Below are 57671 nucleotides of genomic sequence, written 5' to 3'. Positions count from 1 at the left end.
CTTTACCCACCTTCAATACTATTGTCTTTTTACTTTTTTAAGCTTACTGGATTTTAAAGCCATTTCGTTGTCGTCTAAATCTTGTCCAAAATCAGGCATGCCATCTTTAGTCCACTTTAAAACCCTGGCTCGGGTATGACGATTAGGGTCATACAACGGTTCGCCTTTGATCTCTTTATAATCACGGGCATGATAAATCATGATATCAGTTTTACCGTCTTCAGCTACTATAAAACTATTGTGTCCCGGACCAAAACGTTTAAGCCCTTCATTGGTATAAAAAACAGGCTCAGGCAACTTGTGCCATGATGCAGTGTCGAGAAGATCTGCATCCTCATGAGCCCACAGTAGTCCTATGGCATAATTTGCATCAGTGGCACTAGCTGAGAAGGTTACAAATACTTTTCCATTGCGAATTATTACAGCAGGGGCTTCATTCACTTTATGACCTCGCAATTCCCATGCATATTGCGGTTCAGAAATAATTGTTTGCTTAACGTCAAGCGTTGTTGGACTGGTCATCTTTGCAATGTACAAGCCTGTATTGACCACCTTAGTGGATGCCCTATCTACCCACAGCATGTAACGTTCTCCTTTATGCATGAAGGTGGTAGCATCAAGGGTAAATTCATCTCTCTTACTATAAATTTGACCTTCCTCTTTCCATTCACCTTTTGTCGGATCTGCAGATGGATTGGACAAGACGTATTTGCGTATTTTCCACTTTTCTTCAGCGGACCCTGCAGCAAAATAAATGTACCACGTCCCATCTATCTGATGGAGTTCGGGAGCCCAGATGTGATTGCCCATGATACCTTTTGAGTGCTTGCGCCAAACTACTACCGGTTGCGCTTCCTTTATGCCATTGATGGTTTTTGAACTACGTATCTCAATACGATCATATTCTGGTACCGTCGCAATAAAGTAATAAATCCCATCAGGCGTTTTCCATACATGTGGATCCGCTCTCTGAAAGGCAATTGGATTGTTGAATTGGTTCTTCTTTAGCTTCTGAGCGTACATGCCAGAATTGCTAAGGATTAACGACAATGAAAGTGTAAGCTTTAGGAGGTTAGTGAACTTCATAGTGCGACTGATGCTGTTGAAAAATATTTCGTCTTTTGCCTTCTCACTTGTTTGCCTTATTCTTCAATTGTAATGAACTATCGTTTATTTCAAAAATATAATTCTTCAGTAGTGTGATGATCTCACCTCCTGCTAACAGCACCGGGCCATAACCATGTGCTGCATAAACATTAATTGGACGATAGTAATAGAAAGCGGGATCGAAAGCCATTCCTGTTCCTACACAAGTACCTTCCACCTGTCCGCGATCATTTACTTTGGTTGCAACAGCATTCCAAGCTAATATAGCAGCAGGTGCATAAGCTTTGGCGTCTATCCAACCTTTGTTGATGGCTCTTGCAAAACAATAAGCATAAATAGCAGTGGCAGATGTTTCCAGATAGCTATCATTCTTATCGATCAATTGGTGCCAAAAACCTTCACCTGATTGGTAAGCTTTCAAACCTTTAGCATGCAGTTGCAATTGTTGCAAAACTGGTTTATATCCAGGATGTGTAGTTGGTAAAACATCCAGTAATTCAACCATTGCCATAATAGCCCAACCATTGGCACGTGCCCAATGATACTGCGGATGTTCTTTCATTTCCTGCACCCAACCATGCATGTACAGGTTGTTGTCTTTATTGAACATCCTTTTAGAAAAAAGCAGTATTTGCTTCACTGCATCATCATAATATTTTTTATCACCGGTAAGCTTGCCCATTTGTGCAATGGCAGGCACACTCATATACAGGTCATCCAGCCAGATGGTATTTGGCTGCGGACGATTTCTTGCCAATGTACCATCGGGTAAACGAAATTCCTTTGTATATACATAATCCACCAAATGATTGACCAGTGGCCTGATCCCTGCATTGCCACCAACCTGCAACGTTTTGATCATAGAAGCAGCAACGGCACCTGCATCGTCTAGTGCATGCGGGCTTACCGGCTGGCGCAATGGATTATTTGCTTTTGGAAATTTTGCATTTAGCTCCTTAAAGTGCGGGTACGCATTAGCAAGAAAATTTACACGCTCTCTTGTGTAGTTGGTGTAGCGTTCATCACCGGTTGCTTCGCCTACCAGCAACATAGCCGAATAGGTAACACCCCACTCGTAGCTGGTAAGCCTGAAATCCCCCTGCTTTAAAACAGTGTTCGTATCAATGCTGCTGAAGTTGTAAATATTTTGATTGGTACGGCGATCTATCAATTGTGCAGGTGTTACTTCATCCAGGTAAGTATAAACCCTGTCAAGTACCTTTTTAACTGTATCAATGGCAGGTGCGCCGTACGGTATTTTATAATCCGGCTTCAGTAAATGAAGTGGTGTAGTAACATCATTTGTTTTTACCTGCGCCCGGGAATAGAAAACGAAAAGTATAGAAGCTGCAGCTGCAAAAAATAAACGACAAGAAGGTAAAGTTGAACGAAGAAGTTTTTGAACTTTCATAAGCAAATAGGCAATCATTGAAAATGCGGTACGCCTAAAAGTAGAAATTGACAATTACCTTTTCGTCCTGTTCCATCCTGCTGCTAATCTTAACGATAAAGCAGTGAGCTATTTTACCGCCACATCCCAAACTTTAGCCATGCGCGATTTACCAGCGGGACCTTCCACCCATAGCGTTACAATGTACAAACCTGCTTTATCATATACATGTGTCGGATGTTGTTCAGTAGAAGTTTTTCCATCACCAAAATCCCATTTCCAGGAAGTGATAGCGCCGCCTGATTCATCAATGAAAGAAACAAGCCGGCGGTTCATATCAACAACTTTAAATGACCATTGCGCTTCTATTGGCTTCTTAAACTGTGGCTCCAAAGGCATCAGCTTAAAAGGCAACAGGTAAGAGGCATTGCCATACATTGTATGTTCTTTTGAAAGATTCCAAAAGCCATTGTTGCCTTTTGCATTCACATCATCATAGTCTATGATTGCCCAACTCATGCCGATGTTCTTGTTCTCATGAAGGACAGATTCTACAGCACGGCTGGGACCTTCAGCCCCTGCATAATCAAAAGGCGTGATCCAAAACTCGAGCACCAGCCGCCCAGAGTCGCCTGGCTTAAAGTTGTAATCGTAAGCAGCATTGGCATAAGGCAGATCTTTTATCCACGGCTGGCTGCCCCACGCCAGCGCCCAATCCTTGCCTACAGCTGGTGTAAAAATGTGGTAGTTCTGCGCATGCACACCATGAAATGAAAAGTAAGCATCCATCGGGCTGAGCGTTTTGTTTGGGTGAAAACGATCAATAAGTGGTCCGCCTGATTGATCTCCATCTACTACTATTTCAAAAATATCATTGTGCAGATCTGTCAAAGAAAAATCCCAATAATCATCAAACGCTTCATACAAAAAGTACAACCTGTTCATGCCTTTCACCCAACCTACTTTCACCTTCACATCCAGGTTCTTTGGGTTTGCATTCACATGCTTTTTACTATCATCCCACAGTTGATCCATGCCAACGGTATAGCTCTCCGGCACTATATCCCAGTCAGATTTTTTACCATCAATGGTGGGTATAGCATTAGCAGGAAATTTGAATATTTTATAACTGCGATCATCCTGCGCATGAATACTTATACCAGGTAAAATGAAAATGAACAGCAATAGGTAAGAAACGATTTTCATGATGTGCTATAAGAGATGATCAACTAGTGTAGGAAAAGTAACAGCTTATTTACTTAACTGAAACTTTTATTTCAGCAGCTAGCTGTTGTGCTAATTGCACCACGTAGTTCTTAAAATATGCTTCTTCTTTAAAACCTGCGTCGCTTAGCTCCCAGCCTGCAACTGAATAATAAGTAACTGGCGCTCCATTGGTCACTTTCAATTTCGCTAAAAATGTATTGGATAGTTTACCCGTCTTTGGAGCACGTATAAATCCATTATAAGCCTTGGCAGGTACAATAAGCGCAAGGCCGAGCCACCACTCTTTGTTGTAGCTATGCTTATCATGCGAAACCAGCGCCACCCAATCATTACCAACAGGCACTACCAATGGATCCTTCCCAGTGTTGATCTTCACTATACCTATTCCTAACTCTTCACCACCTTCTAAGTTGGATACAACAACCGTATTCTTATAGGCGTACATGCCAGGCGTTATGCTCACTGTTTCCTGCAGGTCATAATGCCTGCCTGCTGCAGGTGTCCAATGTTCGTACCTGAACTTCATCATAGATCGTACAGGGCCTTCGGTAAGGATATTGAAATGCGTTTGCGCCACATTATTTACTGAATCATCAACAGTTACACCCAAGCGAAACAACTGGTCGCCTTGAACCAAAGCAACACCACCTATACCAACAGAGTTGCCTACAGCCAGTATATCTCTCCCCCACTTTTCCATTACATGGTAATTGTCTTCTACTTCACCCTTTGCATTGATGCCTACATCCTCTGGCGAAATTTCAGGTACCAATTTTCCAAATACATCTTTCGCATTTCTTCCGTCCAGGTAGTGGCGAAAACCTACTTTATCATTCTCCCATGTAGGACCATCTGTTTGATAACGCTGGAAGCCGATGCTCTTTGGCAGATCGCGTCTATGCACTACTTCGCTTGAAGCAGGTTGAACAGGCTCTGTTGCTTTCATGCGTTTTCCAAAGCGTACACTTGTACGTGGCTTATAAACCGGCTGCACTCCCGTCCATTGCAATGTGAAAGTAGTGCTGCTGTTAGCCGGAAGATTCGCTACGAAAAACAATTCATCCCATTGATTGTCTCCATCCACGTCGTCCAGTTGTACGGGAATGGTATCTTTTGCAGCTGATAACAACAGCGGGAATTGTCCTGCAGAAACATTACGTAAGCTGGCCCTGTTAACGGCCACTGGTTTATCAACCAAAGCAATGGAAGAGGAATTACTGACAACGATCCTTTGTACCTGTTGGCTGCTGTTTATGCGGCTACCAGTGCAACCAATCAACAATGTGACCGTTGTAATCAAACCAATAGAAAATGCTTTCAGCATGTAAAATATTTAGAAGGTTAGCTTGTCGGTTTTTGTAATGATCCTGTTAGGGATTCCCTTCACCTTATCCAGTTGCAACTGCTGTACATTTTTTAGGTTGAACAACGGAGCATTGCCTGCCTTCTGTGCTTTTACATTGAATAACGAAGCGCCATTCACATCATCCATAATGAAGGCAGCACGTGTTTCTTTTCCTAAAAAAGAGATCTCTACATTATTCAGTTCTATATTTTTTACATGGCGAATGAAGAAACCATATGCAGGTAGCACACCAAATTTTTGCGGCTCAGGATAGCTCCTCTCGTACTCAGGTACTGTTGTTTGAATAGTATGTGCAGGAGAGTCAATAGGCCTGTAGTAAATCCGGATGTTATTGAATTTTACATCTTCTATTTCATTGTTTGGCAAACCAGAAATTAGTGTAGAAAAATGAGAGTCTGCATTGTGTACAACTACGTTGCTGATCATTACCCTGCGAAGCTTACCTATGGCTACACCTTTTGGTCCACGCATTCTACCACCTAATCGTAAAAAGAAAGGCGAATTTACGATATCGCGCATGGTGATGTTGGTAATGGTTACATCTTCCAGTAAACCTCCATCTACTGTTTCCAATGCAAGACCGCGGCAATAATCAAACACGCAGTTGGAGATCGTGATGTTCTTAAATCCTCCATTTGATTCAGTTCCAAATTTTATACGACCTGTTGGTCCTTCCTGGTCGGGCACCTGGTTGAATTGCTTGCGCTGGTATGTACCATTGTGCAGCGTTCCCAAATCATATCCACTTACCTGGCAATTGGTGATGGTAACATTTTGTGTAGGACGTGCATATCCAAGTGCAAAAGAACTTTTCAAACATATTGCATCATCATAAGGTGAATTTATGGTGCAGTTGGAAACACGAACGTTCTGGCAACAGTCTATATCTATACCATCGCGGTTGGTATCCATCTTCAAGTTATCAATGGTAAGATTATCTACACCGGTTGCCAGTATACCAAAATGTCCGCCATTCAGTATGGTAAAATCTTTCATGATCACGTTGCGGCAAAGCTTTAAAGCAATGGCTTTATTAGCGCCTCCCTCCCACATGAATACACCTGCGTTCACGCCTATTTTTTCCCAACCTTCATTCCTGTAAAAACCACGGCTAAGCCCTTTACCCCAGATTGTGCCAGGTCCCAGTATAGAAACATTCTCCAGGTTCTCGCCCCATATTAGGCTGTTGTGCCAATGGCTGTGTCCATAGTCCTGATACTTATTGCCCGGCCCGGGATCAGGTGCATCGTACCTTCCACCATCACTTGAGTCTGCTGCTATTATAGTACTGCCCTGGTCGAGGTATAAAGAGATGTTGCTTTTAAGCCGAATGGAATAACTGAGATATTTTCCTGCAGGAAAAAACACTGTACCTCCGCCTGCTTTCACAGCTGCTTCTATCGCATCATTGATGGCTTTTGTATCTAGTGTTTTACCATCACCTACTGCACCATAAGAACGAATGTTTTGAAATGAACTTTGTTGTTGTGCTGATAGAGTAGATAAAGAGAATACTGCTAGCAACAGCAACACTACTTGAATGAAAGGTTTCTTCATCTGGCAATTCTTGTTTAGGCGAAACTACTTAAAGCAAAATGGAAAGCAGGCCATCTCAGGATGCAGCAGGATGCTTTATAAATATGAACACCGTATCATGCAATTGATCTCATTTTAATCATTGCCATATGAAATTTTCACGCTTCTATTCCATAGCTACTGCTTGCTGCATTTTGCTGTTCACTATTTCATCATCAGCACAGATAGGTAAAAGATTTCCCTCTGAACGAAAAGTGATAAAAGATCCTGTAACAGGCGCTCGTCTTACCTTTCTCACATCCTCGCAAGGTGGTGATGCTAAAATATATCCAACGCACAACCAATGGACGGCTGATGGTGAATGGCTGATTTTTAGAAGCAGCAGGGTGCGCGGCGAAGCAATGGCAGTAAATGAGAAAACTGGCGTGATGGTGCAGGTAAGTGAAGGAGGCTATACAGGCATGCTGAACATTGCAAGAAATTCCATGAAGCTGTATTTCATGAGAACACCGCCAAGAGATACTACTATACGCCGTATGCGTGAAGCTGCTCCACTACAAGACTCAGCCAGGAATGAAAATGACACGATGCGCCGCCGCTCCTTCCCTGGTGTACCGGTACAGATCATTGAAGTAGATCTTGCAAAAGTATTTGCTGACAGCAAGTCTGGAAAGATGCAGGATGCAAGCGTGTATCAACGTGTTTGCGGCACTACTCCAGCCTCTATGGGCGCTGGTGGCGATATGGCTTTGGATGGAGATGAAGAATGGGCTTACTTTAGAATAGGCACACAGGAAGCAGCACGACATTTACCTGCTGATGTAAAACTGGAAAGCAACTTTGGGCCACGTAATATGGGCGCAGGTCCATCGGGTATAGCTGCTATGAATATAAAAACCGGTGCTATTAAACATGTGGTGTCGGTGCCATTCCAGGTGGGGCATATTCAAACCAATCCCTGGGAGCCGGGTGAGATCGTCTTTTGCTGGGAAACAGGCGGCAAATCGCCACAACGTACATGGACTGTAAAATCTGATGGAACAGGACTTCGTCCTTTATATCCAGAAGCAGAATACGAGTGGGTAACACACGAAGCTGTTATTACAAAAGATGAAGTAGCAATGGCTATCATGGGTCATCGTAAAATACCGGGAACAGAGAATACAGGTGTTAATGCAGCAGGCACTCCGGTATCAGGAGCTAATCCAGGGCAGGAAGCCGCATGGGGTCCATCGGGTACACGTGAAAAGCCTACAGGCTTAGCCATTGTAAACTTAAGAACAAGAGAAATGACAATAGCCGCGCAAACACCTTCTGGCAGTGGTCTATGGCATGTGCATGGTTCGCATGATGGCCGCTTTGCAGTGGGTGATGATTTCTCAAGAAGAATTTACCTGATAGATCGCAAGACAAGAGAAATGATTATGCTTACTGCTGGTCATAAAGTAACAGCATCCGATCACCCGCATCCTACTTTCAGTCCTGATGGAACAAAGATCCAGATACAATCAGCCATGCTTTCAGCTGATAATAAATCGATGAATATTTGTATTGTTCATGTGCCGAAGAAATGGCTGAAGCGGAAGTAGTGCTGAATTAAACCACTACGGTAGTCTCTAAGACTACCGTAGTGTAGTTCAAATTTTAAAGACTACCGTAGTTTCATATAGCTCGGTGAAAATCAACAAGCACCATTTGCTCCTACGGAGCAAGAAGGTTTATTATTTATTGTTTGCTACCTACCTGTTGCCCCTACGGGGCACTATTCGTAGCCAAATACTACGGTAGTTTTTTAAGAATACCTAGTGTCAAAGACTACCGTAGTGTAGTATAAATTAATCCTTCCAAACAACCACGCTTGCAGGCTGCATTGTTTTACTTCCAATGAGGACTTTGCCTTTGGCTGGCATGGCCACATTATAAGCAGCACCTGAATAATTAACGCCTACCCAAAAGCCATCACGCCAATCTACCATCACACCTTCAGGATAATCTTCTATAGCAATTCCGGCCTGCATATATACCCTTGCAAGAACAGCTTTTTCAAGGGCGCCATCATCGGTATCAGGACCCACATAAGTAACTGTTCCTCTACCCATCTTGCGATGCGTTACAGCCACTTTACCTGCATAATATTGATTGGTATAGGTAGCCCATGTTTCTGTACCTGCCATAGGCTCTAGCACATCTGCCCAGTTGTTCCATTTATAGTTTGCCGTACCAGCTTTGATAGTTCCCTGTACACTATCAGGCAACAGGTCATAAAAAGAAACTTTAGCTCCAATCAAATCATAGATAGGTTCAGCCCATTTCATTTCCCAAAGCTTTCCTGTCCTGTCTTTTTGCCCGGTGCGGCTTGATAAAACAAGGTGACCACCATTCTGCACATATTGCTTCCAACGAGCGACAAGGTTTGCATCCAGCAGTTGATAAGCCGGCGCTACCATAACAGGATAATTTGAAAAATCCTTCTCTTCTGTGATCACATCAACAGGTGCACCAAATTGTTTGAGTGCGACATAATACCGCTTCAGGTGAGCCATAAAATCCCATTGATTTGTCTGCGGCTGGTTGTCCATTTCCCACCTGTTGTCCGGGTTATATAAAACAGCTGTCCACCTTTTTTTATAAGCTGGTGGCATGGTAGCATTGGCATCGTAATGCTTCTTCAGCGTGTTGATTTCGTTGATAACTTTTATATACTCCAACCCACTTGTACTAGGCGTAACACCATCAGTTCCTATGATTCCATAGTGGTATTGTTCACCACCGGTAAGCGGTTGCTTGAAACGATAGTTACATACGAACTTATTGCCTCCGGCGAAGGCGTGCCAGATCCACATACGCACTGCACCGGGAAGTGGTTGTGCATTGAACTTACCCCAGTTAACCTGTCCCGGTTGCAGCTCCATTACCCCTGTTGTTCCATTCAACGAGCGGAACAGGTCGTTAGCAAAAGCAATACTGGTGGCAGAGCCCATTCTAAAACCTTGCGGGCCGGTGCCTTTGTCGTAGCCTGCAACCAAATATTTAGTGTAGGTAACAAAATCGAGGCTATTAATCCTGGTTGGATCAACCTCTACGTGCTCAGGCATCAGGTTGGTTGTGATCCATTGCGTAGGCAAAATATGCTTGCGCAAAATGTTGTACTGGAGCCCAAGAAATTCATTGGCTTCATCGGCTGAAAAACGTTTGAAGTCTAATACTGCATGGGGACTTGGTTGTGCTATCAGTTCTTTTTGATTTGGAATAAGCACCTGCTCAAAGTTGTTGTACCGTATGCTCCAGAAAGCAGTGCCCCATGCTTCATTCAGTTTGTCAACAGTTTTATACTTTGCCTGCAGCCATTTGCGAAAGCTTATTTGCGCAGCAGGGCTATAATCGTATTGCCCGTAATGCGAAGGCTCATTGTCAAGCTGCCAGCCCCATATGCGCGTGTCTTTACCATAATGTTTTCCTATTGCTTCTACCATGCGTTCTACGTATTTTTTATATACCGGGCTCGACCATGATATATGCTGCCGCGAGCCATGTTGCATGGTTCTGCCTTCTGCATTTACCATCAGTATCTCAGGGTGCTTTTGCACCATCCATGCTGGTGGTGTAGGTGTAGATGTACACATGATCACTTTGATCCCATTCTTATGAGAAAGTTCAACTGCTTCATCCAACCAGCTGAAATCAAACTTGCCATCTTCCGGCTCAATGAATGACCAGGCAAATTCTCCGAAGTGTGTAAAATCAAAACCTACTTCAGCCATCTTCTTTATATCCCGCTCCCAGTATTGCCGTGGCCACTGTTCAGGGTAATAATAAGAGCCAATGGTCATCAGGTCTGCTTTAGGAAAAAAGCGATCTGCAGATTGTGCATTTATTCTTTGAAGATTAACCAATGCTATGATGGCGAGTAAAAGGCTATTTAGATTCTTCATTTTCATCTATAGTTTCATTTGGTCATGTAAGTGATAAGACTATTGTTTGTTATGTAGAAATGCATTTGAATATCATCAACCACCAAAAGCAGGCGCTAATAAAAAATCCTGTTTACCACGGGCAAACAGGAGTAGTTTATCAAAACAAACGCTAACAATTATTGTAGTTTGAAAGGCAGGAACCAATCACGGGTCATCAGCTTTGCCCTTACAGCAGCAGGGTCACCTACACCATCTTTTCTCATTCTATCGTAAACTTTATCAGCAATAACAGATGGATCGTTTCTCCTGATAGCAATCCTCAAAAGATCACTCCAGCGATTACCTTCAAATGCAGTCTCTAATGCAGATTCGTTTAACAAGCCGATTTCATTTTGACTAATACTATCAGCCACACTTGTAGCACTTAAAGAATAGTTAATCAGGTTTGCCCTTGCACGAATACCAATGTTGCGGTACCATTCGCCACGGTAGTAAGGTATCTCCCCGTTCCTTGCATCAAAATTAAATGGTGCCGGCAGATCAAGCGTATTCTGCCAAATCGTTTTATCTGGTGTATTGGCTGGTGACTGGTACACATTTGGAATTCCATTGTTATATAAAGCGTACGCTAGTTTAGGATAACCAGCCCTGTTAGCAGCCTCTGCAAAACGAAGATGTAAATGGGCCTGCCTGTAAAGGAACCAACGACCATTTTTATTGAACGGGTTAATGGTGGTAAGGGATCCTGGATGTACATAGTTAGTAATGAACTTCATGATAGTAGGCTGACCAGAAACATTCCTTACTGATATGAGTTTTCGTGCATCGAAAGGAATACCGGCTGTACCCACTGTCAATGAAGACGAAACGGTCATTGCAGCTTGTTGTTGCCTGTTCCAGTTATCCATGATCTCCTCAGAGGCTGTAACCTGGTAACTTCCACCAACTGGTGAGAACAAGTTGATCAATGGATTAGCGGGCTTAAACCTGCTATCATAAGGCAATGCCCAGATTATCTCTCTATTGAACCTATCATCTGTTGCAAAAAACCATGATCCCCATCCATTCTCATAATTAAGTGTACTTACATCTCCGGCACGTCCATAACTGATATACATGTTGGCTGTACCCCAACCATTCTTATACTGAGTATAGTAATTATCGTTTACTGTACCTGTAGTGGCGGTTTCCATTACCTGCCTGTAATAAGTTGCAGCTTTCTGGTAATCACCTTTCCATAGGTGAAGGTCACCCAATAAAATTCTTTTGTTGATGAAGAATTTAGAAGTTGGATAACCATCTAATGTTACGTTCAATGATGCACCTATAGCTGCACCAACAGCAGGAGGATAATCTCCTTTGAAAGGAATGGCATCAGTGAATTCAACCAATGAGTCGATCAGCTGAGGCAGCTCAAGCTTAGGAAAACGGTTGATATCATTTAGGTCAGCCAGGTTTTCTAACGGCTGCGTAATGTACGGTACACGGCCATAGTGAATACCCAACTGCAGGTATAGGAACGAACGCAGGCAAGCTATATCAGAATAACGCTGGTTAAATTCATCTACACCCAAAGTATTCTTCTGGCGCATGATAACGAAGTTCTTCAGAACGTCATTACAGTTATTGATCAGCTCGTAGAACGGGCGTGGGTTTGCATAAGGATTATCTGCACTTACTGTATGCGTACTCAACTGGCGCAGGCTCTCATCAGCATTCATGGTAAACTTCATCAGGTCGGCACGCAGTTCATTCAGCACAATATACCTGTCAGAAAGGCTCATGAACTTGCCGTACAAACCAATAACAGCAGCATTGGCATCGTATACATCCCTGTACATCTGAGACGCGTCCAACTGTGTTTCAGGCAGCTGGTCAAACTGTTTCTTACAAGAAACAATACTTGCTGCTAAAAGTGTTACGAGGAGTATTTTCTTTATTTTGATTGTCTTCATTTTACAAATCGTTATGTAGTTTCAAACAGCTTCTATTCTTGTGGTGATGGTTTATAAACCTAGCCTTACACCAAGGGTAACATTTCTGAATTGAGGATCAAGGCCTGTATCAACCGACTGAGAAAATATGCTTGGCGATACGCTGAATTCAGGATCGTAACCTTTGTACCTGGTAAGGGTAAAGATGTTGCTGCCTGTAAGGTATACTGTTGCATTTCTCAGGAAACCTTCATCCTTCATTGGTATGTTGTACTGCAATGAAATATGACGCAGGCGGAAATAAGAACCATCTTCTATCCAACGATCGCTGAAGCGGTTGTTGCCTTGTGGATCGCCCCATGTAGCTTTTGGCATGTTGGTTACATGACCCTGGCCACGCCACCTGTTGTTTACACTCAGCAATTGGTTTTCTACACCACTTGCAGACTCGAGCCTGTAGCGTAAGTAATTGTATACATCGTTGCCCTGGCTAAAGGTGAACAACATATTCAGCTCAAAGTTTTTGTAAGAGATCCTGTTATTGAAACCACCAACCACTGTTGGATTAGGATTGCCTATTACTGTACGGTCATTCTGATCAATGATCTTGTTGCCGTCCCTGTCAATGAACCTTACATCACCACCTTTGAATGGAGCAAGGCTACCATCTGCATTCCTGGTAGATAAGCCGGAAGCAGCAGCTTCAGCATCGGTAGCAAAAACACCATTGGTAGTGTGACCAAAGAACTGGTTAGCTGGCTGGCCAACAGCAGTAAGAATGGTACCATTTGCAAACTGTGTCTCAAAACGATCATTAGGCACTGCAAGAACTTTGTTCTTGAATGTAGATGCATTTACTCCTGCATCCCATTTGAATTTCTTCGTGTTTATTACCCGCACATTCAATCCAGCTTCTGCACCGGTTGTTTGCATGCGGCCGCCGTTGTTCAGCACATGCTCAAAACCACTGATGGTTGGCAGGGGCTGGTATACCAGCATATTGTTTGTCTTATTCTGGTAAGCATCAAAACTTAAACTAACACGCTCATTCCAGAAAGCAAGGTCAAGGCCAAGATTTGCTTTGATAACAGTCTCCCATTGAATGGCAGGATTACCTATACCAGCACGTACCAGACCTTGTGAACCTAACAGGTTCTGAGAAGTGTATGTACGCCTGTTGTTGTAGTTACCAATATCATCGTTACCGGTGACACTATATGTAGCTCTTAGTTTTAAAAGATCGATTGGTGCAGTGGCCATAAACTGCTCTGAAGAAATCAACCAAGCTGCTCCTACTGAAGGCATAACAGCAAACCTGTTTTTGCCTATACCTATACCGCCAGTAGCTTCTTTACCAAACCTGGAAGAGCCATCCATAGCAGCATTGAATGTGAGGAAATACCTGTTCTTATAACCATAGTCAGTACTGAAGTAAACGTTCATCCAGTTCCAGTTGCCTGTACCACCACCTACCTGGCGCAGTGTAGCTAAACCATTTTGCACACTTACAAGATCGTCTGTAGCTGAGTTGAAAGACAAAGCATAATCCTGCTCTGCATTGTTCATCTGGTAGCGTACGCCAACTCTTGAGCCAAGGCTATGTTGACCGGTGAAGGTCCTGTTGTATTCTAAACGTGTATCGTTGTAAATAGAGAACAAACGCTTCACTTGTGTACCCATACGATTTTGTACCAGGCCATTTGGAAGTGTATCTTTTGCTACGCCTTTCTGCGGAACGAAGAAATTCTCACGCACCTTATCGAACACCACACCTACACGGGTGCTGGCTGTTAAGTAGTTGTTGATCTCATACTTAAATTGGAATGAACCAAAGAAACGGTAGTACTTATTGTACGCCTGCATCTTTTCTATAATGGTAGAAGGATTGGTTATTCCCAGTGTATCCCTGTCAGATAAGTTTGGCGACTCCACACCATTGTCATTCACATCTTTACTATGTAAGAATGGAGCTTTGGTAAGTGCAAGAAACAAAGGAGCTGTGTTATCAGCTATACCCTGGTCTTTCAGGTTTTGCTCGTTGTAAGCAAACGAAAGATTAGCTGCACCGGTGAACTTTCTTGTGAAGTTGAAGTCAGCATTGAACCTGGTGTTATACCTGGAAATATCTGTGGTTCTGATAATGCCGTTGTTCTTGGTAAAGCCCATACTCAAACCATAAGTAGCTATGTTATCACCTCCTGTTACTTTCAGGTAGTAGTTCTGGTTGGTGCTATTGCCCAATACATTTCTTTGCCAGTTGGTATTGAAACGATAACGTGCGTATTGAGGATTTTGAGGATCATCAGTCATGTAAGGCTGCGCCATTATCTGTGCAGGTGTCATTCCCCTGCTCTGCAATATCTCACTTAAATAAATACGGTAATCAGCAGCACCCATTACAGGTAAATTCTGTGGCGCTTCGTTGAAGCCGGTAAAGGCACCAAAGTCAATTCTTGTAGCCTGTGTACGTGCCCTGATAGTGGTGATGATGATAGCTCCATTTGCTCCCTTTGTACCATAGATGCTGCTCGCATCTTTCAGTACAGTGATGTTGTCAATATCTTTTACATCTATCAAAGCCAATGGATTTACAGCATGATTTGCAATGATGCTGTTACCATATTCATTGGCATCAAAAAGCATATCATCTACAATGATCAAAGGCTTGTTGGTTCCATATAAAGAATTGTAACCACGTAAAAACATATTAGCTCCTACACCAGGTGCTCCTGAACGACGAATAACATTTAAACCAGCTATACGTCCTTGTAACAGCGCATCCGGCAGTTCGCTTGGCTGAGCCCATGTAGTAGTAGCATTGTATTGCCCAACGGCAGCTGTTACATCTGTTTTATTTTTTGGACCGAAAGGCATGGTCACTTTTTCATCGAAAGATTCGTGTGCTTCATCCAGCAGCGCAACACGAATAGAGCTACGACCTTTTAAAGGAACACGGCGCGTATCATAGCCTTCGCCTTCTACCGTTACCATAGCAAACAGGGAAGGCACTTTCAATTTGAAACTACCATTGGCATCGGTAAGTGCTGCTGAAAATCCTTCAACTTTTACACGAATGCCTGTAATGCCTTTATAGGTTGCTGCATCAGTAACAGAGCCAGTGATAACAATACCTTTAGCACTGGTACTCTGGTTCACAACAATTGTATCATTACCAGTGCGGGTGTCTTGTGCTTTCACAGTTCCAAGCATCAGCACCAGCATGGAAGCACATAAAATCTTTTTACCGGGTTTTCTTATTATCAGCATTGTAATGGTATAAAATCTAAAATAGAGATGGGTTATAAAACAGGCTCGAACCTTACATAATCTAACACTATCAGGTTAAGGCTGGCATTGGTAGAATTATCTGCGGTAAGGAATACCTGTAACAATGGTTGAAAACTGGTTAATGTAAACTCACCTAAATACACTTCATCGTATACATTTGGATTAACGTTCACATAAGGAAGTATGGTAGAAGTAGCAGTACCTATACCTATCTTTTGCTTGAAAACTCCCGTAATACCGTTGATGTTATCATTTAAAGCTACCCAGTAAGCCTTGTATTTTAGTGAAGGAACATTACGCACATTGTAGCCGAGGTTGAACAGTGCCAATCCATGTTGGTAAACTAATACGTCCCTGAACTGGCGACCAGTTACCGGGTTCATCTTATCCCTGAAATAGGTATTACCTGCCCTGTTGGCTGAACTGAAACTATAGCTTTCACCTTGTACAATGATATCTTTAAACTTACCTTTTGGTGTAACAGGAAGACTGCTCATTACATGCACAATACCATTGCTCACTTTAATAGACTGAACAATCTTTGTCCTGTCTATACCCACTTTGGTATTAAACTTAGAGATCAAAGTATCCGGAAGAGCGTTAGGTAAATAGTACCCTTCGAAAGCAAGGTCTTTAACAACCTCGAAGCTGGCAAGATTGGTGGTGCTGTCAGCTGTTCCGGTAGCAAAGTATGGTTTGAACTTGTTTACCTCTGCATCCCATGCTGCATCTGCCATTACAAAAAATGTGTATTGTTTTCTTTCATCACGCAGGTCATATACATTGTTCCAGAAAACATTGGTACGAATAGAATCAGTACCAGGCTGGTAAACAGGCAGGCCTGTATTTGGATCAACTCCTATCTGAACCGCTGTAGCAGGATTGAAAACATTTCTGAAAATAGATAACAGGTAGTTCTTTTGAGCAGCCGGTACTGTAGCATTTGTTTCTAACAGCTGCCATACGTTAGGCAATGCAGGAAGCATCTTGTCAACAATATGCAGCATACCATTTTTTGCATAACGATCAGCAACAGTGATGTTGGCATCTTCCAGCAATCTGCCATTCATATTGTTGTACTTGCCATTAAGCATTTGTATGCGCTGTGCTCCCGTACCTGCAGTGGTTGTATACACCAGGTTGGTAATGTGGTTACCTACAAATGCTCTCAAACGTGCACTATCCGCTACTATAGCCGGGTCAAGAGAAGCCAGGGCAGCATTAACCGGTGCAAAAACAGTGAACGTTCTTGAGCTGGAAATAACCTGGTCGTAACCTGATTTTCTTAGCAGGTCTGTAAATGTGCTCAGGTCTCCGTTCTCGCTTATTTGCTGGAATAGATCCTTACCTGCCATAGCATCTGTAATGGCATTATGATCATCCCACTTTTTACAGCTGCCCAGGAATACAGCTGCAAAGAACAGTGAAAAAACTACCTTATAGAATTTGATATTCATCATCATTGTTTGTGTCATTCATGTTAGAGCCAAACTGCAGCTCTTTCGAGCGCTCGTTGTAAGCAGGTTTTAAAAAACGGGAGTACCATCTGGCCTGAAGCGCGGCAGGTACTGGTGATCATCTACAGGTATAAAGTGAACCATATCAAAGTGAAGATCCCTGTTGCTACCTGATATTGCTTCAAAACGCAGTGAATGCCTTTGCGTAGTCTGAAGATCAACTGTACCAACCAATCTTCCAGCAAATGAGCCACCGGTAGTATAACGCTTCCAGCCTAAACTTTCCAGTTCAGCATCTGTACCTGCAGGTACACCCTGGCCTAAGTTAACCGGGCGCTGCATCAGTTCGCCATTCACACGCACGTTTAGTGTTACTGCATTCCTGTTACGATAGCAGATCCAAACTTTGTAGCGGCCTTTGATGATTGGTGGTGTGGTAAACTCAATCCAAGTAGCACGATTGTTATTAGAAGGAGCGCCTAATGGAATAGTAAGAATATCATTGAACACAGCAAAGTTGTGTAGTGTAGATGTAGTACCATATTCGTAACGCAGGTAGTTCTCTCCCTTCCACTCCCAATCAATATCCTTGATAGGTCTGTCAGCTGCACTGTTCTTGTAGAAAGTATGTGTACCTCTACCATATATCGCGGTCATACGCATGATCTCAGGGAACTTCGCAAGATCCCAATACACTGCAGTTGGCTTCCTGAATTTAGCAGCAAAGTGTGCATTTGCTGTATGCCATACACCATTGGTAGCAGAGTTATCACTTTTGCTTCTTACCAGAAGCACACCCGGCTCTACTACACCATTGAATTCAGCTGTATTCAGAATCACTTCCTGGTTTATCAACTGTACAGTGATTACCTCCTGCGGCTGCAACGTAAGGTGAGAAGGCTGGTTGATGATATCACCAAGGAATTTAATACCATCAATGATATGGTAAGCTACATACAGGTTCAGGCTATCTAAAGGATTAGCTGGATTACCGGTATTAGAATATTTTGCCCTTAGTGCTGCGTAAGAATTAATACCACTGTCAGACAATGCCCTGTTGGTTTCAGCTATTACAGTTTTCCACCTTTTAGACGTATCAGGATTAACTGTATTCAGCAAAGTGAAATGACCTGTTGCCTTGAGCGCTTCTACAAAAATGGAATATTCAGGATTATCTTCCAGTTGCTTTGCAATGGTAGTTTTTGCAGGAACAAGAACATTGTTTGTAACATGTATCAGTCCATTACCTACCCTGACATTGGTACGTAAAACATTTGCCTGGCGGTTAACAATGTAGCTTGAAAAGCCACCATCGTTGGATACACCTGTAATAAGAAACTGGCCATGCATTGTAGGCACCGGCAGCTTACCATCTGTAAATGAAGCGGTGTTCACAGTGTCTTCCAGGATATGAAACTTCACGATCTCTTTCAAAACATTAATGTCTGCAGCTTCAACACTTGGCGCATTGATAGATGCAAGAAATGTTTTTACACCATGATTAGTAGGAGCAAAAACAGTGTAAGCACCGTAGGCGTCTAAGAATGCACTGGTCTCTGTTCTGTCCAATATTTCTTTGAACAGGGAGAAAGAGTCAAGGTTCTTCTTCAAATAGCCAACCACGTTCACATCATCTGTTGTGGTCATCTTTAAATCCTCTTTCTTACAGCTGCTCAGGAATGCAACACTGCAAGCCAATAAGCTAAAAGCGAAAGCCCAAAGGGATAATTTTGTTTTCATGACAAGTGTATATTATCGGTAGAAAGGATTTTGTTCCAGTAACCGGTTGGTTTGTATTTCGTAAAAATAGATTGGGAAATAGTGGCTGTTCTTGTCTCTCAACTTGTTGAAAGCTGCCTGGCGTCTATCCGGAGGAATACTAATAGAAGCTATATCAAGGAGCAATTGCAGTCTTTCGTAATTATTTCTTTTTGCATTGCGCAGCACATCGTACCAACGCTTCCCTTCAAAAGCAAGTTCTCTTTGTCTTTCTTCAAGAATGAAGTTGGTCATGGCGCCTTTGTTGGTGCTATCCATCACTTTGAAGTCAACAGCATTTGCCCTTTCGCGTATTGTCTTTACGATGCGTGAAGCTTCCAGTGGTTGATCCATCTGGTTGATGGCTTCAGCTTTTAGAAGAAGAATATCAGCATAACGATAAAATATCCAGTTAGCATACGACTGGTCAAAGTTTCTGAAAACAGTACCATCATCATTGGCACCTACATATTTCCAAATAGAGAAGTCTGCACCACGGTAAGCGCTATTCTCTCCTCTTTTATCTTCCTGCGGAACAGCATTGAGAAGGTCGATTCCATAAACATTCTCCGTAAGATGCGGAGACGCACCCCAACGACGCCTGTTAGGTGTATGAATATCGAAGAAAGGATTAAGACGCTGTTCATCAAACTGCAGTTCAAAAATGCTTTCGTTAGAATTTCCAGCCAGGAAAATAGCGTCGTAAAAGTTGTTCCTGCTCACCAGTCCAAATCTTCTTGAATTGATGATCTTATCACATTCCTCTACAGCGTTCATGTAGTTGTCTCTCCACATGTAAACATCTGCCAACATAGCATTCACTGCATAACGGGTAACGCGGCCTTTATCGGTAGCATTGCTGCCATAAGAAACAGGAAGAAATGTCTCAGCCTTTTTCAGGTCTGCTACTATCTGGTTCAATACTGTATCAGCCTTCGATTTAGGAATGTTTACAATATCCTGGTCACTGGTAGTAGCGGTAAGCTTCAGAGGCACTTCGCCAAAGCTGCGTACCAGGTAGAAGTACATAAGCGACCTGATAGCGAGAGCCTGCCCTACTGCAGTATTCAGGTGAGTATCAGAGAACGTATTATCTTTTTGTTTTACTCCAGGTGCCTTTTCAATAAGGGTATTGCAGTAGTTGATGGTTTGGTAAAAGGAGCGCCAGTTTACATACCTGTTTTGCGGCAGCATATTCATGTTTACAATATCCTGCTCATCCTGGTCAGCTCTGAAACCTGGAGTTACCATATCGGTTCTTCCTTCACCCCAGATAAACAAGTACTCCACCATCTGCCTGTCGCCGTTACTTGCCTGCATAGATGAATAGATACCTGTTACGGCAGCATCTACCTGCTCTTTTGTATTCCAGAACTCATCGCCAACAATACCATCGAGCGGCTTTAGCTCCAGCCATTTATTACAACCTACAGCACTTATGAGTAGGGTACAAACTAGCGTGTATTTGATAATATTCTTCATTGTGCTAAATGTGTTTTTTGTTTTACCGGTTATCTTTCTCCTGATTTAGAAACCAGCAACCAAACCCAGTGTAAATATTTTAGATGGAGGTGTCATTGAATAATCGATAGCCACACGGAAAGGATCAGCACCACGTGTACTTACCTCCGGATCTTGTCCTGTGTAGTTAGTCCAGGTAAACAAGTTCTCTGCAGTTATATAAGCACTCAGGTTTTTCATCCTGAACTTGTTCAGCACTTTTGAATCGAAAGTGTAACGTGCAGTAATGGTACGGAAACGCAGGTACGATGCATCTTCTACATACCTATCGCTACCCAACCAGTTATAACCACCACCAATCACACCACGAGGTATATCTGTTACATCACCTTCTTTTCTCCAGCGGCGTAATACAGATGTATTCTGGTTATCAAAGCCAGCCATGTTTGAAGTGGTCATCTTTGTACCATTTACAATGTCGTATCCATACCTGAAGCTAAAGAAAGAGGATATGCGTAATTTTTTGTAAGAGATAGAAGGACCAAAACCACCGGTGAACTTCGGGTTACTGTTTCCAAGATAAACCACGTCCATGTAGTTGATGTTACCATCGTTGTTGATGTCTTCGTAGATGGCATCACCAGGTTGGAAAGTATAATCCACAGTTGGATAATTGAACCTCATGTAAACGATCTGTCCGTTTGGCCCGATGATCGGTTTGCCATTGGCACCTGTTGCAACGGTTGCATTTTTATCGGTATATACTCCTTTGTACCTGAAACCATAGAATGAACCGAAAGGATTATTGATCTGCAGCAAACGCATGTACTCACCATTTCTTCCTACATCTCCTCTTGTACTAGGATAAAACTCAGAGATCTCACGGATGATGTTTGTATTGCGGGAGATATTGAAGTCGAAGCCTACAGTTACATTCTTTGTTTTGTATGGAATGGTCCACAAAGCAACTTCCCAACCCTGGTTGTCCATTGTACCTACGTTCATGTTCACGTTGTTGAAACCAGTGAATGAAGCAATCTGCAGGTTATCGAAAAACAGGTCTTTGGTACGGTTGCGGTACAAGTCTACGTCAGCTCTTATACGTCCTTTGTACATTGAAACGTTAGCACCTACGTTACCACCATGTACTGTTTCCCAGCGCAGGTTTTTTAGTTCCATGCTTGAAGGGTAGATACCATTCTGTCCCTGGTAGCTCCAGTTATAAGTAGTATAGGTGTTGTAGAAAGAATAATCGCGACGAGGAGCATTACCAGATAATGCATAGCTCGCTCTAAAGCTCAGGTCGTCCAGGTTCTTAAATCTCTTGAAGAAGTTTTCATCAGAAATTCTCCAGCGGAAAGATCCACCGGGGAAAATGCCGTACCTGTAAGCAGGACCAAATCTTGAGTTACCGTCACCACGCAATGTGGCAGAGAATAGGTACTTGTCTTTGTAGGAATAGTTGGTTGTGATAACCGCACCAACAGATCTTGACTGACCCATACCTGACATCACTCTACCAGTAATGGTACGTGAGTCTGCAGCCGGATCTACTAACAAAGAAGAGGCAGTGTTAGATGTTTCAATCTCCTGGTTAACTGAACGGAAATCGCTGGTGAAAATGTTCAGGCTGGAAGAGAAGATATGATCCCTGCTTTTAAACTTCGGAGTGTACATAACGGTAGTTCTTGTAGTAGCGCTAAACAGGTCAATATCCCCGTTGTACGCCCTGTTCACTACAGTTTCTGTATAAGGTCTACCAGTTGCTATTTGTGGTAAGAAGCTACTGTTTTGCGTATTGTTGATGTCGAACTGAACATCGAAAGTAGCACGCAGTACATTTCTTAATATCGAATAATCGATCTGGAAACGTGGTACTACCCTTTCGCCCAGTACACCAAACTTTGCTTCAGATGCCATAGCAACCGGGTTGTAAATACGGCTGAACTGGCCCTGGATGTTAGATGCCGGTGAGAAATAGTTAGGTGTAAGATTACCTAGTTGATCGTATTCAAAAATGCTCATGTTCGGCATTTTTAAATAAGCTACGTTTCTTATAGCACCTTCGTTTGAGCTTAAGTAGTTACGGCTCTGGTCAGTGTGGGTATAGGCAATACTGGTAAATATTTTAATTTTCTCAGAGATGGTATAGTCAAGATTGATACGGGTGTTGATACGCTTCAACGATGTACCAATGGTAGTACCTACCTGGTCGAAGTAACCAATTGAAGCAAAGTATCTCGCTTTCTCACCACCACCATTCATAGAGATTGTATGATCCTGTAAATGACCTACACGGCTGATAGCGTCTACCCAATTCACGTTGTTGCTATAGTTGTAGTACCAGTATGGATCGTTAGGATCGTAGTTGAATTCTCTTACGTTGGTTGGATTTAGAGGAGTACCAGTCCTGTTCATGAATATCTCTGGTATCAGTGTAGAATACTGGTCACCATTCAGCATTGGTATGGCATCTGGCAAGAAGGAAGCAGAACCTTTAAAGGTGTAACCGATAGTTGGCTTACCTCTTTGTCCACGCTTGGTAGTAATTACCAATACACCAGCAGCTGCACGGCTACCCCAAACAGATGTAGCAGCCGCATCTTTCAATACTGTGATATCACGTATGTCAGCAGGTGAAATGTTTAGTAGTTGCGCATAACCTTGTTCGTCAGCAGCACCAAAGTTGAAGTCTCCAGGTATCTCTGTTTCATAAGGCATACCGTCAACAACAATCAGCGGGTTACCGGTAGAGTTGATAGAAGATACACCCCTGATACGAATGTTCATAGCAGCACCCGGATCACCACTTGTTGCAGTGATATCTACACCAGCTAAACGACCTTGCAGCGCCTGGTCAATACTTGCTGCCTGCATTTCCTCCAGGTTCTTGGCATCTATTCTTGCTACAGCAGTAGTCAGGTTTTTCTCAAGCGTAGAACCCATACCGTTGTCTACACCACGGGAAGAAACAACCACTACCTCGCCAAGTTGAGAGTCGCCTGCATCAAGGTTGAAGTTGATAACAGAACGGCCGTTGATGGATACGCTGGTTGATTTGAAACCAACATAAGAAACCGATATCTTATTTCGTGGATTGTTGATCCTGATAACATAGTTACCTTCTATATCTGATGCCGCGCCTTTTACAATACGGCCATCAGGATCCACCTCCGATACAGAAGCGCCTTGAATAGCCTCTTTAGTTTTGGCATTTACAATCTTTCCCCTGACAACATTATCCTGCGCAATAGCTCCTACAAAGCAAACCGCAGCAAACAGAAGAACAGAAAAAATCTTTTTAAAATTCTGGTTCATAAGAGAAGTTGTGGATGATTATAAGGAGTATTTAAGGTAGTTGTTGATTAGGTGAATAACCATACGATTACTTAGGTAAGTACTTGGTGCAGATATAACCTGCGCAGTACGTCCAAACATATCTGTTAGCACCAGCGAACCCGGGTTGTTATTTACAAATACATTGGTAGGATCACCAAGATTGGTACGTAAGATGGTACTAAACGAACCACTTTCCTCTCCATCTGCAGCTACTGTACGCTTATCTAGAATATGGTAATAGATAAAGCGGATAACCTGCTCCCTTTCCTGGTTAGACTGTGTACCGAAGTTGAAATTTGGAACACCTGTTGTCCTGTTACCCGGAAGTAAAGTATCACGCACAGCTTGCATAATAGCTGCATTGTTAGGTATTAATACGGTGTAGAATGTACCGTAAGAAATACCAGTGATTTCTTTTGTAGTAGCATTCCAGATGCTTGATGTTCTCAGGAACTGCCAGAAGTAATTGTATTCAGAAGTAGTAGGCGTACCAACTTTTTCAATATGTGCACCTATCTGTACATCACTGAAATCTAGTATGCGGTTGATGTAGTAAACACGACCATTCCTGGATGTTTTGGTACTTATTATGTTTGCTACATTATTTTCTTCCACATTACCAGAGGCAAACACTGTATTATTTTTGAAACCTATGTATTCACCACCTGCTGTCATTACAGCACCCTCACCAGCAAGGCTGTTCAAAACTCTATTAGGTAGTGAGTGTGGTACTACGTGCAGGTTTAGTATACGCAACATACGATTACGTGTAGTAGCTCCGGTACTTGCAGCAAGTGTAGAACCTGCTGGCGGAATGAAGCGCCATTGTTCCTGGCTGTTGTTACTTACTGTAGGATCAGCAAAGAAACCAGCAGCATTCCACATATCGTTGCTGATCATAAACATTGTATAATACCTTGAGATATCTGACACAGCAGGACGAAGTTCAAAGTCTATCAACTTCTTCATCATGGAATACTTAGGATCCAGGTAAGCCCTACCATAAACACTGGTAAATACGTTTGCTTCCTGCACTTTGTTGGTACCATAGAAGATACCATTGCTCAGTACCTTTTTATCAACTACATCATTAGATGGGTTGAAACGTGCCGGCTCATTCAGGAAACTAAATGTAGATCCGAACTTGGAAGGCCATACTGCCTTTTGCCACAAGTGCGCATTTATAAAATCGTATACAATGTTGATGTCAACATCTTTCAGTGTAGAATTAGGAGGATAATTTTCTAGCAAAACATTGTTGATGTACTGCTGAAGAGCAGTATTGGTAGGAGCAAAAATGGTGTAGCTCTCTGTTTGTCCTTCATTAACTGCGTTCATGAAGTTTTCATTGTTGAGCGAATAAGCCAAAGTACCACCTGGTGCAGTATAGAACTTAGTATACACATCAGCTGAACTACCAGTGGTAGCGCGGTAGCGTTGTGTTACTCCCTGGTTCAATACATACTGAACAAGGAACCTATCAAATATGCTTTTGAACAAACTATACTCAGGTTTGCTTCCCAGGTATTGATCAATGGAAGGAAGAACTGTTATCACTTTGTTCACTACGTGTATAACACCATTCTCAGCAGGAATATCTTTTTCTGTTACTACCGCATCCACTACGTTGAAACCTGTGTACGGCGTGTTAGGGAAAAAGTAATTATAGTCAGCAGCAGTTAAATTCTTTGACTGCATGAACTCGTTGATGAAATAAGGAATGTGCTTGTTGTTATTATCTGCATCTACATACACAGTTCCGTTCCTGTTGGCTGCAACCACTTTTATAGGGCGGCCAGCTGTATCTGTACCATCATATACATATGTATAATTGGCCGTTCTTCTTTTCCATGCAGAAGAAGGCACCCAACCTGTGTTACTTTGGTAATCGTCCAGGCGCTCTACTTTAAACGCATTGTACACTAAAGAGTAAGTAACTAACTGGCGGCAGGTAGCAGAGTCCAACTGCTCTATACCATTGATGCCCATTGTAGAGAAATAAGCATTGAAAGCAGAGTCATGCGGCGCAAATACAGTCCAGTAACCAGCAGCTCGTAAGGTATTACCATAGCCTGCTTTATCAACGGCAGCCAGGTAATGTTTGAAATTTCCTTTAGCCTGTAATGTTTGGTAAACGGGCGGCTCCAGGTTTTCCGGGCGTCCATAATATTCATCAAAAGCTTTTTTCCGACAACTACCAAACAAACCTGCAAGCAGCAATAAAGGGAAAATTATCCGGGTTAAATTATACATAGTCCTGTTAGGATTATTAGTATTTATTATGAATGTTCTTTATATCCGTGGTGATGATTCCAGGTCTTGAAAGACGAGTGTCCAGAATCGTATATAGTAGGTGTTATACATGTGCAAGCATTTAGGGGAATAGACCCGTTAGATGGTCCAAAAGATTATTTTAACAATTTCTTCAAACTAAAAGTAGTGGCGAATGTATAATGAACTATCCTGTGCCATCCTGAGTAGTAATTTAAAAATCCTTAATTTTTAAATTCATCATTCTCAATTATGATGATTCACAGCTATATGAAGACATGAAATGTTTTTATAATGCTGCAGGCAAATGAAAAATACTTTTCTACCAGGCTTATGAAACAAGTATTAGGTAGTAATAGATTTTTTCAACAATACTTCATCCACCTTATCTATTTACCTATATCAGGATGGAACAGGACAATCCGCATGGCACAAGGGATAAATTTACCAGTACTTATAGTTGTCATATGAATAAAAACTTTACCTCGCTTAGCCAGCGTATGTGCCTTGCTTTGGCTTTTTCTTTCTTTAGTGTTTTGTGGTGCAACATGTCTTATAGCCAGCAATGGACCATCCTCGGCAACGAGAACCAGGTATCTGCTGTCTCTTCTAATTATACTTCTATTGCTGTATTGGATACTGTTCCATACGTGGTGTACCGGGAAGGTACTGAGGCTAAAGTGAAAAGAAAGAATACAAGCACAGGTGCCTGGGAACAGGTAGGTGATATTATTGGAAGCAACGTGATCTACCCAAGGATCATGGTGGACAAAACAAATAACCTATATGTTACCTATGTTGATGCTTCTAATGGAAATCGCCTGGCGGTAAAAATGTACAACGATACTATGCAGCTATGGCAACCACTACATAACAACAGCAACAATCTTTATGTTTCTACAGGAACAGTGAATGGCGCTAGTGGTGTTACTCAATACAGCTCTACACCCCGTAGTTCGCTGGCATTCGACTCCGACAACCGTCCTTACATTGCCTATGCAGAAGGCAGTATGCTTACGCCATTTGTAAAAAGATTTATAGACAGTGCATGGCAAACTGTTGGTACTGGCGCGGTAAATACAGCAGACACTGCCGTTGCAGTAACTCTTGTACTTGATGAGGCTGATGTGCCATGGCTTGCTTTTGTAAAATTGGCCGCATCAAATTCTACTACCGGAAGCATGGCGCTCTATCGTTTTGGTGGTGGTACTTGGACACGCATGTCTTCCAACTTCAACGGGATACGACACACAAGCATGGCACTAACACCAAATAACAATCTTGCTATAGCTTATTTCAATACCGGCAATTCCAATAGGGCAACTGTTGTTATCTATGATAAAACAGCCGGCACTTTTGGCACTACCACTTCGCTTTCCTCGCGTGATGCTCCAAGCCTTAGCCTTATCAGAGACATTTCTGGAAACCTGTATTGCTCTTTCATAGATGCTATATCAAGTGCTTTCAGGAATGCTGCGCGTGTGTTTAAACTGGAGTTGCAAAGCACCACATGGCGCGAACTGAAAGACCCGGCTATGACAGGCATAGATGAACCTGTAGGTAATCTGACCATTGCCGTTGGCAGCGATACTGCACGTCCACATATTGTTTACACCAGGTCTAATTCTGCTGGTGTAACCACCCCTGTTGTACGGGCTTACACACCGCCTTCTCCCCCCGCCACACTTACTACTACCGCAGCTACTAATATCACTTCTACGTCGGCTGTAGCCGGTGGAAATATTACGGCTGACGGTGGAACTGCCATTACCGAACGCGGTATCGTTTACGGAACTAGCCTTAATCCTACTACTGCTAATACTAAGATTGTAGACGGTTCCACAGGCTTGGGTTCTTTTTCTGCTACCATCAATGGTTTGGCAACCGCTACTTTATATTATGTAAGAGCATATGCAATCAGCGGTGGCGGTACAGTTACCTACGGAAGCAATATAAGGTTCAATACATTGCCCTTAGCCGGCTCAGTGGTAACAGCTCCCAAACAAATGGAACTTTTAAATCGCGGTGTGGTAGCTGTGCGCACATCGTCAACCAGGGTGTTTGTAAGCTGGCGCATGCTTGGTACCGAACCTTCTTCTGTTAGCTACAACCTGTACCGCAACGGTGTAAAGGTGAACAACTCGCCTATCACCAATTCTACCAATTTTGAAGATAATGCTACCATCAACGGCACTTATACAGTTACTGCCATCATCAATGGTGTAGAAGGAACAGCCTCAGCGCCATCTCCTACATGGAGCAACAACCAGCTTACCATTCCCATGCAAATACCCCCTGGTGGCACTACCCCTGATGGTGTTGCATACACTTACACGGCCAACGATTGCTCTGTAGGTGATGTTGATGCAGATGGCGAATACGAAGTTTTTGTAAAGTGGGATCCTACTAAATTGAACCATAACTCTGGCGGCTACTCCGGCGACCAGATCATTGACTGCTATAAGATGAATGGTACCCGTTTGTGGCGCATCAACCTTGGCAAGAACATCAATGCGGGCCCACACTTTACGCAGTTTATGGTATACGACCTGGATGGTGATGGAAAAGCAGAAATGGCGTGCAAGACTGCAGATGGTACAATAGATGGAACCGGTGCAGTATTAGGTAATCCAACAGTTGATTACCGCAACAGCGCCGGATGGGTACACCAGGGTCCTGAATACCTGACTGTCTTCAATGGTCTTACAGGTGCTGCAATGTCAACTGCTACTTATCAACCAGCACGCGGCAACATTTCCGACTGGGGCGATAATTATGGCAACCGTGCAGATCGTTTTGTTTCGGCTGTAGCCTATCTGGATGGAGTACGTCCGAGCCTGGTAATTGGCCGCGGCTACTATAATAAGCTGGCGCGTGCTGCTTATGATTTTAGAAATGGGCAACTTACACTTCGCTGGAAGTTTGATAGCAGCGACCCGGGTAACGGAGCATATGCAGGGCAGGGTAATCACCAGATGACGATAGGTGATGTGGATGGAGATGGAAAAGATGAAGTCATCAATGGATCAAGTGCTATTGATGATGATGGAAAACGACTTTGGACATACCGGATGGGTCATGGCGATGCATTACATATGTCTGACATGGACCCGGACCGCCCCGGACAGGAGATCTGGATCAATCTTGAGTCGCCGAGTGAATATGATGGAATGGGTTTGAGAATGTACGATGCTAAAACTGGTCAAACAATTTGGGGTGTACCTACCACCGGCGATGTGGGTCGTTCCATGGCAGCAGATATAGATCCTGCGCATAAAGGTTACGAGGTTTGGGGTTCTGCAGGTAATCTATATAATGCAAGGGGACAGCAGATAAGCACCAGCAAACCTTCTTCTTTCAACTTCGGAATCTGGTGGGACGGTGATCTTAGTCGCGAGTTATTAGACAGGACCATGATTGACAAATGGAACCCACTTACCAATACCACCAACAGGTTATTTACCATCTACCAGGCAGCGCCTATTGCTCAAAATAACGATACGAAAGCAACACCGGGTCTTTCTGCCGACCTGTTTGGTGACTGGCGCGAGGAAATGATCTTCCGTTATTCCGATAATTCAGCGTTGGTAATTTTTACCACTACTATACCTACCAACCACCGCATTCGCACACTGATGCACGACCCGCAATACCGTACTGCTATCGCCTGGCAAAACTCTGGTTACAACCAGCCACCACATCCAAGTTTCTACCTGGGTAACAATATGGAAGAACCGCCAATGCCAAACATCTTTATAGCCAATGATGCAGGTTTACCTGTGAAGCTGTTAACCTTTACTGCAAAGCCGCATGACAAGCAAGTACTGGTAGAGTGGACAGCAACCAATGAAGTGAATAGTAAAGAATACGTAGTAGAACGCTCATCCAATGGAAGAGATTTTACCGCCATTGAAACCGTTGCTGATAAAGGAAGCAATGGCAGCGTGAACTACTACTATATTTTTGACACGCAACCTCTGGATGGCATCAATTACTACCGTTTGAAGCAGGTAGACATTGATGGCAAATATGTTTATTCCAACATTAAGACAGTCAGTTTTGGAAAGACAAAGCAGTTAAACATTTACCCTAACCCGGCTACTTCTTTTGTAAAACTAGAGATGCCACCATCAAATAATGTTTTATCTGTTACTATTACCAATGTAGAAGGAAGAATTGTATTCAGGAGCAGGGGCTTGCTTAGCCAGGTCAACAGCGAAATAAATGCATTGCTACCTTTAATGAAGCCAGGTTATTACCATGTACAGGTGGCGGAGAAAGAAGCAATTTTTAAAGGACCATTAATTAAACAATAAGACGTTTAATATAAGCAATAGAAACGGCGGGCAGTGATGCTCGCCGTTCTTGTTTTTGGGAATAGCCGCTTTGTAGAAGATTTTTTTTGTTACTGGATGGTGCAAATTCAGAAGCAAGAGGATATTCTCTAAGCCGCCACCCTTTATCAGACTGGAGAAAATTTAAACAACAGCAACTGCTTTGGTAGACGCACGTTCAACCAGCATCGACTTGATCACGATATTTTCATTAGCAATGGTTGCCCGCTTTTTCTCCAGATGTTTTAGCAAAATAGTGGCGGCCTGTTTGCCCATTTCCAGTGCTGGTTGCGAAATGGTGGTAAGTGAAGGATTAAGCAGTGGAGCTGTTGTAAGATTAGAAAAGCAGATAATTTTTACACCTGCAGGAATATCAATTTTCAGCTCATGGCAAACCTCGTATGTGGTAAGTGCCAACTTTTCTACAGCCGCAAATATCCCATCCGGTTTATTCGTATTCAACAACTGCTTTATTTTCCTGAAGTTTACTTTGTCGTCTCCATTGCATTTTATGATCCTTGCTTCGTTGATCGTGAGGTTGTGTTTGTGCAACGCCTCCAGGTAGCCTTGCTTTCTTTTGTTATCAATAGAAAGGTTTTCTGAAAGCGACAGGAAAGCAATATCCCTGCAGCCATTTTTTATAAGATGTTCGGTAGCGGTAAGGCTACTGGCAAAATCATCTGTTGTTATTTTAGCAGTCTCTATTTCATGACATATCCTATCAAAAAAAACGACAGGTATATCGCATTGCATCAGCGCTTCAATGTGTTGAACATTTTTAGAAGTGGCTGCTACCGACATGATCACACCATCCACTCTCCCATTTTGCAGATGTTTCAGAATTCCCTCTTCCAATTCATTATTCTCATGCGTTACATACACCAATACATGATAGTCTTTGGTACGGGCTACTGCTTCAGCACCGCTTATGGCTTGAATGAAAAAATTGTTGTTTAATTCAGGAACTATAATGGCAATGGTGCGGCTCTTGTGATGGCGTAAATGGCCGGCATAAGGACTGGCACTATAACCCATTTCAGAAGCAACCTGTAGTACTCTCTTCTTTGTTTCCTCGCTAATCTCGTAGCTATCGCGCAATGCTTTCGAAACAGTCGACATAGAAACACCCAACTTATCAGACAGGTCTTTGAGGCTGACTTTTGCCATACAATCATTTTGCGCTAAGGAAGTATATTTTCCAGCATTTTACGAAAATCTAAACTACATCGTTTTCGTAATGCACTACTGGTTTTCAGGACTGTACAGGACAGCGTTGGATGGCGGTTAAACTAGTTTTAAGCACATAATGATTTGCTGATATAAACAGCTTCTTCTTATAACGCTAAACATGTTTGATCCATAAAAGAAGAAACCAAACTATCTGCCTAACAAAACAACGATCGATTGCTATAATGAAAATCTCTTGCTCTTTCCTGCTCATCAGCCTAGTAGTGTCTTCACTTTGCGCAGGGCAGAAGAATAGTTTCGCGATTGTTACAAAACAACAAAAGGCTACCATTGTATATAGTAAACAAGGAAAAGCTCTCGACTCTATAGCCGCTTACCTTCTTGCAGAAGATATTGAACGTGTAACCTCCCATAAACCCGCGGTCATAACAGATATTTCCAAAGCAAGAGGCAATATGATTGTCATTGGTACTATTGGCTCTGCACTTGTGAAGAAGTTTGCGGGTTCCAAATCTTCTTTATCTAAAAAACTTACTGGCCAATGGGAGCGCTTCGGCCTTCGTGTTGTTGACAAACCAACTGCTGCAATTTCTAAAGCACTGATCATTGCAGGTAGTGATGCAAGAGGTACAGCTTACGGAGTATTTACATTATCAGAAAAACTAGGTGTTTCGCCGTGGTACTGGTGGGCTGATGCACCAGTGAAGAAACAAGAAGAATGCATCATCAGCCAGGAAGAATTTATTTCTTCACCGCCGGGTGTAAAGTATAGAGGAATTTTTATCAACGATGAAGATTGGGGCCTGCAACCATGGGCAGCCAAAACTTTTGAACCCGGAACAGGTGATATAGGGCCAAAAACCTATGCAAAAATTTTTGAGTTGTTGCTTCGCCTGAAAGCCAACCTTATCTGGCCCGCCATGCATCCCAGCACCAAAGCGTTCTTTCATTATCCCGGCAATATAAAAACAGCAGAAGACTACCAGGTAATTATAGGTTCATCGCATGCGGAGCCAATGCTACGCAACAACGTGGATGAATGGAATGTAAAGACGATGGGACCTTTCAATTACTTCACCAACAAAGAAAGAATTTTTAAATACTGGGAAGACAGGATAAAAGAAAGTCGCGGTATCAATGCGATCTATACTATTGGAATGCGGGGAGTGCACGACGGGCAAATGGAAGGGATAAAAGATCTGAAAGAAGCGGTGCCAGTGGTAAGTAAAATAATTGAGGAAGAACGGGAGATGCTGGCGAAATATATCAACAAAGATGTTACTGCCATACCGCAGGTACTTACTCCCTACAAAGAGGTGCTCGATATTTACGACAACGGCTTAAGCGTGCCGAATGATGTAACCCTTGTATGGCCCGATGATAACTACGGCTACATACACCGGCTGAACAATGAAACGGAGAAGCAAAGGAAAGGTGGCGCTGGAGTGTATTATCATGCTTCGTACTGGGGACGTCCGCACGATTATTTGTGGCTGCCTTCTACGCATCCATCGTTGTTGCGCGAAGAAATGATGAAGGCTTTTGAAACTGGCGCAGACCGTTTGTGGGTACTGAATGTTGGCGATATAAAACCGCAAGAATACAACATACAGCAGTTCTTAGATATGGCTTATAATCCTGCACCTTTTAAGGATAGCAGGTATTCCAGGCAACACATGCATAGTTGGCTCAACAGCATATTTGGCAAGGACAAGTCTGGTGAAATGGTTGATATACTATGGCAATATTATCAACTGGCGTTTGAGCGAAAACCTGAGTTCATGGGCTGGAGCCAGACAGAACCAACCACGCAAACAAAGTATACAGCATTCAATCATTTTTACTACGGCGATGAAGCACAGAAGCGGATAGACCAATACAATAAGCTGGAGACATCTGTAAAGAAAATATATGCGCAGCTAAACCAGCAAGATGCAGCTGCTTTTTACCAGTTGGTTTATTATCCTGTGGTAGGCGCCTCATTCATGAATAAAAAGTTTTTGTACCGTGATAAAGCATATTTCTACAGCAGGCAAAACAGGCTGAGTGCAACTGATTATGCTGATATGTCTAAAGCAGCTTACGATAGTATTGTAAAGGAGACAGGCTACTATAACAACCAGTTGGCAAATGGTAAGTGGAAGAACATGATGTCGATGAAGCCACGGGAGCTTCCCGTTTACCAGCCACCTGCACTACCCACCATAAAACTTGAAGAAGGAATCGGATGGAATATTGCTCCTGAAGGTTTTGTTACAAAGGATTCATCACTACATGGTGATGCAGCACTATTATCATTACCAGCTTTTGACAACCTGAATAAGCAGCAATATTTTATTGATGTTTATTTAGATAAAGCACAACAGCAACAATGGATCGCAACACCGTCGCATGACTGGATACGCATTTCAAAAAACAGCGGTACGCTCACCGTCGAAAAGGACCAGAAGCAAGTACGCCTGTGGGTGGATGTTGACTTTCGCAAATTGCAAGAAGTTGGCAGGACAATTGGCACCATAACATTCACTGGTGGAGGAAAGCAGTATGTTGTAAACGTGCAGGCTGAAAAGCGAAGCACTGAAGCATTTGCAGGCTTCCAAGGTTTCATTGAAAACAATGGGATAGTTGTGATCCCTGCCACTGGCTTCACCCGCAAGAGCGACCAGCATTCCAGCCAATGGCAAACGATAAATGGTTTAGGATATACAGGTAATGTGCTCCAGGCTTCTCCTCTATCGGTCAACAAAAAGGTTACAACCAACACCGACTCTATTAAGCAAAGCAACGCGCTTGTTGAATACGACTTCCATACTTTCAATGCCGCCACGCCTGTTGTGTCTGTCTTTGCGTTACCTTCTCATCCTATCAACAATAACTACAGGGTACGTTATGCAGTAACTGTTGATGATGGCCCGTTGCAATTGATAGATATAAAAACAGCAGGCAGAAGCGAAGAGTGGAAACAAAATGTTTTGCGGAACAGGGCTGAAAGAAAAATACAACTACCCTTTCTTCCTGCAGGAAAACATACTTTGAAAATCTATGCAGTTGATCCGGGTGTAATGCTGGATGAAATACGTATAGATATAGGCGGTTTGAAAAAAGCATATAGCACATTACCTCCAACCACATTTTTAAACAATCACATCAATCCATAATACCTAATATGAAGTCATCATTCTTAAGCCTTGTACTTGTCGGTTGTACCATATTCTTTTCCTGTTCTTCGTCATTATCAACTTCCGGTAATCACAGGGGCACAGCAGGCAGTGGAACTATACCATCTACTCTGCAGGCAACTTCGCCTTCAGCGGCCAACGTAAGCGAAGAAAGACTGCAACGGATAGATAACATAATCCAGCAAGCCATCGAAAAAAGAGAGGTAGCAGGCGCTATAGGCTTTATTGCCCGCAACGGCAAAATAGTTTACAACAAGTCATTTGGACATGCTGACATACCCACTCAAACTGCGCTTAAGACTGACCACATTTTCAGGATCGCTTCGCAAACCAAAGCCATCACAAGTGTTGCAGTGATGATGCTTTTTGAAGAAGGAAAGTTTTTACTGGACGACCGTATTTCCAAATATATTCCTGCATTTGCTAAGCCACAGGTATTAGATCAATATAATGCTGCTGATACAACCTTTACCACCAAACCTGCTAAAAGAGAAATAACCATTCGCGACCTGCTTACCCATACGGCAGGTCTTCAGTATGCTGTTATTGGTGGAGAGCCATGGACGGCTATCTATTCTAAAGCAAAAATCTATGCGGGTTTTGAAGCAAGCAGCGACTCATTAAGCTGGTCGGTAGATAGGTTAGCTAAACTTCCGCTGGCGCACAATCCAGGGGAAAAATTCACCTATGGATTAAGCACGGATGTGTTGGGTAGGCTGGTAGAAGTTGCCTCAGGATTGCCATTAGATAGATTTTTTGAGGAAAGAATATTTAAGCCGCTTGGTATGACGGACACTTACTTTTACCTGCCACAAGAAAAGCATAGCAGGCTTGTAACTGTACATAGGCAAGGTGCGAACAGAACATTAACTACATACGAAGGAACTGGTTCTGTAAGTGCAGACTATCCAAAGCGCGGTGGCGTATACCTATCTGGCGGCGCTGGTTTAAGTTCTACCATTTCTGATTATGCAGCATTTCTCCAGATGCTATTGAACGGCGGCACTTACAATGGCACAAGGCTCCTGTCTCGCAGATCAGTTGAGCTGATGACAAGCAATCACATAGGCGACCTGTTTGTAGGTAGTGACAAGTTTGGTTTAGGCTTCCAGGTAACAACCAAACAAACTGAATTGAAACTAGGCATGACCGAAGGCGCCTACAAATGGGGTGGATATTTTGGAACCACCTATTGGGTAGATCCGAAAGAGAACATTATAGCACTATTGTATACACAACATTCATCGCTGAGATCAGATGTGCAGGATAAATTCACCGCATCTGTTTACCAGGTATTGAACGATTAAGAACACGTTTCTCCTTCGCAAGAATAATTATTAACTACTGTTCAAAAACAATCAAAGACTTCAGTTGATAATCTACTGGAAGGAAACTATAAGATTTTCAAAACCTGCGAAATCCAGCTACTTCGTTTTCGTAAATAAAGTAGAAAGCACTTAAGCATCGCTTGCTGGTTTGCCCTCACCTTTGGTGTAACAGGCAGGCAATCAAAAGAGCGTCTTGAACTTAATCTTACAATGCTTCGTTTCAAGGTTAATTACAACGAACAACCTCACAAGCTTCATATGAAAAAGATGATTAAACATCTATCCGCAATTTTCTGCCTCTCGTTCATCACTACTGTGTCACTAGCGCAAAACACATCACAGCGCACGAAGTACAACTTCAACAGCGACTGGAAAGTTATAGTTGGTGATCCTAAGGAAGCTTCAAATGTCAGCTTCAATGATGGCAGTTGGAAAAGTGTAACACTACCCTATGCATGGAACGAGGATGAAGCTTTTAAAAAAGACATTGTTGATCTTTCAACAGGTATCTCCTGGTATCGCAAACGTTTTAAATTGCCTGCATCTGCCAAAGGACAAAAAGTGTTTTTAGAATTTGAAGGTATTCGCCAGGCCGGTGATTTTTATGTAAATGGAACACATGTTGGCCTGCACGAAAACGGTGTTACTTCATTTGGATTTGATGTAACCGAGCTGGTGAAATTTGGTGATGAAGAGAATGTGGTGGCAGCACGTATAGACAATGACTGGAACTACCGTGAGAAAGCTACCAATACGAAGTTTCAATGGGAAGACAAGAACTTCAACGTGAACTATGGAGGCATCACAAAGAATGTTTACCTGCATATTGTACCTAAGGTTTATCAAACACTTCCTTTGTATTCCAACCTGAAAACAACAGGTGTTTATGTATACGCACTAAATCATAATATAAAAGGGGAAACTGCTACCATACATGCTGAGTCAGAAGTAAAAAATGAAACAGCACAACCACAGCAAGTGATCTATGAAGTTTCAATCAAAGAACTGGATGATAAACTTCTGAAAACATTTGTTGGTGATAAAGTAATTATTGCACCAAACGAAACAAAAGTTCTGAAGGCCTCATCAGCTGTTAGCGGCTTGAAGTTCTGGAGCTGGGGCTATGGCTACCTGTACAATGTAACCACTACTTTAAAAGTGAATGGAAAACCTACAGACGCTGTAACTACTACAACAGGTTTTCGCAAAACAGATTTTAAAGATGGCATGATCTATCTGAACGACCGCGTCATCATGGTACATGGTTATGCCCAACGTACTACCAATGAATGGCCTGCAGTGGGTGCTTCTATACCTGCATGGCTAAGCGATTACAGCAATGCATTGATGGTAGAAAGTGGAGGCAACCTGGTGCGCTGGATGCACATTGCACCATGGAAGCAAGACGTTGAAAGCTGCGACAGGGTGGGCCTTTTACAAGCCATGCCTGCTGGTGATGCAGAGAAGGATGTAGAAGGTACAAGATGGGAACAACGCAAGGCTGTGATGCGCGATGCCATCATTTACAACAAGAACAATCCCAGCATCATCTTTTACGAGTGTGGCAACGAAAGCATCAGCGAGCAACACATGCAGGAGATGAAGGATATCCGCGACCAGTACGATCCTAAAGGAGGCAGAGCCATTGGCAGCCGCGAAATGCTGGACAGTAAAACAGCGGAATATGGTGGTGAAATGTTGTACACCAACAAAAGTGCACATATACCTATGTGGGCAATGGAATATTCAAGAGATGAAGGTTCAAGAAAATACTGGGATGATTTTACACCGCCTTACCACAAAGATGGAGCAGGTCCTTTACACAAAGGACAATCAGCCGCGGCATACAACCGCAACATGGAAAGCCATGCTGTTGAGAATGTAAGACGCTGGTACGAGTTCTGGAAAGAAAGACCCGGAACAGGCAAGCGTTTAAGCAGCGGAGGTGTTAACATCATCTGGTCTGAAACCAATACGCACCACCGCGGTGAAGAGAACTTCCGTCGTAGTGGAGAAGTGGACGCAATGCGAATAAAGAAGCAGAATTATTATTCGCATAAAGTAATGTGGGATGGCTGGGTAAATCCTGAGAAGCACAGCCTGCACATCGTAGGCCATTGGAACTACGACCCCAGTGTTAAGAAAGACATCTATGTTATCTCAACTTCAGATAAAGTAGAGCTAAAGGTAAATGGCAAATCAAAAGGCTTTGGAAAAAAGAGCGATGGTTTCCTTTTCACTTTCAAAAACATTGAATGGGTACCAGGGAACATAAGTGCTGTTGGCTATGATGCAAAGAACAAACAAGTCTGCACTGGCATCATCCATACTGTTGGCGCTCCTGTTGCACTGCGACTTACAAAAGTAAAACGGCCGACAGAATTTGTAGCCAATGGTCATGATCTTGCATTGGTAGAAGTGGAAGTGGTAGATGCAAAAGGCAACCGTTGCCCTACCGCACTCAACATGGTTAACTACACAATGACCGGCCCGGGAGAATGGAGAGGTGGTATGGCAATGGGCCCTGGTAATTATGTACTAACAACTGCATATCCTGTAGAAGGTGGTGTTAATCGTTTTCTCGTTCGTTCCACAACGCAGCCAGGCACCATCACAGTGAAGGCAACTGCAGAAGGTTTGAAAGATGCAACCATTACACTTAACACAAAGCCTTATGCAACAGAAAATGGCTTGTCTGCAGTATTACCATCTGCAGGTTTACCCATGCGTTTGGATAGAGGTCCAACACCTGCCACACCATCCTATACCATGACACGTACGCCGCTTACCATTGTAAGTGCTACTGCCGGTGCAAATGCAGACAAAGCCGCCCGGAGCTTTGATGATAATGAACTTTCGGATTGGGTAAATGATGGCAAGCTTAACACAGCATGGATTGAATACACATTAGAGAAAGAAGCGACAGTGAGCGAGATCACCATCAAGCTCAACAACTTCCGTTCACGTGTATACCCATTGGTAATAACGGTAGATGGCAAGGAAGCATTCAATGGCAAAACGCAAACTACGCTTGGTTACTATACTATTTCATTAAAACCTACCAGGGGCAAAACAGTAAGAATACAATTGGCGGGCACTTCACTAGACCAGGGAACAAATACAGGTGTGGAAGTGAACGGTAAAAAACTGGATGATGGTGTAGCAAGGGACGATGCAAATGCAAAAGGCACACTAAGCATCATTGAAGCAGAGATCTATGCTCCTTTGAGTGCTGCAAAAAAATAAACATGATTTTAAAAACAACATCAACCATAACAAACGCTTAATGGAACTTTCAAACAAGGTAGCCGTCATAACCGGCGGTGGAGGAATTTTATGTAGAACAATGGCATTGGCCCTTGCCGCTCAAGGTGCAAAGGTGGCTGTATTAGATTTAAGGGAAGAGAATGCTAAAAGTGTTGCAGATGAAATAAAGCAACAAGGCGGCACTGCCATTGGTATTGCCGCAAATGTATTAGACATAACCAGCTTGAAGCAAGCACATGAAGAGGTCATTTCAACATTAGGCCCTTGCGATATACTGATCAATGGTGCAGGTGGCAACCATCCAAAAGGAACAACATCCAAGAACTTCTTCGAGGAAGATGATCTTTCACTGGGTGAAGAAGTAAAAACATTTTTTGATCTTGACCCGGAAGGGATCAAGTTTGTATTCGACCTGAATTTTATCGGCACACTGCTACCTACGCAGGTATTTGCAAAAGATATGGTTGGCAGAGAAGGCGCAACCATCCTCAACATATCATCAATGAACGCCTTCAGGCCATTGACCAAGATACCGGCATACAGTGGAGCCAAGGCAGCGATATCAAACTTTACACAATGGTTGGCTGTGCATTTTTCGAAAGCCGGTATTCGTGTAAATGCTATGGCACCGGGCTTCTTCCTTACCGACCAAAACCGTAGCCTACTAACAACAGCAGACGGCAGCTTAACAGATAGAGGCAACACCATCATCTCCCACACACCCATGGGTCGCTTTGGTACACCTGAAGATCTAATCGGCACCTTGCTATGGCTTTGCGGCGATGGTTCCAAATTCGTGACAGGTGTAGTAATACCTATTGATGGTGGCTTTAGTGCTTTTAGCGGAGTGTAAGGAAGTCAAAAAAGCATTCACAATTGACTATTCACTTTTCACTATTCACCACTCACAACTCACAATTTACCATTCACTTTCAAAACTCATAATTCACAATATGCAATTCGAACAAACCATGCGCTGGTACGGGCCAAACGACCCGGTATCAATTTGGGATATAAGACAAGCAGGATGTACAGGTATTGTAACAGCCCTTCATCACATACCTAACGGGCAGGTATGGACGGTAGATGAAATTGAAAAAAGAAAAGCTCAAATAGAAGAAGTAGGAATGCGCTGGAGCGTAGTAGAAAGTGTTCCTGTACATGAAGCTATCAAAACACAAACAGGCGAGTACAAAACATACATCGAAAACTACAAGCAAAGCATTCGCAACCTGGCTAGCTGCGGCGTCAACATTGTTACGTACAACTTTATGCCGGTACTCGACTGGACACGCACCGACCTAAGCTATACAGTAGAAGACGGCTCAAAAGCCCTGCGATTTGAAAAGGCTGCTTTTATTGCTTTTGAAGTTTTGATGCTGAAGCGTAAGGGTGCAGAAAGTGAATATGCTGCAGAAGAACTAGAAAGAGCAAGAGCACGTTTTGAAAGTATGAGCGATACAGAAAAACTGCAACTACAACGAAACATCATTGCAGGTCTTCCCGGCAGTGAAGAAAGCTTTACGCTAGAACAGTTTCAACAAGCACTGGATACTTATCAGGGAATTGATGCAGATAAACTTCGTTCGCATCTCATTTACTTCTTACAGCAGGTAGTACCCGTAGCCGAAGAAGTTGGCGTCAAGATGGTCATCCATCCTGATGATCCGCCCTACCCCATTTTAGGTTTGCCGCGTGTAGTAAGCACTGCTGAAGATGTACAGGCACTGATAGATGCTGTTCCATCATTAAGCAATGGCCTGTGCTTTTGTACCGGTTCATTCGGAGTAAGAGAAGACAATGATCTGCCGGGTATAGTGAGGCGTTTTGCTGATCGCATCAATTTCATTCACCTGCGCAGTACACGCAGAAATGAGTTTGGTGACTTTTATGAAGACAACCACCTGGAAGGTGATGTAGATATGTATGAAGTAGTGAAAGCGTTGGTAGAAACAATGCAGGATCGCAAGGTTTCTATTCCTATGCGCCCAGACCATGGACACCAGATGCTGGATGATCTGAAGAAGAAAACAAACCCTGGTTATTCAGGTATAGGCCGTCTGCGGGGCTTAGCTGAACTGCGTGGACTTGAATTAGGTATTAGCCGCAGTATCTCTGAAATGAAGCAGTAACCAAAATTACCCTAGTCTTCTAGACTACGGTAATATCATCTGATCTAGATAATGCGGTAGTCTTGAAGACTACCGTATTTTATTAAACTACCGTAGCCTTGAAGACTACGGTAATTTTTTTCAACCAGAGATCACATCTTAAAAGCATCCACCTTCAGGAAGATGCGGTAGTCTTTTATCATACCAGCACTGCTCTTATCAGAGCGCGGTAATACACGTATTCCTTTCACCTGTACTTCCTCGCCCAGGTCTATAACAATCTGGTGCGGGTGGGCAGGCTTGGCACCTACCGATTGTGTTTGCCAGAAAGTTGATTCCTGCTGGTCGTATACTTTATCTGCTGCACTGTTAGAGGCAGTTACTTCTTCACTATCCGCATACACCACCTTCCACTTTAGTGTTGAGAGTGGTGTACCGTCTAAACCAATCAATTCCAGTTCAGCAATAGAAGTGAGCGGATCTTTTGCCTGCTGCGCATTTAGTGCTTCCAGGCAGAAATACCTACCGGTTATTGTTTTGGAAAATTGTACATCTTTCCATCCAGTGCCTGCAGTAAAAGAACCGGAAGCAACCGGCACCTCACCACCCAGATCAAGGGTTTGGCCTTTAGCACGATGCAGTAATGACTCATCTGGATGTAGCGCATTCAGCACAGGCTGTGTTAATCCTGCTACAGTTGTTTCTTTAGGTGCATCCACCTCCATTATGACGATCTCGTTCTTTCCCTTTTTTAGCCATACACCCGGCACAAACAGCGTTTGCTGAGGTCCGATCTTCCAGAAGCGTCCAAGGTTGTTGCCATTAACCCATACCATGCCTTTACCCCATTTACTTACATCCAGGTAGGTATCACCTTTTTCTTTTAGCCTGAATGTACCGCGGTACCATCCGGGTCCGCTGTGGGATTTTTTCCTGAACTTAACGCTCTTTTGAAACTTATAGTCAACCGGCATATTGTAAACCTGCCAATCATTTAGCTCTTTGCTAAAGCTGGCGCTCCTGAGAATGACCTTATCTGTTATTCCTTTTGGATCTATGATAGCTTTTCCATAGTTAACCCTGCCCGTCGCCTCAACAAGTATATCAAGCTGACTTGTAGCATTCTTAGCAGGAATTTCAACTACACTATCCCATCTCCTCCTGTCAAGCTTGCCAACAGGTTCGCCATCTACAAACACCTTTGCCCAGTCGTGCACATCTTTAATTACCAGCTTACGCGGCGAAGTGGATGCAGGTAATGTAGTGCGGTATAAGATCCGTCCCCAGCCCTGGTCGAATAGCTCCATCGGCTTGATGTCAGCAGAAGCTTTTGCCGCGGGTAAATTGGTGAACAGCGGTGCTGTTTGTTTTAGTTCAAAAGCTGGTATTGCAATTACGGGCATAGCTGCTGGTATAGCACCAAGCGTTTCACCTTCCTGTAGATAATTCTTTAGCAGATCGCGGACAGCAAAAAATTTATCTGTTGTATTTCCTTGTTCGCCTATGGGTGCATTGTAATCGTATGAAGTGGCCATAGCAGAATACGGCGGCGCATTGGCTCCGCCCCATTGTCCAAACGAAGTACCACCATGTGCCATATATAAACTGAAAGAAATGTTGCGGTCCATCATGTCTTTGAGGCTGCCAATAAAGCTGGCAACGCTTCGTGTCTCATGCGGCTTTCCCCAATGATCGAACCATCCCGACCAATACTCGCTGCACATCAGCGCTTCATTAGGATACACGCGCTGCAGCTTTTCAAATTGCTCATCTATTTTAGAACCTGCACCAAAGTTTAGAGTAGTAGCTACGCCATCCAATTTATACTTGTCAAAGTTGGAAGACCAGTCACACCTGAACAGCTGCACCTTATCAAAACCTGATGCACGAACCGCATCGCGTATGGCTTCCATATATGGTTGCTCACTACCAAAAGAAGCGTATTCATTTTCCACCTGAACCATGATGATGTTGCCACCATTTTGGATTTGCAATGGCGCCAGTTGCTTGCCTGCTTCAGCCAGGAACTTCTTTGTCCTATCCATGAAGTATGCATCCTTCAGCGTACGCACCTGAATATCTTTTTTCTTTAGCAACCACCATGGCAGGCCACCCATGTCCCACTCTGCACATACATAAGGACCAGGACGCACAATGCAGTACATGCCATTCTTTTGCACCAGCCTTACAAACTCCGCCACATCATTATTACCTGTAAAATCAAATTCCCCCTCCCGCTGTTCGTGCAGGTTCCAAAACAGGTAGATACAGATCGTATTCATACCCATTGCCTTGCTTAGCTGAATGCGATGCTCCCAATACTCCTTGGGAATGCGCGGGTAATGCAGCTCTGCAGCGCGTATTACATAAGGTTTACCATTTAGTAGAAACTGTTTGTTCCCCGCTGTGAAAGTTCCGGGTTGTTGTGCAGTGCCGGTAATGGACGTCAGCAAAAGCAATGCTATGGTGCATAAACAGGTATAGAATGATCTGGTGTTCTTCATAATTGTGATGTCTGGCAACTTGTACAGTCGTTGAAGGTATTATTTGGGTTGCTATATTACTTAATGCATTTTAATTATTGCGCGAAACCTGCTTTACCTTGAAAAGCTTTTTCATTGAAAGTTGCAGGAACAAAAAACCCCGGCCAAAAAATGACCAGGGCCTGGGGGTGATTGCTTGCGACAATGTATTTTAAACCAATTCTGCCTGCTGCTTTGGCGCATGCTGCATAACGGCATTTATATCTATTCCAAAACCTTTGGCGATAGCCATTCCTAAAGACATATCAACACGGAACCAATGACACAGCTGGCGGTTAATGATGATATCTTTTTTCTCGCCACTGATACCGCTCATTGCATCTACGATGTTGGCTACCAGGTTGTGCCTTTCGTAGTCATTCATCACCTTATTGTACAACGCAGCCGGCTGGCTATAGTGGTCGTTATCGTTGGCACCATTACGGTCGAACCAACCTGCAACAGCACTGTCTAATTCAACAGCTGGTTCTGTATAGCTTTCGTCAACATATATATCATCGAAGCTGTTGGGGAAATAATTTGGTGTATCCTCTCCGTTGCCATTCACTGCCATCAGTCCATCGCGCTGGTGATTGGCCACCATGAAAGGACAACGATTCACCGGTATCTGCTCATAGTTACCACCAAGGCGATAACGCTGTGCATCTGTATAAGACAGGATGCGCCCTTGCAACATTTTATCAGGCGAATAACTTATTCCATCAATGACATGGGCTGGTGCAAATGCACTCTGCTCTACCTCTGCAAAATAGTTGCGTGGCACCTGGTTCAATTCAAGTATTCCTACATCGTGCAAAGGGAAATCGCCATGCGGCCACACTTTGGTAAGATCGAATGGGTTCCATGGAAATGCCTGCGCTTCTTCATCTGTCATCACCTGGATCTTCATTGCCCATTTAGGAAAATCCTTTTTATCTATCGCCTCTACCAAGTCACGCTGCGCAAAATCAGGGTCTTTACCTTTCATCTCTACCGCTTCTTCTGCAGTAAAATTTTTAATGCCTTGCAAGGTCTTAAAATGAAACTTCACCCATACCCTTTCATTGTTGGCGTTGATTAGGCTAAATGTATGCGAACCAAAACCATCCAAATGCCTGTAGCTATACGGTGTACCACGATCACTCATCAGGATCATTACCTGGTGAAGACTTTCAGGGTTCAGGCTCCAGAAGTCCCACATCATGGTAGCGCTCTTGCAGTTGGTTCTTGGATCTCTCTTTTGTGTATGAATAAAATCAGGGAACTTCTTTGGATCCTTGATGAAGAAGACCGGTGTGTTGTTGCCAACCAGATCCCAGTTGCCATCTTCTGTATAAAACTTGATTGCAAATCCACGCGGATCACGCTCTGTATCTGCACTGCCCTTTTCGCCACCTACAGTAGAGAAGCGAAGAAATAGCTTTGTCTGCTTGCCTATTTCGCTGAATAATTTTGCTTTTGTGTAACGCGTGATATCGTGCGTTACTGTAAAAGTTCCGAATGCTCCTGTACCTTTTGCGTGCACCACTCTTTCTGGTATACGCTCCCTGTTAAAGTGGGCAAGCTTTTCGTGAAGAATAAAATCCTCCAGTAAAAGCGGTCCTCTTGCTCCAACACTTTTGCTGTTCTCATTTTCTACATAAGGCTTACCCGATGCTGTAGTTAGTCTGCGTGATCTGTTTTGGTCTGTCATTGTATTCTTGTTGGGGTTATTTAATTATCTACTGCAAAAATGAATGAAGCAAGCACATAAAGCAAACTGATATTTCTTATATCTTCATCGATATTATCTATGAGATGAACTTACAACAATTGGAATATATAGTAGCAGTAGACCAGCACCGGCACTTCCAGCTGGCTGCACAGCACTGCTATATAACCCAGGCCACCTTAAGCATGATGATAAAGAAACTTGAAGAGGAACTGGAGATAAAGATCTTCGACAGGAGCAAGCAACCGGTAGTACCCACAGAGGTGGGAAAGCAGGTAATAGAGCAGGCAAAGGTTGTACTGCAACAAACAAAACGGCTGATAGAAATAGTAAAAGAAGAACAGGGAGAAGTTAAAGGAGAACTGTCACTCGGCATCATACCCACTTTAGCACCTTACCTGTTGCCCAGGTTTATGAGATCTTTTTTAAAGAAGTACCCACAGGTAAAGTTGAAGATAAGCGAGCTGAATACAGGTGAGATCATTCAAAAACTGGAGAACCAACATTTAGATGCAGGCATACTTGCTACACCTTTACAACGATCTACACTTATTGAACAACCACTGTTTTACGAACAGTTCTTTGCTTATGCATCATCCGATGAGAAGCTGCTCCAAAAGAAGTACCTGTTACCAAAAGATATAGATGTAAACAGGTTGTGGTTGTTAGAAGAGGGCCATTGCCTGCGATCACAAGTAGTGAACCTGTGCGAGCTAAAGAAGAAAGAACAGGAACTAAACCAACTGGAGCTGGAAACAGGAAGTATAGAAATGCTGAAGAAACTTGTGGAAGCGAACCAGGGCGTAACCATTTTGCCCGAACTGGCCATGCAGGAACTGAACGCAAGACAAAAGAATAATGTGCGCCTTTTTAAACAACCTGCACCTGTACGGGAGATAAGTCTTGTTATCTACAGGCACTACATCAAGAAGACTTTGATAGATGCACTGAAAGAAGAGATACTACACAACATTCCTGCTGATATGAAGGATAAAAAGAAGAAGGACATCGTAGATATACAATAGTGATTTAGATTACACATTCATTTACTACCAGAAAATATACAAGATGAATTACCAGGCTGACATCAACAGGTACAATAGTATGCAGTATAGAAGAAGTGGCAGGAGCGGCTTAATGTTACCTGCAATATCATTAGGCTTATGGCACAACTTCGGTGAAGTGGATGCCATCAACAACTGTAAGCAGATAATGCATACTGCTTTTGATAGTGGCATAACACATTTTGATCTTGCCAATAATTATGGACCGCCTCCTGGCACTGCAGAAGAAACATTTGGAAAAATATTCAAAGATGATTTCAGGCCCAACCGCGATGAGTTAATCATTTCAACAAAGGCTGGTTATAAGATGTGGGATGGCCCCTATGGTGACTGGGGAAGTAAGAAGTACCTGGTAGCGAGCCTTGACCAAAGCCTGAAGCGAATGGGACTGGACTATGTTGATATATTCTATCATCATCGGCCTGATCCTAATACGCCTATTGAAGAAACTATGTCTGCACTTGACCTTATTGTAAGGCAGGGCAAAGCGCTATATGTTGGCATTTCCAGTTATGATACCAAACAAACAGCTGAAGCATTAAAAGTATTGAGGCATCTCGGTACGCCTTGTGTCATTCACCAGCCTAAGTATTCGATGTTTGTTAGAAATGTAGAAGAAGGCCTGCTCGACCTGCTGGGTAATGAAGGTGTAGGTTGTATTGCATTTTCTTCCCTCGCACAAGGTCTTCTTACCGATAAATATTTGAACGGTATTCCTGCTGCTTCACGTGCTGGCAGAATGTTACCCAATGGTGCCATTACAGGAGATGCTATTACAGAAGAAGTATTAGGTAAAGTAAGGCAGCTGAATGAAGTGGCACGTCAACGCGGACAAACACTTGCGCAGATGGCACTTGCATGGGTGCTTAAAGATGAAAGAGTAACTTCATTAATACTAGGAGCCAGCAAAGCCGAACAGGTGACAGATGCGCTGCAGGCACTGAATAATCTTCATTTTGAAAAAGAGGAACTGCAGCAAATAGATGAGATACTGAAGTAACAACATAATAGATGAGCAGGCTGTATATCTATTGGAAAAAGCCTGCTCATCTGCATTTATACACCTCTACCGCAGCTCCTTCTGCAACGCTTCTAAAGCATGTGCTAAATAAACAAAAGGCGCGTTCCAGTTGATGGCTATTTCGTTGGTTGCATAAGAACATTCAATATCAGCATAAGCAGTTTCAGGCTCAGAAAATTCATATTTACAATCATCTTGCTTTCCCGGGTTAGGTCCACCTGCCAGCAAGCCCGGCACTGGCTCTATAATACCATCTGCAGCCGACGGACGGTGGTGCGGGTTCATGGTAGACTTGCTGCCATAGCCAGTAAGGAAGGAAAAGCCAGTTGCATTTCTTCCCAACAAATAATCAAGATTGGATACTGCATGCTTAAGATACTTAGGATCTTTTGTGTGCAGGTAAGCATTGATCAAAAGAATTCCCTGGTTGGCTGCACCTGAGTTACTGCCCCAGTTAAACTCTCTGCGGCTGCCGCCCATCACCGTTTGAAAAGCATTTTCAGAAGCATTGGCAACATATTTATCAGCCAACTGCTTTAGCTGCTGTTTTAAAGGCTGAACAACTACTTTCGCATAGCTTGGTAAAGAAGCAGCAAAACGAAGCATGGTATAGTGCCCCAGCATTTCTACATTAGGCCAGCCCGGCAGCGATACTGAATCAGCTTTATGTTTTACATAAGCATCAAAATATGTTTTGTTTTTTGTGGTGATAAATAACTCAGCAGCAGCCCAAGTAAATTCATCTGTAAACCTCCTGTCTCCATAGCCACCTGTAGTTATCTCAGGCTTCATGGTCTTGTTAAACTCGTTCTGCTCATATTGCACATTCGGATTTTTCAATGCCCATTGCCATGCTTTGATAGAAGCTTGTAAACAACTATCCGCTAAGCCTGGCAGTTGTTTATTATACTTACGCAACACCCTTGCAGCCTGTGCGGTCACTGCTGCAAAATCAAGTGCAGCTCCTGTACCCTTTTGCACTACATAACGCGGTGCTTTGGTTACACCCGGCATCACCATTCCATCAAAAGCTGCATTGGTACATTTATGATATACGCCACCATCATTAGGATCCTGCATGGTCAGCATCCAGCGCAGGTTGTATACCAGTTCATCCAACAGATCGGGAACAGCATTCTTAGATTCCGGAATGTTTGCTACCAGGTTGTCAAAGTATTTTGGAAAGTCCTCGTATGCTGAGAACATAGTACCCATTGTAATGCCTGAGTTCACAATGTACTTATTGTAATCACCTGCATCGTACCAACCACCCGGCGATGAGATGATAGTGCCTGCAGGACGTTCTTTAGAAGCTGCAGAAGGGTGCACATACACCACATCATCAGGGTGACCAGCAGAGCGGTGCCACTTGGCTGCATACTGCTCTTCAAGCGGCATAGACACACGCTGGTAATAAAATCCTTTTAAGCCAGCAATGGCTGCACTACGATGTACATTATTAGCTATTTGAAAAACATAAGAATGTCCAACACTTGGTACCAACACCACATAGCTTCCTTGTTTCTGAAAAGATGAAAAATCTGCAATGCGGGTGGTGGTAGAAGAATTTTTGGATTGCATTTCCTGGCCAAGCTTACCAGTGAATAATGTATCGGTAAGATTGGTGGTGGTAATGTAGAAACTACCAGCTGGGGTACTTCCTGTTACAATAGCTACTTTACTGGCAGCAGGATAAAACCCTACCTGGTTTAGCTTGATCCTATCTGTTACTTGTTGTGCTTGCACCTCTCCTGCAGTAAGTGCAGCAATAACCATCACACTTGTTATACATCTTCTCATAATTTCTTAATTGATCTTTTGAAAAATTGCGGCCCATCCACCACCAGCCATTAGCTTAGGCTGTAGCTTATCTTTTTTTGAAACCCTGAGTACTTCACGTTTATAATCTGTGGCATCACGATCAGCGTTTATACCATCTTTAAATATCTCTGCTTCGTACACGCCATCATCTAAGAAAGAAAGATCTATGGTAAGATCACGCTCATTCCAATTGGTCATAGCACCTACATACCATGTACTACCCTTTCTTCTTGCTATAGAAATATAGTCACCTAGTTTACCATCAAGAGCAACTGTTTCATCAAATACAGTAGGTATAGCAGAAATAAATTTTGTGCTTTCCTGCTCCTTCATATAAGCCGTTGGATTATCTGATAACATGCCGAGTGGTGCTTCAAAAACGATATACATAGCAAGCTGATGGGATCTCGTTCCCTGACTCATGGGCATAGAATGAATAGCACGAAAATTTGCTTTGGTGGCATTGCGCATTGCGCCGGGCGTATAATCAACTGCGCCAGCCATCATTCGAATAAATGGAAGGGTTACATCGTATCGGGGAACATCATCACTTGGTGCCCACTTGGCATTTTCCAAACCTCTTACTCCTTCAAAGCCTATAACGTTAGGATACGTTCTTTGCAAGCCTGTGGGCTTGTATATCCCATGAAGATCAACCAGCAGTTTATATGCTGCTGCCTTACGTGCTATTTCATAAGTAGAAGCTACCATCTTCTGGTCGTCGCGGTCCAGGAAGTCTATCTTGAAACCTTTCACGCCCATATTAGCATACTTCGAGAATACCTCATCTAACCTTCCATTCAAAGCATACCATGTTGCCCAAAGAATTACATCAACGTTCTTCTGCTTCCCGTAATCAATGATCTCCTGCAGGTTGATACGTGGAGAGATTTTCCCAATGTCAGTACTCTCACTCCAACCTTCATCCATCACTATGTACTCAATATTATTAGCCGCAGCAAAATCTATGTAGTATTTATAAGTTGGTGTATTTATTCCAGCCCTGAAATCAACATGCGAAATATTCCAATCGTTCCACCAATCCCAGGCTACTTTTCCCGGCCGTATCCATGATATATCATCAAGTCGTGAAGGAGATGCAAGCTTATAAACCATATCATTATTTGCAAGCTCTTTATCGCTGCTGCTTATAACGATCGCTCTCCAGGGGAAGCTCCTTGTACCACTTGTTCTTGCAATATAGTTCGCCCTGCTCGTCACAATAAAGTTCATATTATTGAAGCCTCCTGCTTGTTCAGATGCAGGGTAAGGAGCATGAACAGCTTTAAAGCTATTTACCTGTTTATCGTTCAAGGCCACATACATGCCTGGGTAATCTTCAAGGTCTGCTTCTAACATTACAGCCTTCTTACCATCACGTAATCCAACAAGCATTGGCAACATGCCAAGTGAGTCTTTTAAAAATGCAGAAATCAGATTCTCATTGTACAGGTTTTCAAAGGATGTTTGAAATTGATCACCTGCATGACGCGGTTCTCTTACGTAAGAAACAAAGGTTTGATAGTCGCTGTCAAATTTCAGGTCGCACTGTTCTGCTTGTATAGTTAGACTATCTTTTTTACCAGAAATAAAACGATATGCTGCACCATCATTATATGCCCTGAACACGATGCTATAGTCTCCCTTGAAGTTTAAAATAAGCTGGTTGTAATGATCAATAACTGTAGCTTTTTTGTAAACAGGCGGATTGATTTTTGAATTTACTGTTGTGCTTTTTGCACTCTTTAAAACTGTATTTTTTCCTAGTACACCCGTTGTTGTAACAAGGCTGATAGCAGATGGAGATAACACCTTTGTATTTTCATGATCAATAGCCCATGTAACATCGGCACCTGCATTTACCTGCACCTTAATCTTATTATCCGGTGAGGTAAGTTGATAGACTTTTGCTCGTTGCGCTATGGAAGCAGCCGTTACCAATACCGTAACGCACACCAGTATAACATACTTTGTATAGGATCTTAATATTTGAAAAACCATTCTTTTATATTTTTATCTAAGACTTACATCAATTGTTTCACTTGATATTTCCTTCCTTTTTTTGTATTCAAGTTTATCAACTTATTACCGTACCTGATCTTACACTTGTTACCTAGTTTAGATAGTACAGTCACCTGCGTTAGTTTCCCCTCATTCCAGTTCATATTTATTTCAAAACCTCCACGGGCAACCAGCCCTTTTACATGACCTGTAGGCCATGCTGCAGGCAATGCCGGCAATAGTTCTATCTCTCCTGCATGACTTTGTATTAACATCTCGGTTATACCTGCTGTAGCACCAAAATTTCCATCAATTTGAAAGGGAGGATGGTTATCAAATAAATTAGGAAGGGTGGATTTTTGAAGCAAGGCCACCAGGTTCTCATAGGCAGCATTACCATCGTGTAAGCGTGCAAAAAAGTTGATGATCCATGCGCGGCTCCAGCCTGTATGACCGCCTCCATTTGTTAGGCGGTAATCAATTGTTTTACGCGCAGCTGCAAGAAGTGCAGGCGTTTCTCTTGTTATTTCTCTTCCGGGGTGCAAACCAAATAAATGCGATATATGCCGGTGACCAGGTTCTGCTTCTTCAAACTCTTCTGTCCACTCCATAATGCGGCCATCACTGCCAATCTTTGTTGGTGCCAGTTGTCTTAGTATCTTCTTTAATTGAAGCCTGAATGATTCATCCTTTTGTAAGATGGTGGATGCCGCTATCGTGTTTGTAAATAGATCACGTATGATCATGTGATCCATGGTTGGACCCATGACCATGGTTGCTACTTCACCTGTTTTTGTTTTAAAAGTATTTTCAGGAGAGATAGATGGACCTGATACCAACGCATTAGTAGTAGGATTTTTTACCAGCCATTCCATGCAAAACTGTGCAGCTTCTTTCAAGGTAGGATAAGCATTTGCTGCCAGGTATTTTTTGTCTTCGCTGAACAAATAATGCTCCCATAAATGCTGTGCACTCCATGCTAAACCCATTGGCCACATTGCCCATTGTGTCTTACCATACGTTTCTGTAAAATGCCATGCATCGGTAGTAAAATGAGCCATAGCTCCACCCACACCATACATGTTTCTTGCTGTCTTCTTACCATCTTTAATCAAAGCATTGATGAACTGGAGGAAAGGATCATGCATCTCTGGCAGGTTGGTGATCTCGCTCAGCCAGTAGTTCATCTGTATGTTGATGTTGATGTGGTAATCTGCACTCCAAGGCGGGTACAAACCATCCGCCCAGATACCCTGCAGGTTGGCAGGCAATCCACCAGGTCGCGAACTACTGATGAGCAAATACCTGCCAAACTGGTAATACAAAGCAAGCAGTTGCGCATCCATTTTGCCAGCCTGCACTGCTGCCAGTCTTTCATCAGTTGGAAGATCGACTGCCTTTGCACCAAGATGTATATCAACACGCTTAAAATACTTTTGATAATCAGAAATGTGCGCTTGCTTGATAGTTGCAAAATCCTTTTTTACAGCAAGATTCATTTCTCGTGCAGATATAGTTTCAGGGTCTTCCCCGCGATAATCAGTAGCAGCAGTAAGCACTACCGTTACGGCATCAGCATTATCTACTTTTAGACTGTTACCCACTACGCTTACTGTTCCACCTTCTGTAATTACTTTTACACGTGTAGCCATACGCACACCTACACCATCACCCACATGCTCTGTCATCAGCATATCGTTGTCAATAGCTTTAATGCTGGCTTTGTTTCCTGGCCGGCTTAGATGTAATGTGAAATTGATTGATGCTTTCTTACTCGCAGTAAGTCGCATATACAGTGCATTGGCTGGTGCACTTGAAAACACTTCCCGATCATAATTAATACCACCACTAGTAAAACTGATTTTTGCAATAGCAGAATCAATATCCAGTTCCCGTCGGTAGTTAGTAATGTTGGTTGCCGGGAGATTGAATTCAAAATTGAGATCTCCTAACGTTTGGTAAGTGCTGCCCACCTTTTTGTCGCCCATCATCTTTTCCTGCGCCAGTTGTTGCGCCTCAATATATTTTCCGGCAAATAACAACCTTCTTACTTCAGGCAGTGCAGCCTTTGATTGCGGGTTTACAAAGTCAACATCTTTTCCTGTCCATACCGTTTCTTCATTTAATTGAAGTCGCTCGTTTGCAACACCACCAAAGACCATTGCACCTAACCTGCCATTTCCAACAGGCAGCGCTTCATTCCAATTGGCTGCGGGCTTATTGTACCAAAGCTTCAGATCATGATTTGATTGGGCATTGAGTGTTGCCGTTGTAAGAAACAAACAACAAAAGGCGATCAATATGTACTGCAGCTTTATCATGTACAAAAGAAAGCACCACCACACTTCTGCAGTAGTGCCTGTTAAGGGGTTATCTCGTTTGTATTGTTATCGTTGATGATTCTAATCCTTCTACGCTTGCTGTAAGTGTGGCCTTTCCTTTGGCACCCGTTGATTGCAATATGGCTAATGCAAGTCCATTCAGTGCTGTATGTTTATCGGCTTTAAATGGCTCGTGACTTACAGGATCACCACTGTCTACACCAGCAATAAAAGCGGCGCCATCTACTTTAAATTTGATGAGATGGTTTGCAGTTGGCACCATCACGCCATCCTTGTCCACAATGGTTGCTGTTACAAAAGACAGGTCTTTACCATCGGCAGCAATTGTATTCCTGTCTGCTTTCAAATTCACTCTTGCTGGCTTACCTGCTGTCTTTATTTCTTTTCTCAATACTTCTCTCTCATTCAATCTTGATATAGCTTCCAGCTTGCCTGGTTCATAAAGAACACGCCATTTTACATGCAGGTTATCTCCTGTCTTAGCTCTTTTACCCAACGACTTTCCATTGAGCAATAGCTCTACTTCATCTGCATTGTTATAATACGCTACCACGTCTACTGTATCACCCTGCTTCCAGGTCCAGTGCGGGTATATGTGCAGCACCGGCTTGCTGGTCCACTCGCTTTGGTATAAGTAGTATACATCCTTAGGAAAGCCAGCAAGATCAATGATGCCGAAATACGAACTGCGAGCAGGCCAGCTATAAGGTGTAGGCTCGCCTAAATAATCGAAGCCCGTCCATATGTACATACCAGAAACATGTGGCTGCTTCAGTGCCTTCAGACTTTCTTCGTGGGTAGAGCCCCAAGGTGTGCTTACGTTATCATAAGCAGAAACGGTATAAGCACCTTCAGGATGTGTAAATGCAATATCCCATCGCTTGGGCCAGCGGCGTATACTATCAAATGGAAGATGGTCGTAGTGCCCTCTTGTTTGCAATGCTGAGGTACTCTCTGTTACAATGAATGTTTTACCCGGATATCGCTCAGGCACCTTCGCCCACTCATCATGATGATAGTTATAGCCAATCATTTCAAAAGCACCTGAACGGATCAACTGGTTCCATTCACCGGTTTCATTGTTTGCTGTTACAATCTCTCTTGTTGTATCTATACTTTTCACAATAGACACCAACGCTCTTGCTATCCTTCTTCCTGATGTATCCGCTTTCTTTTCATCACCCCATTGTTCACCTATTTCATTACCCACACTCCAAACAAACACAGATGGATGATTTCTATCCCGCAGCACATGGTCTGTCAGATCCTGCTTGTGCCACTCATGCCAATCGAGGTGATAATCAAATGGCGACTTTTGCTTCTCCCACATATCAAACGTCTCGTTCATTACAATGAAGCCCATCTTATCGCAAAGCTCCAGCAGCTCAGGCGCTGGCGGGTTATGTGCTGTGCGAATACCATTACAACCCATTGCTTTCAACAGTTCCAGCTGGCGCTCCAATGCACGAGTGTTGATGGCTGCACCCAAAGCTCCAAGATCATGATGATTACATACGCCACGAATTTTTAATGAATTTCCATTTAAGCTAAAACCCTTTGTTGGTGAAAAGTGGAAATAGCGAATGCCTAATGGTGTTTCATAAGTGTCTACAACTTTCCCATTTACCACCACCTGCGAAACCACTTTGTACAGGTAAGGGTTATCAACCGACCACAGGTGTGGCTGTTTTATTTCTAGCACCTGCTTATGTGCTGCTGTTATTTTACTTCCTGCATTGGCTTTGGTACTTGCCCTTGCTGCAACTCCACCAGTAGCTTTGTAGATGGTTGTATTTAAAACAAAGGCTTTATTGAATGCATATTGATTGCGCACATTTGTTTCTATAGAAACAGTGGCTGATTGATTTGATACTTTAGGCGTAGTAACAAAAGTGCCCCACTGCTCTACGTGAAGCTTATCCAGTTTAGTCAACCATACATTGCGATATATACCTGAGCCGGAATACCAACGCGAGTTTGGTTGTTTTAAATTATCCACTTTCACCGCTACTACATTTGCTCCGCCATACACCAGGTGCGGTGTGATGTCGTAATGGAAGCTGATATAACCATTAGGACGTTTGCCAACATAGTTTCCATTCACCCAAACTTCTGCGTTCTTATATATGCCATCAAAATGTATCAGGATTGTTTTACCCTTATCTGTTGCAGGCAAGTTGAAATGTTTGCGATACCAGCCAGTGCCACCAGGCAATGCACCACCACCCGCAGTGGCAGGATGATCTTTACTGAATGTGCCTTCTATACTCCAATCGTGCGGCAGGTTCAGTGTGCGCCACTGTGCATCATCAACACCATTATGATGATAAGAGCCAGTGCTGTCTAACCTGAACTTCCAATTGCTGGTGAAATCTTGTCGTGAGGTATGTTGTGCATGTGTACCAATGAATGATAGCACCAGCAGCAGCATTGTGATAATTCCTTTCATGTCTATTTCTTTTCGATGACCAAATTCACGACTCCACGTGCAGGCACAGTTACCCTTATTCCGTTTTGTGTACCTGCAGCATAAGCCTTTGATGTTGCATAATCAGCTGGACCGCCTGATGCATGTGTTGTTCCTCTTCCATTCACAAATACCTTTCGTGAAAGTTCACCATTATCTGTTCCTCCAGCCAATGTGTACCAGTAGTACCTGTTGCCGACCTGGAAATTTTGTACTTGTATGGACACCGTATGTGCCTGTGTAGACTTATTGACTATCGTCACTCCAACCTCCCCTGAGGTGAAAGAAGAAGCGTAGGTGTCGAATATAGATTGGTTCGTAGTAGTGGAAGAAATCAACCTGTCGCCCAGCATCTTTTGAAAGAAGTACATGTGATAGAAAGCAGGACGCGGGTTCCATTTAGGCACACCGCCTGGCTCATCTCCTATGTTGAACAAGCCATGATCATTCCCATTGTCCCAGCCGTTTGCAAGATCCCACCTGCTGGCCTGCCCATAGCCGTTTTTTATTAACTCCCCTAACACCATTACAGCATGTACACCCGCTATATGCGATACCTGCTGCATAGAGCCTGTTGAAAAAATATTCCATTCAGTGAGCGCAACAGGCTTATTAGGCAAGCCTGCATTTTGCAATGACTGCTTTACATAGCTCATCATCTTGCTGCTTTCTGTAGCCGCTGTGGCAAGTATCTCAGCAGCAGGTGCATTCGTGTTAAAATTGGTGAAGTAGTTATGCACAACAAAAAAATCAGCAACATTACCTGCCTGCGTAAGCACTCCTGCATTCCATGTTTTAATAGTATTGGTATTCCATGCCTGAGGTGTAGCTTCTACCAGCACAGCGCCTATTTTTATAGATGAACCTATTTCCTGTGCTGCCTTGCGCATGGAGTCGGCAAAAACTTTAAAATGCCTGCCGTACAGATCACCGGTTATTATTTCTGGTTGGCCATCTTTATTGTTGGCAAGATTTATTCGATAGCCCGCTTCCCATTCTCCAAAATTTTCATTTCCTACCTCCCAATACTTCGTTCTTCCATTATCAAATCGCACCCAGTCTGCAGCCAGGTGTGCAGCCGCAGCCACTGGATTGCTGCTGGTGCCATAACGGGCATAACCATAATTGACTGTGATGATGCCCTTGCTATTGGTTTGCTGCAATACGTTGTAGTAATTGTTTACCGACATCGTCCAATGGTCAGTGTTCTTGCCATACCAGAAGTTAGCAGCTTCTGTAGTTCCATCAGCCTTTACGAAAGTAACAG

At 43.1% G+C, this 57671-nt stretch carries 30 protein-coding genes (1 of these 30 running past the window's edge); 9 read left to right on the top strand and 21 right to left on the bottom strand.

What is annotated here, in order from left to right:
• Positions 1-18 precede the first annotated feature (18 nt).
• The 5 genes from J4N22_RS14940 to J4N22_RS14920 form a co-directional block, all read right to left on the bottom strand.
• Positions 19-1023, bottom strand: coding sequence for a glycoside hydrolase family 43 protein (locus J4N22_RS14940; protein ID WP_207495882.1), 1005 nt, complete (start codon positions 1021-1023; stop codon positions 19-21).
• A 106-nt stretch (positions 1024-1129) separates the two neighbouring features.
• Entirely contained in the window at positions 1130-2518 is a 1389-nt protein-coding gene (locus J4N22_RS14935) for a glycoside hydrolase family 88/105 protein (protein WP_207495881.1), read from the bottom strand.
• A gap of 108 nt (positions 2519-2626) precedes the next feature.
• Complete coding sequence (locus tag J4N22_RS20160; protein WP_207495880.1) at positions 2627-3703, bottom strand: PKD domain-containing protein; 1077 nt, start codon at positions 3701-3703, stop codon at positions 2627-2629.
• Between the two features lie 49 nt (positions 3704-3752).
• Entirely contained in the window at positions 3753-5048 is a 1296-nt protein-coding gene (locus J4N22_RS14925) for a DUF4861 domain-containing protein (protein ID WP_207495878.1), read from the bottom strand.
• A gap of 9 nt (positions 5049-5057) precedes the next feature.
• Positions 5058-6647, bottom strand: coding sequence for a rhamnogalacturonidase (locus tag J4N22_RS14920; RefSeq protein ID WP_207495876.1), 1590 nt, complete (start codon positions 6645-6647; stop codon positions 5058-5060).
• Positions 6648-6775: 128 nt separating this feature from the next.
• Between J4N22_RS14920 and J4N22_RS14915 the strand changes: the two genes are divergently transcribed.
• On the top strand, positions 6776-8215 hold the full coding sequence (locus J4N22_RS14915; protein ID WP_242692244.1) for a TolB-like translocation protein: 1440 nt from the start codon (positions 6776-6778) through the stop codon (positions 8213-8215).
• 246 nt (positions 8216-8461) lie between these two features.
• Here J4N22_RS14915 and J4N22_RS14910 read toward each other — a convergent pair whose 3' ends face one another.
• From J4N22_RS14910 to J4N22_RS14875, 8 genes are all read right to left on the bottom strand, one after another.
• A complete protein-coding gene (locus tag J4N22_RS14910) occupies positions 8462-10558 on the bottom strand; it encodes a beta-galactosidase (RefSeq protein ID WP_207495874.1) in 2097 nt (698 codons plus the stop codon).
• Positions 10559-10716: 158 nt separating this feature from the next.
• Complete coding sequence (locus J4N22_RS14905; RefSeq protein ID WP_207495872.1) at positions 10717-12495, bottom strand: RagB/SusD family nutrient uptake outer membrane protein; 1779 nt, start codon at positions 12493-12495, stop codon at positions 10717-10719.
• A 51-nt stretch (positions 12496-12546) separates the two neighbouring features.
• Positions 12547-15741 carry a SusC/RagA family TonB-linked outer membrane protein gene (locus tag J4N22_RS14900; protein WP_207495870.1) on the bottom strand — a complete coding sequence of 1065 codons (3195 nt, stop codon included), beginning with the start codon at positions 15739-15741 and terminating at the stop codon, positions 12547-12549.
• A 32-nt stretch (positions 15742-15773) separates the two neighbouring features.
• On the bottom strand, positions 15774-17219 hold the full coding sequence (locus tag J4N22_RS14895; protein WP_207495863.1) for a fasciclin domain-containing protein: 1446 nt from the start codon (positions 17217-17219) through the stop codon (positions 15774-15776).
• A 69-nt stretch (positions 17220-17288) separates the two neighbouring features.
• A complete protein-coding gene (locus tag J4N22_RS14890; protein WP_207495861.1) occupies positions 17289-18959 on the bottom strand; it encodes a fasciclin domain-containing protein in 1671 nt (556 codons plus the stop codon).
• A gap of 12 nt (positions 18960-18971) precedes the next feature.
• Entirely contained in the window at positions 18972-20459 is a 1488-nt protein-coding gene (locus J4N22_RS14885; RefSeq protein ID WP_207495859.1) for a RagB/SusD family nutrient uptake outer membrane protein, read from the bottom strand.
• Between the two features lie 45 nt (positions 20460-20504).
• Positions 20505-23756 (bottom strand): SusC/RagA family TonB-linked outer membrane protein, encoded by a 3252-nt coding sequence (locus J4N22_RS14880; RefSeq protein ID WP_207495857.1) that lies wholly within the window; start codon positions 23754-23756, stop codon positions 20505-20507.
• A gap of 18 nt (positions 23757-23774) precedes the next feature.
• Positions 23775-26030 (bottom strand): fasciclin domain-containing protein, encoded by a 2256-nt coding sequence (locus J4N22_RS14875; RefSeq protein ID WP_207495849.1) that lies wholly within the window; start codon positions 26028-26030, stop codon positions 23775-23777.
• A 485-nt stretch (positions 26031-26515) separates the two neighbouring features.
• Between J4N22_RS14875 and J4N22_RS14870 the strand changes: the two genes are divergently transcribed.
• A complete protein-coding gene (locus J4N22_RS14870; protein ID WP_207495847.1) occupies positions 26516-30364 on the top strand; it encodes a rhamnogalacturonan lyase family protein in 3849 nt (1282 codons plus the stop codon).
• A gap of 162 nt (positions 30365-30526) precedes the next feature.
• Here the strand turns inward: J4N22_RS14870 and J4N22_RS14865 are convergent, their stop codons facing one another.
• Positions 30527-31549 carry a LacI family DNA-binding transcriptional regulator gene (locus J4N22_RS14865; RefSeq protein WP_207495838.1) on the bottom strand — a complete coding sequence of 341 codons (1023 nt, stop codon included), beginning with the start codon at positions 31547-31549 and terminating at the stop codon, positions 30527-30529.
• A 245-nt stretch (positions 31550-31794) separates the two neighbouring features.
• Between J4N22_RS14865 and J4N22_RS14860 the strand changes: the two genes are divergently transcribed.
• From J4N22_RS14860 to uxuA, 5 genes are all read left to right on the top strand, one after another.
• Positions 31795-34728 (top strand): glycosyl hydrolase 115 family protein, encoded by a 2934-nt coding sequence (locus J4N22_RS14860; RefSeq protein WP_207495836.1) that lies wholly within the window; start codon positions 31795-31797, stop codon positions 34726-34728.
• A gap of 8 nt (positions 34729-34736) precedes the next feature.
• The gene (locus J4N22_RS14855; protein ID WP_207495834.1) at positions 34737-36056 is read left to right on the top strand and encodes a serine hydrolase domain-containing protein; all 1320 of its coding nucleotides are present in this window, start codon (positions 34737-34739) and stop codon (positions 36054-36056) included.
• A gap of 279 nt (positions 36057-36335) precedes the next feature.
• Positions 36336-39323 (top strand): glycoside hydrolase family 2 protein, encoded by a 2988-nt coding sequence (locus tag J4N22_RS14850; RefSeq protein WP_207495833.1) that lies wholly within the window; start codon positions 36336-36338, stop codon positions 39321-39323.
• Between the two features lie 40 nt (positions 39324-39363).
• On the top strand, positions 39364-40197 hold the full coding sequence (locus tag J4N22_RS14845) for an SDR family oxidoreductase (RefSeq protein WP_207495832.1): 834 nt from the start codon (positions 39364-39366) through the stop codon (positions 40195-40197).
• Positions 40198-40297: 100 nt separating this feature from the next.
• Entirely contained in the window at positions 40298-41476 is a 1179-nt protein-coding gene (uxuA, locus tag J4N22_RS14840; RefSeq protein WP_207495831.1) for a mannonate dehydratase, read from the top strand.
• A gap of 131 nt (positions 41477-41607) precedes the next feature.
• On the opposite strand, the gene J4N22_RS14835 is transcribed toward uxuA, so the two are convergent.
• Positions 41608-43959 (bottom strand): beta-galactosidase, encoded by a 2352-nt coding sequence (locus tag J4N22_RS14835; protein WP_207495827.1) that lies wholly within the window; start codon positions 43957-43959, stop codon positions 41608-41610.
• A gap of 190 nt (positions 43960-44149) precedes the next feature.
• Positions 44150-45670 carry a catalase gene (locus tag J4N22_RS14830; protein ID WP_207495826.1) on the bottom strand — a complete coding sequence of 507 codons (1521 nt, stop codon included), beginning with the start codon at positions 45668-45670 and terminating at the stop codon, positions 44150-44152.
• A gap of 104 nt (positions 45671-45774) precedes the next feature.
• On the opposite strand from J4N22_RS14830, the gene J4N22_RS14825 reads away from it, so the two are divergent.
• Both J4N22_RS14825 and mgrA read left to right on the top strand, forming a co-directional pair.
• On the top strand, positions 45775-46713 hold the full coding sequence (locus J4N22_RS14825; protein WP_207495825.1) for a hydrogen peroxide-inducible genes activator: 939 nt from the start codon (positions 45775-45777) through the stop codon (positions 46711-46713).
• Between the two features lie 43 nt (positions 46714-46756).
• A complete protein-coding gene (gene mgrA, locus J4N22_RS14820; RefSeq protein WP_207495824.1) occupies positions 46757-47752 on the top strand; it encodes an L-glyceraldehyde 3-phosphate reductase in 996 nt (331 codons plus the stop codon).
• A 66-nt stretch (positions 47753-47818) separates the two neighbouring features.
• On the opposite strand, the gene J4N22_RS14815 is transcribed toward mgrA, so the two are convergent.
• The 5 genes in view from J4N22_RS14815 to J4N22_RS14795 are tightly spaced (at most 49 nt apart) and all read right to left on the bottom strand, a layout consistent with a single transcriptional unit that may run on beyond the window.
• The gene (locus tag J4N22_RS14815) at positions 47819-49573 is read right to left on the bottom strand and encodes a glycoside hydrolase family 9 protein (RefSeq protein WP_207495823.1); all 1755 of its coding nucleotides are present in this window, start codon (positions 49571-49573) and stop codon (positions 47819-47821) included.
• A 6-nt stretch (positions 49574-49579) separates the two neighbouring features.
• Positions 49580-51595, bottom strand: coding sequence for a retaining alpha-galactosidase (locus J4N22_RS14810; protein WP_207495822.1), 2016 nt, complete (start codon positions 51593-51595; stop codon positions 49580-49582).
• Positions 51596-51618: 23 nt separating this feature from the next.
• Complete coding sequence (locus J4N22_RS14805; RefSeq protein WP_207495821.1) at positions 51619-53916, bottom strand: glycoside hydrolase family 95 protein; 2298 nt, start codon at positions 53914-53916, stop codon at positions 51619-51621.
• 49 nt (positions 53917-53965) lie between these two features.
• A complete protein-coding gene (gene galB, locus J4N22_RS14800; protein ID WP_207495820.1) occupies positions 53966-56386 on the bottom strand; it encodes a beta-galactosidase GalB in 2421 nt (806 codons plus the stop codon).
• Positions 56387-56388: 2 nt separating this feature from the next.
• Positions 56389-57671, bottom strand: partial view of an alpha-L-arabinofuranosidase gene (locus tag J4N22_RS14795; protein WP_207495818.1) — the 3' portion only. It continues 454 nt past the right edge of the window; the window shows 1283 of its 1737 coding nt (coding positions 455-1737); the start codon falls outside the window, past its right edge — the gene reads right to left on this strand; the stop codon is at positions 56389-56391.

The sequence above is a fragment of the Aridibaculum aurantiacum genome, assembly GCF_017355875.1.
Lineage (GTDB): Bacteria > Bacteroidota > Bacteroidia > Chitinophagales > Chitinophagaceae > Segetibacter > Segetibacter aurantiacus.
Note: the sequence above shows the minus strand (reverse complement) of the source record. Positions and strands in the feature narration are given on the sequence as shown.

Excerpts from the sequence above, each read along its gene's own strand:
- J4N22_RS14940 (WP_207495882.1), bottom strand. The coding sequence starts at position 1,023 with ATGTACGCTCAGAAGCTAAAGAAGAACCAATTCAACAATCCAATTGCC.
- J4N22_RS14860 (WP_207495836.1), top strand. The coding sequence starts at position 31,795 with ATGAAAATCTCTTGCTCTTTCCTGCTCATCAGCCTAGTAGTGTCTTCA.
- J4N22_RS14880 (WP_207495857.1), bottom strand. The coding sequence starts at position 23,756 with ATGAACCAGAATTTTAAAAAGATTTTTTCTGTTCTTCTGTTTGCTGCG.
- J4N22_RS14870 (WP_207495847.1), top strand. The coding sequence starts at position 26,516 with ATGAATAAAAACTTTACCTCGCTTAGCCAGCGTATGTGCCTTGCTTTG.
- J4N22_RS14920 (WP_207495876.1), bottom strand. The coding sequence starts at position 6,647 with ATGAAGAAACCTTTCATTCAAGTAGTGTTGCTGTTGCTAGCAGTATTC.
- J4N22_RS14825 (WP_207495825.1), top strand. The coding sequence starts at position 45,775 with ATGAACTTACAACAATTGGAATATATAGTAGCAGTAGACCAGCACCGG.
- J4N22_RS14850 (WP_207495833.1), top strand. The coding sequence starts at position 36,336 with ATGAAAAAGATGATTAAACATCTATCCGCAATTTTCTGCCTCTCGTTC.
- J4N22_RS14815 (WP_207495823.1), bottom strand. The coding sequence starts at position 49,573 with ATGAGAAGATGTATAACAAGTGTGATGGTTATTGCTGCACTTACTGCA.
- J4N22_RS14855 (WP_207495834.1), top strand. The coding sequence starts at position 34,737 with ATGAAGTCATCATTCTTAAGCCTTGTACTTGTCGGTTGTACCATATTC.
- J4N22_RS20160 (WP_207495880.1), bottom strand. The coding sequence starts at position 3,703 with ATGAAAATCGTTTCTTACCTATTGCTGTTCATTTTCATTTTACCTGGT.
- J4N22_RS14885 (WP_207495859.1), bottom strand. The coding sequence starts at position 20,459 with ATGAAGAATATTATCAAATACACGCTAGTTTGTACCCTACTCATAAGT.
- J4N22_RS14835 (WP_207495827.1), bottom strand. The coding sequence starts at position 43,959 with ATGAAGAACACCAGATCATTCTATACCTGTTTATGCACCATAGCATTG.
- J4N22_RS14875 (WP_207495849.1), bottom strand. The coding sequence starts at position 26,030 with ATGTATAATTTAACCCGGATAATTTTCCCTTTATTGCTGCTTGCAGGT.
- J4N22_RS14900 (WP_207495870.1), bottom strand. The coding sequence starts at position 15,741 with ATGCTGATAATAAGAAAACCCGGTAAAAAGATTTTATGTGCTTCCATG.
- J4N22_RS14805 (WP_207495821.1), bottom strand. The coding sequence starts at position 53,916 with ATGATAAAGCTGCAGTACATATTGATCGCCTTTTGTTGTTTGTTTCTT.
- J4N22_RS14915 (WP_242692244.1), top strand. The coding sequence starts at position 6,776 with ATGAAATTTTCACGCTTCTATTCCATAGCTACTGCTTGCTGCATTTTG.
- J4N22_RS14810 (WP_207495822.1), bottom strand. The coding sequence starts at position 51,595 with ATGGTTTTTCAAATATTAAGATCCTATACAAAGTATGTTATACTGGTG.
- J4N22_RS14895 (WP_207495863.1), bottom strand. The coding sequence starts at position 17,219 with ATGAATATCAAATTCTATAAGGTAGTTTTTTCACTGTTCTTTGCAGCT.
- J4N22_RS14910 (WP_207495874.1), bottom strand. The coding sequence starts at position 10,558 with ATGAAGAATCTAAATAGCCTTTTACTCGCCATCATAGCATTGGTTAAT.
- J4N22_RS14935 (WP_207495881.1), bottom strand. The coding sequence starts at position 2,518 with ATGAAAGTTCAAAAACTTCTTCGTTCAACTTTACCTTCTTGTCGTTTA.
- J4N22_RS14925 (WP_207495878.1), bottom strand. The coding sequence starts at position 5,048 with ATGCTGAAAGCATTTTCTATTGGTTTGATTACAACGGTCACATTGTTG.
- J4N22_RS14845 (WP_207495832.1), top strand. The coding sequence starts at position 39,364 with ATGGAACTTTCAAACAAGGTAGCCGTCATAACCGGCGGTGGAGGAATT.
- J4N22_RS14865 (WP_207495838.1), bottom strand. The coding sequence starts at position 31,549 with ATGGCAAAAGTCAGCCTCAAAGACCTGTCTGATAAGTTGGGTGTTTCT.
- uxuA (WP_207495831.1), top strand. The coding sequence starts at position 40,298 with ATGCAATTCGAACAAACCATGCGCTGGTACGGGCCAAACGACCCGGTA.
- J4N22_RS14890 (WP_207495861.1), bottom strand. The coding sequence starts at position 18,959 with ATGAAAACAAAATTATCCCTTTGGGCTTTCGCTTTTAGCTTATTGGCT.
- J4N22_RS14905 (WP_207495872.1), bottom strand. The coding sequence starts at position 12,495 with ATGAAGACAATCAAAATAAAGAAAATACTCCTCGTAACACTTTTAGCA.
- mgrA (WP_207495824.1), top strand. The coding sequence starts at position 46,757 with ATGAATTACCAGGCTGACATCAACAGGTACAATAGTATGCAGTATAGA.
- J4N22_RS14830 (WP_207495826.1), bottom strand. The coding sequence starts at position 45,670 with ATGACAGACCAAAACAGATCACGCAGACTAACTACAGCATCGGGTAAG.
- galB (WP_207495820.1), bottom strand. The coding sequence starts at position 56,386 with ATGAAAGGAATTATCACAATGCTGCTGCTGGTGCTATCATTCATTGGT.